This window comes from Arthrobacter sp. SD76 (assembly GCF_049726125.1).
In the GTDB taxonomy this organism is placed as follows: Bacteria; Actinomycetota; Actinomycetes; order Actinomycetales; family Micrococcaceae; genus Arthrobacter; species Arthrobacter nitrophenolicus.
Genome location: NZ_JBNBLR010000001.1, coordinates 115,344 through 173,014, shown reverse-complemented (window position 1 = coordinate 173,014; position 57,671 = coordinate 115,344). Strand labels below are relative to the sequence as shown.

Below are 57,671 nucleotides of genomic sequence, written 5' to 3'. Positions count from 1 at the left end.
TTGATCATGAAGGCCTCGTCATCCTCCTCGACCATCAGGAAGTCACCGTGGTCGGTGGAGAAGTGCCAGGCGAGGGTTCTTTCGCCGTCGTGCATGTAGTTGGGATCGCCCATGGTGATCCTGACGAGCTCGTAGCCCACGATGCTGCACAGCTCACGGATGATGAGTTCGAAGTCCGGTGCATCCTCGAGTGCCTCCGCTTCTGCCTTGGCCTGGCGCTCGGGCAGGTCCGGGATCTGGGCAACGAGCTGCTGGATGTACGCGCCCACCTCCTCGTCGTCGAGGACCAGCAGGTCGGCCTGCCCGCGCAGCCAGGCGGCGTTGAGCGCCGTGATGTTCTCGCGCTCAAGCAGTGCCTCGAACTCGCCGTCGAGCTCCTCCATCCGGAGGACCGCGTCGGGGGTCTCCTCGGTGTCGTCCAGCCCGCCGTCGAGGTAGAACTCCTCTTCCTCCTCGGAGAGGTGGTCGTACGCTTCGACGGCGCGGTTGAAGAGCTCCAGGTGGGCGGCGGCGCCCATGCCGGCCATCCCCTCGCGGACGTAGGTGTCCGTTTCGGCCCGGTCGACGGCGACGAAGGCGTACTGCGCGAAGCCGCCTTCCAGCGCCTGGGTGAGGTAGAAGTCCACGTAGTAGCTGCGGACGGCCACCGGCGACATCTCGTCCGTGTGCAGGAGCGCGGTGTGCATGGCGTCCACCACGCTCACGTTCGCATCCACCACCTCCTCATCGCGTGCTTCGATGCTGCTGCTGGTCAGGATGACGGGCTGCTGGCTGGTGATCATGGAAATCCTCACTGCTGATGGCGGTGCTGCTTGGGACGCTTTTCACGCTACGTGCGCCGGGGTACCGCGCCGTTGAGGAAGAAATGAACGTCAAGCGAAGTTTCGGTAGGGAGCCGTAGTTGCCGCCGAACTCACCGCGGGGCCCGGCGAACTAAGATGGATCAGATAGCCAACCACCGGACGCGGCTCCGCCGTGTCCTGCCGAAAGTAGCGCACGCCATTCCATCCCAACCGGACGCGAGTACGGATCTGGCAATACAGACCCCCGCCATCAACGACCGCTCCCTGGCGGCCGGGCTTGCCTATGCCATGGGCAGCCGCGTCTCCGGGATCTCGTTCGACGCCGGGACCGGGCTCATGCTGGGCAAGGTCCGGGGCGGCGCCGACGTGCCCTACTCCACCACCGCCAAGCTGGTCCGCAGGGGCGGCGGCTGGAGCTGCACGGTTGGTGTCTGCAGCTGCCCGGTGCGCAAGGACTGCAAGCACGTGGCTGCCCTGCTCTTTGCCGCGGAGGACAATCCGGCCATCCGCGTGCAGCTGCTGTCCCCGGGGGTTGCCACCCAGGTGTCCCGGGAGCCCGCCGGCGCTGTCCTGTCCGACTGGGAGCAGGCGCTCAGCCCGCTCATCTCGCAGGCCGGAAACGCCCCCGCAGCCAACGGCGTCCCGCTGGCGCTCCAGTTTGAAATCGAGGAGCCGGCACCGCACTTTTCCTACACCGGCCGCCGGGATCCGGTGCGCAGCGTCCGCCAGCTCAAGGCCCGCCCGGTAATCATGGGCGCCAAGGGCAAGTGGATCCGCGGCGATGTCTCCTGGAACACCCTGAGCTACCTGAACTTCCGCCGGGAGTGCAACGAGGCGCATATCGAGTGGATGCAGGAATTCGCCGCTGCGCACTCCGCCTCCGCCAGCCGGATGCACAACTCGTCCGGGCTGTGGCTGGGCCTGAATTCCTACTCGGGCAAGAACCTGTGGAGCCTGCTGTCCGACGCCCGCAAGATCGGGCTCGCGCTGGTGCACTCGCGCGGCACCGAGCCGGTCCGGATCGCCGAGGCCCCTGCCGCCGTCGGACTCAACCTTGGACGGTACGGCACGGGACCGGACGGCGCGGGACCGGACGGCGCGGGACGGGACGGCGCACAGGCTGAGGGCGGCGGCGGACAGGACGCCGCGCCCGACGGCGGACTGGAACTAGCGCCCACCATCACCGTGGACGGAAGCCCGGTTGATCCGGCGGCGGTGGGCACGATAGGACGGCCGGCGCACGGGCTGTTCTTCACCACGGGCGAGGCCGCGCTGCCGGGGGTCCCCGATCCCGACGGTGTCATCACCCTGGCACCGCTGGAGACCGGCCTGAGCGAGGAACTGCTGGCCTTCGTCACGGCCGGCAGCACGCTCCATATTCCTGCCAAGGACGAATCACGCTTCCTCACCGGCTTTTATCCGAAGCTCAAGCAGAAGGCGCGGGTCACCGCCCGCGATGAATCGGTGGAGCTGCCGGCCCTTGCTGTTCCCACGCTCTCGCTGCTGGCAAACTACGGGGCCGACCACCGAGTGCGCCTGCACTGGGAGTGGCACTACAAGAGCGGCAACCTGGTCACGGCCCAGCCGCTGTGGCGCCATCCCGGCGACCATGGCTACCGCGACGACACTGCAGAAGCGCGCATCCTGGAAGGCATCGGCCAGCCGTGGGACGTGGTTCCCGCCCTGGGCGAGTCCGCAACCGGCGGCTGGGGCACTCCCCGGCTGGCGGCGTCGGCCGAGCTGGCAGGCCTGGACACGCTGGCTTTCACCGAGGAGGTGCTGCCGCGGCTCCGCCAGGCGCCGGACGTTGAGGTGGAGACAGCGGGCGACATCGCCGACTACCGGGAGGCCGAGGAAGCACCGGTGGTCTCCATCTCCACCAAGGCCACCGAGCAGCGCGACTGGTTCGACCTGGGCATCCAGATTTCCCTCGAGGGGCAGCCGGTGTCCTTCGCTGCCGTGTTCTCCGCGCTGGCCGCGGGGCAGACCAAGATGCTGCTGCCCAGCGGCGCGTACTTCTCCCTGGACCTGCCGGAGCTGCACCAGCTGCGGGCGCTGATTGAAGAGGCACGATCGCTGCAGGACAACAAGGACGCGCCGCTGCAGATCAGCCGCTTCCAGGCCGGGTTGTGGGACGAGCTGGCGCAGCTGGGGATCGTGGACCAACAGGCTGCCGCCTGGCGTTCCGCCGTGGGCGGCCTCCTGGAGGGCGGCACGGACGGGCTTCCGCTGCCGGCGTCGCTGAACGCCGAGCTCCGCCCCTACCAGCTGGAGGGCTTCAACTGGCTCACCTTCCTGTACAAGCACAGCCTGGGAGGCGTGCTTGCCGACGACATGGGCCTTGGCAAGACCGTGCAGGCGCTGGCGCTGATGTGCGCGGCGAAGGAACTCTCGCTGGCGGCAGCCGGCGCTGATGCGGAGGCGCCCGACGGCGGTGCTGCCGCCGGCTCCGCAGCGGATGGCGTCACCCGGCCCGCCGCCGTCGCGCCCTTCCTGGTGGTGGCGCCCACCAGCGTGGTGGGCAACTGGGCGGCCGAAGCGGCCCGCTTCGCGCCGGGACTGAAGGTGCAGGCGGTGGGCGAGACGTTCGCCAAGAACGGACAGGATCCGGCGGCGGCACTCGCGGACGCGGACGTTGTCATCACGTCCTACGCGCTGTTCCGCATCGATTACGACTCCTATGCCGCCCGCTCCTGCGTCCGGCCTGGTGCTGGACGAGGCGCAGTTCGTGAAGAACCACCAGTCCAAGGCCTACCAGTGCGCCCGCAAGCTGCCGGCCGCCTTCAAGCTGGCCATCACCGGCACGCCGCTGGAGAACAACCTTATGGAGTTCTGGGCGCTGACCTCCATTGTGGCGCCAGGCTTGTTTTCCAGTCCCAAGCGGTTCGCGGAGTACTACCAGAAGCCTGTGGAGAAGAACGGGGACAAGGGGCAGCTGGACAAGCTCCGCCGCCGGGTCCGTCCGCTGATGATGCGCCGCACCAAGGACCAGGTGATCAAGGACCTGCCGCCCAAGCAGGAGCAGATCCTGGAGGTGGTGCTGAACCCGCGGCACCAGAAGGTCTACCAGACGCATCTGCAGCGCGAACGGCAGAAGATCCTGGGGCTGATCGAGGACGTGAATAAGAACCGGTTCACCATCTTCCAGTCACTGACGCTGCTCCGGCAGCTGAGCCTGGACGCGTCCCTTGTTGACCCGGGCCTGTCCGGGATCCGGTCCAGCAAGCTGGATGTCCTGTTCGAGCAGCTCGAGGACCTCGTGGCGGAGGGCCACCGGGCGCTGATCTTCAGCCAGTTCACCGGGTTCCTGGGGAAGGTGCGCGAGCGGCTTGACGAGGAGGGCATCGAGTACTGCTACCTCGACGGCGGCACCCGCAACCGTGCCGACGTGGTCAGCGAGTTCAAGAACGGCAGCGCGCCGGTGTTCCTGATATCGCTGAAGGCCGGCGGCTTCGGGCTGAACCTCACGGAGGCCGACTACGTCTTCCTCCTGGACCCCTGGTGGAACCCGGCATCGGAGGCGCAGGCCGTGGACCGGACGCACCGGATCGGGCAGGCCCGGAACGTCATGGTGTACCGGCTGGTTGCCAAGGACACCATCGAGGAAAAGGTCATGGCGCTCAAGGCCCGGAAGTCGCAGCTGTTCGCCGACGTCATGGAGGGCGACGCCCTGGCCGGCGGTGCCATCACGGCCGAGGACCTTGCGGGGCTGTTCAAGGAGTAAGGGGCTGTTCGCTGCCCTGCGGAACCAAGGCTGCCCGGCGTTTATCTAGGAAAGCCCTGGGCTACTTACGAAAGCCCCTGCGGCGGCAGGGTCAGGAGCTCGGCGCCGCTTTCGGTGATCGCGATCGTGTGCTCACTGTGCGCGGTCCGGCAGCCCGTGGCGCTCCGGAGCGTCCATCTGTCGGCGTCGGTGACCAGTTCTGCGGTGTCCGCCATGACCCACGGCTCCAGCGCGAGCAGCAGCCCGGGCCGGAGCTTGAAGCCGCGGCCGGGACGTCCGGCGTTCGGAACGTGCGGGTCCTGGTGCATGGTGGATCCGATGCCGTGGCCACCGAACTGGGTGTTGATGGGGTATCCCGCGTCGCTGAGGACCGAGCCGATGGCGTGCGAGATGTCGCCGATGCGCGCCCCCGGCCCGGCAGCGGCGATTCCCGCGCGCAGTGCCCGCTCTGTTGCCTCGATCAGGGCCACGCTCTCCGGGTGCCTGGTTTCGCCCACGATGAAGCTGATGGCAGAGTCCGCCGCCACGCCACCCTTCAGGACGGCGAGGTCAAGCGTCAGCAGGTCACCGTCGGCCAGGGCATAGTCGTGCGGCAGCCCGTGGAGCACGGCATCGTTGACGCCCGTGCAGATGTAGTGGCCGAACGGTCCGCGCCCGAAGGACGGCGCGTAATCGACATAGCAGGATTCGGCACCGGCTTCGAGGATCATGTCCCTGGCCCAGGCGTCGATCTCCAGGAGGTTGGTGCCCACCGTTGTGCGGCCCTTCAGCATATGTAGGATGTTGGCCACCAGGGCGCCGGTTTCCTTCGCCCTGGCCACCTCGGCGGAATTCAGGATCTCAATCATGGGGCAGCCTCCTCGAACCAACTACAGTACGGGCCCCATCCTGCGGCGGAGACAGCATGATGCGCAAGCCGCTACACGGGCGCCTGCTCCCGGTCCTCGAACGGGTCCTTTGGCAGGACAAACGGCAGGGCGTAGAACTCCTCCCAGAGGTCATCATCAGCCGGAAGGTCGTCGGGGTCCTCAAGGTTCCTGCTCAGCGGCTCCTCGATGGGCGGTTCGGGGTACAGGCGGGCGAAGTCCGGCCAAGTGTCCGGGTGCGGCATGCCTGGCCAGCCTTGTCGCTCACCAGCCTCTGCCAGGATCCTCGAGCCATCTGCCTCCTGCAGGCCTTGCGCCTCGCCCAGCTGTGGCAGGTGGGGTGGTTCCCAGTCCTGGTGTTCGCTGGTGTAGCTTCGGCCGAAGGGTGAGACATAGCCGGGTGGGCGGTTCTTGGTGGCGGGGGTGGGTTCCCAGCCGGAGGTGTGTTTCATACGGTGATGTTTCGGGCAGAGCTGTCCCAGGTTGCTGATTCCGGTGGCCCCGCCATGGTGCCAGGCCAACAAGTGGTCGACTTCGTTATCGAGCGAGTTGTTGCTGCACCCGGGGAACGGGCATTTGCCGTCCCGCAACCTCAACCACCGGCGCATCGCCACAGGAATCCGGTAGCTGGTTCGGCCGATCTCCAGCGGAGCCCCGTCCCGCGGGTCCACCAGCACCCGGTAAAACGACGCCGCACCGTCGGCGACGAGTTGCCGGGCCATCGACGCCGGAACCGGGCCATGGCCATCCAGCACGGCAGGTTCATCCGTGAGGCCAAGCAGGGCGAACACCGGGACGGTGACCAGCACCTGCGCTCCCAGCGCAGGGACCTCCGCCAATTCACCGGCAACCTTGGCATCTGCTCCCGGACCGCAGCCAACCCCGGTACCGGCCGGCGCATCAGCTCCGGTGCTTAAAAGTGCGGCGGCTCCGATGTCCGCCATCAGTTGCGGCAAGGTGCGGGGCTCGTCCGGACCTTGGAGGCCGCGGGCCAGCGCGCGGGTCCGGTTCCACGCCGCGTTGGCCTGGTCCGCGGGCAGGCACAGCGAGACCCAGGCCATCCCGTCCCGGTCCGGCGAATACTCCATCCGCCGCTGGGCCACAGCCCTCGCGTGGCGTTTCTCGATCGACTCTGGTTGGTGGCGTTCCCGCCAGGACCGGACCCTCCGCCGCAACCTCGCCGGCGGCAACTCGCCCGCAATGCCACCAGGTACGGCAGCAGGAGCGTCAGGGTTGGTAGCCTCCAGTCCGAGGAAGCGCGCTTCCAGGGCCGCCGTGGCGTCCGCACCAAGGCCCGCGGTTTCATCGACGATGATCTGGGCGTTCTGCCACGGGACGGCACCGGCCTGCAGGGCGTCCAGCGCGGCCGGAAGGGAACTCGTCAAGGCGTGCGAGGCACCGATCAAGGAACCCGCGGCACGTTCGCCGATGGCCAGGACACAGGCTACCTCGGCCACCACGGCCGCCTCCTGCCCCTTGGCCCACCCCGGATCCGCAGCCGGATCCTCCAACGCGTGCACCGCGCCCACATGCCCGTCCACCAGGCGCACCTTCACCGCAGCCAAAGCAGCCTCAGCCCGGCGGACTATCGCCAACCCCTCCAGGCACCCATCAGCAAACGCCCGCAACGGATCCCCACCTCCGGCGGCAGCAACGTCATCAGCTTCGACAAACGCAGGCCCGTTCACAAGACCGTCAAGATCCTCAACAAAGCCGCCCACCGACGCCACGGCAGCCGCAATCCCGGCCCCGCCGCCTGCGCCATAAGTGGCTCCATGTCCCATATCCAAAGCATGGCACGACGGTCTGACAAAACAGCGGGGGCAGTTGGCTACGGGCTAATGTGCGGAATCACCTTCCCGCTGGGCGGTATCAGCATCCCGTTTCGTTGGCCGGTATCCGGCAAGCTCGGCGCGGATGTCGCCTTCCTCGTGCCCGCCCGTCTTCTTTCCGAAGGGCAGGGCTTTCAGCAGAGGGTGCACAACAGTCATGACCAGCAGGCCCCAAGCCAATCCGAGCACTGCCGAGCACAGGGTGTTCACGAGCCAGGCGAGGAAGCCGCCCACCACCGCGATGCCGACGAACGGCTTCTCCAGGACATGGACCAGGTCATACGGCGCGTGCCAGCCAAGGTCATAGGCTCCCTGCAGCATGATGTGCCCGCCAACCCACAGCATGGCGATGGTCCCGATGAAGGTGATCGCCGCCAGCACCGCGGGCATCCCCTTGACGAGCAGTTCGCCAAAGCGCTTGGAGCCGGCGGAGTCCTTGGTGGTCAGGTGGAGGCCGATGTCGTCCATCTTCACGATGAGGGCAACCGCACCGTAGACCAACACGGTGATGACGAGGGCCACCACTACCAGGATGAGCGCCCGGATCCACAGGGACTCAGCGGCCACCTCGTTCATCGAGATGACCATGATCTCGCAGGACAGGATGAAGTCGGTGGTGATGGCGCCCTTGACCACCTTGGCTTCGGCACCCGGTCCGCGGTCCACCGCCGGCGAGTCTTCTTCCGCTGTGTGGTGGCCGCGGATCTTGTGCCATACCTTCTCGGCGCCCTCGTAGCAGAGGTAGGTGCCGCCCAACATCAGGATGAACGGGATGGCCCACGGGGCGAAGCCGCTGATGAGCAGCAGGGCCGGCAGGATGATCAGGAGCTTGTTCCGGAGCGAGCCCCAGAAGATCTTCTTGATCATCGGCAGCTCGCGGGACGGGTCCCTGCCGGAGACGTACTGCGGCGTCACGGCGGCATCGTCAATGACGACGCCAGCGGCCTTGGCACCCGCCTTGGCTGCTCCGGCCGCAACGTCGTCCACCGAGGCGGCCGCTATCCGGGCCAGGGCTGCGACGTCATCCAGCAGGGCAACGAGACCGCCGCTCACAGTTCGCTCCCGCGCTTCCCGACGGCGGACTGCTGAGCGTGCTTGCTTCGGTTGAGGCTCGTGATTGGCATGTTCGGAGTATACGTCGCACGCATGACGGTGGAGGGATCCGAACGCGAACCAAGCAGCCGATGTTCACGCCGGACAATGCGGCCTATGCTGGATCCCAACCACAACTACAACGTTGGAGAAATTGTGCCGGCTACACCTGCCACGGAGAAGTCCGTCGCCACCCTGGCTCCCCTGCGCCCCGACGCCTTCAAGGTTCCCTACCGCGACCCGGTGTGGGACGGCCCCACGGATCCGGTCCTCGTGGCCGACCACCTCAAAGGCGAGTGGGTCCTGTTCTACACGCAGCGCCGCGCCACGAAGGAAGGCCTGACGGGGGTCGAATGGGTGCACGGCACGGGGATCGGCGTCGCCCGGTCCTCGGACGGCGGCGCTACCTGGAGCTACCAGGGCACAGTGGAGGGCCTCGTGCCGCCGGGAACTGGACAGCCGGCAACCCTGTGGGCGCCCGATGTCGTTCGCATTGGCGGCCAGTGGATCATGTACCTGACCGTGCTGCCTGGGGTGCGGACGGACTGGACCGGGCAGGCGGGCATTGTGCAGTTCGCCAGCAAGGACCTGGAGCACTGGGAATACCTGGGTGCCGTTGACCTGGACTCCCCGCGCGTCATCGATGCGGCCGTGGCACGTTGCGGGGACGGCCGCTACCGGCTCTGGTACAAGGACGAAAAGCGCGACTGCAACACTTTCAGCGCGGTCAGTGACACGCCGGAGGATCCTGCATCGTGGGTCCTGGAAGGAGTCGCGATTCCCGGGCGCGCCCACGAAGGACCCAAAGTGTTCCGGCTCGCCGGGACGTATTGGATGATCGTGGACGAATGGCGGGGCCAGGCCGTCTACCGCTCTGACGATGCCGCGGGCAACTGGACCCGGCAGGAGCACCTGGACGGCCTCATCCTCACCGCGCCCGAAATGACAGGCGGCAGGCCCGTCGTCGGACGCCACGCGGACGTGGTGCCGCTTCCCGCCGGCGAAGACGGTGCGGAGCGGGCCCTGCTGGTCTACTTCACGCACCCGTACTGGGGCGGGAGGACATCGGCACCATGGACGCGGACCCGCGCACGCGCCTGAGCCACGTCCGGGCCGCCGTCCTGGAAGTCCGCGATGGCGTCCTGGTGTGCACGGAGCACTGACGGCAGCGCGCACGACAAAGGGCCAAGCCCTGGAACTATAAGCCAGCTGCTGCTGGCACCGGTCCAGGGCCTGGCCCTCTGCCTGATTCGTGGGCGGGCCCAAGGCCCTGGTGCGGCTAGCCGCGCTGCGGTGAGCCGAGCTCCACCGGGTCCTCGTCCGTCAGGTACGCCAGTTCGGAGTGGGCGGCGAGGTCGATGCCGCGCATCTCGTCCTCCGGCTTGATGCGCAGGCCCACGGTCTTGTCCAGGATCTTTGCCAGGATCCAGGTGATGCCGAACGAGTAGGCCAGCACCGTGACCGTGGCAAGGGCCTGGGTGCCAAGCAGTTCCAGGCCGCCGCCGTAGAAGAGCCCGTTGACGGCGTTGGGGGCGGCGTCGGTGGCGAAGAGTCCGATCAGCAGGGTTCCGAGGATGCCGCCCACCAGGTGGACGCCGACGACGTCCAGCGAGTCGTCGAAGCCGAGCCGGAACTTCAGCTCGATGGCCAGCGAGCAGACAGCGCCGGCGATCAGGCCGATGGCAACAGCTCCCAGCGGGCTGACGGCGCCGCAGGCGGGGGTGATGGCGACGAGTGCCGAGATCAGGCCGGATGCCGCGCCCATGCTGGTGGCGGCGCCGTTGCGGAGCCGCTCAACGAGGGCCCAGGCGAGCAGGCCGGCGGACGCTGCCACGGCGGTGTTCAGGAAAACCACCGACGCCGACTGGCCGGCGGACAGTGCCGAGCCGGCGTTGAACCCGAACCAGCCCACCCACAGCAGGCCGGCTCCAACAGGACCAGCGGCCGGCTGTGCGGCTTGGTGTGTTCCATCTTGGGCCAGCCCGAGCTCTTGCCCAGGACCAGTGCCAGGGCGAGGGCGGCGGCGCCGGCGTTCATGTGCACGGCCGTGCCGCCGGCGAAGTCGATGGCCTTGATGCCGCTGGCAATCCAGCCGCCGGTCACGCTGCCGTCCGCCGAGGAGAAGGCGAAGACCCAGTGCGCAATGGGGAAGTAGACGATGGTGGCCCAGATACCGGCGAAGAGCATCCAGGCGCCGAACTTCATGCGTCCTGCCGCCGCACCGGCCACCAGGGCCGTGGTGACGCAGGCGAAGAAGAGCTGGAACGCGGCGAACAGGATGACCGGGATGGACGCCCCCTCGTCCTCGGCCAGCAGCTGTCCCATGCCCGGGAACTCGGTGACGTCACCGATCAGCCCCAGGCCGCCCACGGAGTTCCCGAAGGCCAGCGAGTACCCGAACAGCGCCCACAGGACGGCCACCAGGCTGGCGCCGCCGAAGCACATCATCATCATGTTGAGGATGCGGCGCGAACCCACCATGCCCCCGTAAAACAGGGCCAGGGCGGGGATCATCATGCAAACCAGCGCTGCGCTGGCCAGAATCCAAGCGACATTTCCCGAATCCATTGGGAAACCCCTTTCGTGATGCGAGGAGAGAACGGAAATCGCGCGTCAGAGCCACTCCGTCAGGAGGGACGCGGAGTCAGTACCGCGTTCAGCGGAGGGCGGCTATTGCCGTCTGGTTCCAACTGTATGGCGCGGGTTTTGAACTGGGTTTCGGGTGTGTTAAATGATGGTTTCAGTCATCCACACGCGAGTTTCAGGGGTATCGCAGTCCCCAGTGATTACCTGGCGGAGACAGCCAGGAACCGGATGGGCAGGTCCAGCAGTTCCAGCAGGCCGTGCGGGCCTTCGCCGTCGAGCAGCAGGGAATCGCCGGCCTCCATGGTGTATTCGTAGGCGCCGTGGCCGTACACCATCTTTCCGGTGAGCATGTAGATGAATTCGGTGCCGGGGTGCTGGAACAGCGGGAACACGTCCGAGGCGTCCGTCAGCGTGACCAGGGTGGGTTCCAGGGCGTCCGTCCTGCCCTTGAGCGTGCCCAGCACCCGGTACTCATGGCCGTGCTGGGTGCCGCTACGGACCGTCAGGCTGCCCTGGCCGGCCTTGGTGAAGGTGGCGTCCCGGTCCGTGTCCGCGCCGCGGAACAGCGCGGTAACCGGCACGTTCAGCCCGTCGGCCAGCCGCTGCAGGGTGGTCAGCGAACAGGACGTGGTGGCCGTTTCGACCCTTGAGATCATGGCCTTCGACAACCCGGTGCGCGCCGCCAGTTCCGCCGAGGACAGCCCGCCGGCTGTGCGGTAGTGGCGCACCTGCGCGGCGATGACCTGCTCCAGCTTCCCCGCGAGGGCGGCAGTGCCGCCGTCGGGGTCAATCGCGGCGTCGGCGTCGTCCCGGGCATGGTTGGTCATATCAGCCATCATAGGCAGGCCCTCCAGGGGGCGGGCGAGGGGCGCGGCGTGCGAGGGGCGCGGCGGGCGAGGATGCGGGCGCCGGCCGTGCCGGCGCCCGCGGAACGGACCCCTGTCAGGGCGCGCCGGGGATCCAGCTGGTCCCGGCCAGCGGAACGCGGGCCATGGCGGACGCCTCGATGGTGAGGGCCACCAGGTCCTCGGGCTCCAGGTTGTGCAGGTGCGACTTTCCGCAGGCCCGCGCAATTGTCTGGGCTTCCATGGTGAGGACCCGGAGGTAGTTGGCCAGCCGCCGTCCCGCGGCCACCGGGTCCAGCCGCGAAGCCAGTTCCGGGTCCTGGGTGGTGATGCCGGCAGGGTCCCGGCCGTCCTGGAAGTCGTCGTAGAAACCGGCAGCGGAGCCCAGGGCCGAGTACTCAGCAGCGTAGCGGGGATCGTTGTCGCCCAGCGCAATCAGGGCCGCGGTCCCGATCGCCACGGCGTCAGCCCCCAGCGCCATGGCCTTGGCCACGTCGGCGCCGGTGCGGATGCCGCCGGAGACAATGAGCTGCACCTTCCGGTGGACCCCGAGTTCCTGCAGGGCCTGGACGGCCTGCGGGATGGCGGCGAGCGTGGGGATGCCAACGTTCTCGATGAACACCTGCTGGGTGGCGGCGGTTCCGCCCTGCATGCCGTCCAGCACCACCACGTCGGCGCCGGACTTCACGGCGAGCGCGGTGTCGTAGTAGGGCCGGGAGGCGCCCACCTTGACGTAGATGGGGGTCTTCCAGTCCGTGATTTCCCGGAGTTCGCCGATCTTGATTTCCAGGTCGTCCGGGCCGGTCCAGTCCGGGTGGCGGCTGGCGGAGCGCTGGTCGATCCCGACCGGGAGGGTGCGCATCCCGGCGACGCGTTCGGTGATCTTCTGGCCCAGCAGCATCCCGCCACCGCCCGGCTTGGCACCCTGGCCGAGCACAATCTCGATGGCGTCGGCCTTGCGGAGGTCGTCCGGGTTCATTCCGTAGCGGGAGGGCAGGTACTGGTACACCAGGTGCCTGGACTGGCCGCGCTCCTCAGGCGTCATGCCGCCGTCGCCCGTGGTGGTGGAGGTGCCCACCTCGCTGGCGCCGCGGCCCAGCGCCTCCTTGGCGTTGGCGGACAGGGCGCCGAAGCTCATCCCGGCGATGGTCACCGGGGTCTGCAGGTGCAGCGGCCGGCTGGCGTGCCGGTCACCGAGGACGACGTCGGTATCGCACTTTTCGCGGTAGCCCTCCAGCGGGTAGCGGGACATGGAGGCGCCGAGGAACAGCAGGTCGTCGAAGTGCGGGACCCTGCGCTTGGCTCCCCAGCCGCGGATGTCGTAGACGCCGGTGGCGGCGGCGCGCTGGATGTCGGCGATGGTGGCGCGGTCGAACGTGGCGGATTCGCGGAGACCCAGCGCAGCGGAATCAGACGCAGTGATGTCGGCGGGTGCCGGTGCCGGGGCGGGAACGGAGGTGATGGTCATGGGGGCCTCCTAGTAGGCGGTCGAGTTGTCGACGTGGAAGTGGTAGAGGTTGCGGGCTGAACCGTAGCGCTTGAAGTCGGCCGGGTTGTCGGTGCGGCCGGCGGCGGCCAGGAGCTCCGCGAGTTCGGCCAGGTGCTCCTCCCGCAGCGGCTTTTCGATGCAGTCCGCGCCGAGCGAGGCGACGGTTCCCTTGACGTAGATCCGGGCCTCGTAGATGGAGTCACCCAGCGCGTCCCCGGCGTCGCCGCAGACCACCAGCCGGCCGGCCTGGGCCATGAACGCTGACATGTGGCCGATGTTGCCGCCCACCACGATGTCCACGCCCTTCATGGAGATCCCGCACCGGGCACCGGCGTTGCCGTCGATGACCACCAGGCCGCCGTGGCCGGTGGCGGCTGCGGACTGGGAAGCATCGCCCGTCACGCGGACGCGGCCGGACATGATGTTCTCGGCCAGTCCGACGCCGGCGTTGCCGTTCACCGTCACGGTTCCCTTTTGGTGCATCCCGGCCGCGTAGTAGCCGGCATGGCCTTCGATGGTCACCGCAACGTCGGCGTTGATGCCGACGGCAAGGCTGTGCTTGCCACTCGGGTTGGTGACGGTCCAGGACTGGCCGTCAACGGCGTCGTGCAGTGCCTGGTTAAGGCCCCGGACCGGAGCGCCGGCGAGGTCCACCACGGCCGGCGCGTCCGTTAAAGGCTCGGGGGCGGTGGTTTCGGGGGCTGTCAGAGTGACCATGTGTAGACCTTTCCGGGTTCCGGTTCAAAGATGCGGGCGTTGTCGATGCCGGGCAGGGCTGCCAGGGCGCGGTATTCGGAGGCCATTGCCACGTAGTCGTCGGTTTCGGCGATGATGGCGGGCTTGCACGCGATGGGGTCCCGGACCACGGCCATGCTGTCCGCGGTGGTGACCACCAGGGTGTAGAAACCGTCCAGTACCTTGCCGAGGTTCACCAGCGCTTCCTCGAGGGTGTCACCCTGCTGCAGGCGGGAGGCCACGTAGCGGGCGCCCACCTCGGTGTCGTTTTCAGAGTCGAACACCACACCCTCACGTTTGAGGTCCCGCCGCACGGTGGCGTGGTTGGAGAAGGAGCCGTTGTGCACCAGGCACAGGTCGTCCGCCACGGAGAAGGGGTGCGAGCCGCCCGCGGTCACGGCAGATTCGGTGGCCATGCGGGTGTGGGACAGGCCTTGGCTGCCGGCCATGGCTTCCAGCCCATGTTCCGCGGCGATCTCCATGGGGTGGCCCACGCTCTTCATGACTGCCACGTGCTCCCCGCGGCCAATAACGGTGGCGGCGGGCAGGGTTTCGGTCACGGCCTTCACCAGGAGGTCGGTCCCGACGGCGGCACCCACCAGGGTGGTGTCACCCACCACCTGCACCGAGACGCCGGCGTCCGCCGGAAGCACGCCGGCGAGGAGCCCGGCGACGCCCTCGGTGATGGCCGGCGTCGGCATGCCCTGGTCCCTGCCCAGCAGGCTCAGCGTGGAGGTGCCCGGGGACACCAGGCCGGGGTGTTGTAGACGGCCAGGCCGGCGGAATCCGGTCCGCGGTCCACGATCTGGCACAGCATGGAGGACAGCAGGCTGCCCATCTTTGGATACAGCGAGGGGTTGCGCAGCTGCAGCGCGGCGATTCCGCACATAACGGTCCTTTGCTTGGTTGGGTCTGTTCGGGTCGGGTTGCTTAGATCGAGGTCAGGTAGGTGCGGATTTCCCAGTCGCTGACCTGGTTGTGCCAGCTGAGGAATTCCTCTTCCTTCGCCGTGGCGTAGTAGGCGCCGATCTCCGGATCGCCGCTGAGGCTGGCCAGGATCACCGGGTCCTTGCGGAGTGCCTCGACTGCGTGGAGCAGGGTGGCGGGCAGGAAGTGGGCGTCCGGCTTCGACTCCCCCGGCCCCGACGGCAGGCCGGGATCGATGGACTTCTCCACGCCGTCCAGCCCGGCGGCGATGGCCGTGGCGATAGCCAGGTACGGGTTGGCCGAACCGTCGCCTGAGCGCAGCTCGATCCGCTTGTTGTCCGGGACCCGGATCATGTGGGTGCGGTCGTTGCCGCCGAAGGACGCTTTCCGCGGAGACCAGGTGGCTCCGGAGGAACTGGTGGTGGCGCCGGTGCGCTTGTAGGAATTCACGGTGGGTGCCAGGAAGGCCTGCAGGGCCGGAGCGTGGTCCAGGATCCCGCCGATGAAGGAGTAGGCGAGGCGGGAGAGCCCAAGGCCGCGGCCGCCGTCGTCCACTTTCCCGTCGCCGGCCGGGAACAGCGCGTCCGCACCTGACCAGAGCGAGAGATGGAAGTGCAGGCCGGTGCCCGTGCGGTCCGTGAACGGCTTGGGCATGAAGGTGGCCGTCATGCCCCGCTGCTCCGCCAGGATGTTGAGGATGTAGCGCAGCGAGACAACACGGTCCGCCGTGGTGAGGGCGTCGGCGTAGTTGAAGTTCTGCTCGAACTGGCCGGCGGCGTCCTCGTGGTCGTTGGCGTAGTTGCCCAGCCCAGGCTGTTCATGGCGTCCGAGATCGAGGTGAGGTGCTCGTACATCCGCGTCACGCCGCGGGCGTCGTAGCAGGGGCGCGGCGAATCGTCCTTGTCGTCGGCGGTACTCAGCGTCCCGTCGTCGTTTTTCTTCACCAGGAAGTACTCCACTTCGGCGCCTACTTTTGCCTGCATGCCCTTCTGGTCAAGCCGGGCCAGCGCGTTCTTGAGGATGACGCGCGGCGCGTACGGCCACGGCTGCCCGTTGACGTGCGGATCGCAGTGGATGATCGCCAGCCCCTCCTTGATGAAGGGGACCGGGGTGAATGAGGAGAGGTCCGGCACGGCGATGAGGTCCGCGTCCTGCGGCTTTTGGCCGATCAGGCCCGCGGCGTAGCCGGCAAAGCCCATGGCGCCGGATTCCAGCTCGTCCGCCGCCTCCACCGGGACCAGCTTGGCGCAGGGCTTGCCGGTCATGTCCACGAACGTGGCCAGGAGGAAGCGGACGTCGTGGGCGCGGGCGATGTCCGCGAGGGAGATGGCGGGCTGGGAAAGGGCGTCGTTGGCCTGGCTGGCGAGCCCGGCCGAGGGGGTTACAGCAGGGGTTGCGACACTGGTCATCGAAACAATCCTGTCGGGTTGGTGTTAGCTACTAGTAAACCTTGTTGCACCAGAGTATCCAAGCCGACATTTCGCGCGTCCGTCGGGCATGTTAATTGGGTGTTGCCGGCGCCTGACCGGCAGGCCGGCGGGCCGCAAGCATGCGCCGGGCGATGCCGCCGCGCGTCCCCGGCTGTGCACGCCCGGCTAAGCTGGGGAAGATTTCCGGCAATCACCGCCGGCCGCGAAAGGATCAGGGGAATGGCGCGAGCGACAGTCCAGGACGTCGCCAGGACGGCCGGAGTATCCGTGGGCACGGTGTCGCGGGTCCTCAATGGAAGCCCTGCCGTGAGCGAGTCGAGCAAGGAAAAGGTCACCGCCGCCATCCACCAGCTCAACTACCGGCCGCTTGCCTCCGCCCGCGACCTGCGGCGGGACAGGACGATGCGCATCCTCGCGATTGCCAAGAACCTGAACTCGCCCGTGATCAGCGAGGCTTTCCGCGGAGTCAGCGACGCCGGGGCGCTGTCCGGGTATGTCAGCCTCATCGCGCCGACCGCAGGCGATCCGGAGCGTGAACAGCAACTGGTGGACATGCTGCGCAACGGCTCGGTTGACGGCCTGGTGATGTTCTCCCCCACCATGCCCGACGAGGACATCGGACAGATGGCCGAGCAGCAATGCGTCGTCCAGGTCTGCGAAATCGCCGACGCCGACGCAGCCTTCGGCGTTGCCATCGACGACCGGCAGGCGGCCGTGGACATCACCCGGCACCTGATCGCCACCGGCGCCCGGCGGCTGGCGATGATCGGCAACAGGGCGGCCCGCTCCGGCCGCCTGCGCGAGGAGGGCTTCCGGCTCGCCGCCGCAGAGGCAGGTATGCCCGCCGACCAGATACTGTTCGTGGACGGTGACTTCGATTTCCACACTGGCCGCCGCCACGCCGAAGAACTCCTTGACGCAACCCCGCGCCCCGATGCCGTGTTCTGCGGGAACGACACAGTGGCAGCGGGGTGCGTCCGTGCGATCACCGACGCCGGGCTGAGGGTACCGGAGGACATCGCCGTGGCTGGCTTTGACGACTCCGTCCAGGCTGAGATGTGCGTCCCGGAACTGACCACCATCAGGCAGCCCGCGTACTCGATGGGCCGCCTGGCTTTCGAGGCGCTCCTTGAACGGATGACCACGGCGGGCCCGCACCGCAGGGGCCGGATGTACCTCCCCCACGAACTCGTCGTGCGGGACTCCACCAACAGCTGAGCCAGGGGTTGACAGGCTGACGTGACCCCTGACACACTGCTGTGGAATCGATTCCAAAGTTAGCCCGACTGGTTATTCGGCGGAATTTGGAATCGATTCCAAATAGGACTGACCAAAAGCCGGCCAGGCAACGAAGCCACGCTGAGGTATGCGGGCGACGTTGCACGCTGCCATTCCTCGAGCATCCCTCCCGACCCCAAAGGAGCCACTTGTGGACCTGATTCAAAACGCATCTCCGCGCCATGAGGACACTGCACCATCCATGCCCGCCCCCGCCCTGGCGCCCGCATCACGCCGGACCAGCGGGCGAACCCTGGCGGTGGCGGCAGCCATGGCCGCGGGCCTGCTGCTGAGCGGCTGTGGAGGTGGTGCGGCCGCTCCCGGCGCGGACCAGGCCCCTGCCGCCGATCCGGCCGCAGGAGCCGGCGCCAGCGGCAGCATCAACATCTGCGGCGGCAAGGACGCCTCCGGCATCTACAAAGGCACAGCAGAGGCCTTCACCAAGGCAAACGGCAAGGTCACGGCCAAATACACCGAAATCGGTGCCACCACTGACGAGATGCGGACCCAGGCAGTGCAGCGGCTCGAAGGCAAGTCAGCGGAATGCGACCTGTTCCTCACGGACGTCATCTGGACTTCCGAGTTCGCTTCCCAGGGCTGGATCCTTGACCAGACGGAACTGGTGGAAGCCAACAAGGACCGCCTCATTCCCTCCACCGTGGAAACCGCCAAGTACGAGGACAAGTACTGGGCGTCCCCGTTCTTCACCAACGCGGGACTCATCTACTACCAAAAGGACAAGGTGGCCAAGCCGGATACCTGGCAGCAGCTGTATGCGGAGGCAGCCGGCGCCCCGGGCAACAGCTTCGTCTACCAGGGCAAGCAGTACGAGGGCCTCACCGTGAACTTCCTCGAAATGCTCTACAGCGCGGGCGGCGAGGTGCTGGATGACCAGGGCGAAGTCAGCATCGATTCCCCGGAAACCCGGGAGGTACTCGACTTCATGGCGAAGGGCCTCAAGGACGGCTCGGCGGACCGCGCGGTGCTGACATACAACGAGGACGCCGGGCGCCTGGCCTACGAGTCGGGGAACTTCGGCTACCAGCGCAACTGGCCGCACGTCAACCGCCTGCTCAACGCCACCCCGCTGGCGGGCACGTTCGGCGTAGCCCCCCTTCCGGCATGGGAAGGCGCCAAGGCCTCCGGCGTCCTGGGCGGCTGGAACCTTGCCATCTCGGCCCATTCCACGAACCAGGCGGGCGCCGTTGCCTTCATCGACTTCGCCACCACCCCGGAGTGGCAGAAGCACGTGGCCATGGACTTCTCGCAGGCGCCGGTCAACGAGGCCGCCTACTCGGACCCGGACGTCCTGGCGAAGATGCCGTTCGCCACTGAACTGCTCGCCTCCGTCAAGAACGCCAAGCCGCGCCCCATTTCCCCGGTCTACCCCCAGATCTCCCAGGCGATCTACAAGAACGTCTACGCGGTCCTTTCCGGAACCGCCACCACCGAGGACGCCGTGAAGACCATGGCTGAAGAGATCACGGCCGCAAAGGCGAGCTTCTGATCATGGCCACCAAGTTCCTTGCTCCCGGCCGCGGCATCAACGGCCGCGACCGGGAGGAGAGGCGGCTCGCGTTCCGGATGACTGCCCCCTCCCTGGTCCTCATGGCCCTGGTGGCGGCGGTGCCCATCGGGTACGCGCTCTGGCTTTCCCTCAACCAGTACAGCGTCCGCACCGCCGGACTCTCGCGCTTCGTCGGACTTGAGAACTACATTTCGGCCCTCACCGGGCCGCACTGGTGGGCGGCGTTCGGCCAGACGTTCCTGTTCGCGGGGCTCTCGGTCTCGCTCGAGCTGGTGCTCGGGACGGGCATGGCACTGCTGCTTAACCTCGCCTTCAAGGGCCGGGCACTCCTGCGCACCGTGGTCCTGCTGCCGTACGCGGTGGTGACCGTGGTCAGTGCCATCACCTGGGAAACGATGTTCCAGCCCAACCTGGGCCTGGTCACCAATGTCCTGTCAACGCTGGGCCTGCCCGGCGGCGACGTTGTCTGGCTCGGCGAGCACGGCTACGCCATGGCAGTCATCGTCCTGGCCGACGTCTGGAAGACAACACCCTTCGCAGCCCTGATCATCCTGGCCGGCCTGCAGGTCATTTCCACCGAGACCTACGAGGCCGCGGAACTTGATGGCGCCAGCAAGTGGCAGTCCTTCATCCACGTCACCCTGCCCCTGCTCCGCCCGGCCATTGTGCTGGCCGCGATCTTCCGGACCATGGATGCCCTGCGCGTCTTCGACCTGCCGTTCGTGCTCACCCGCGGCGCCAACGGCACCGAGTCGATGTCCATGCTGGCCTACGCACAGCTGCGGGAAAACCGCCTTGTGGGCGAAGGGTCGGCGCTGTCCATCCTCACCTTCCTGACCGTCATGGCGGTCTCGGTGGTGTACATCCGCTTCGCCGGGGGCAACATCCGCGAAGTTGCCAAGGAGGAACAATGAGCACGCTGACTGCACAGCGGACGACGGCGGCACCCGCCGGCCGCGGCCGGCCATCCAGGGGCAGGGCGCCGCGGCGGAGGCCCCGCGGCCAGGCCCGGCTGCATCCCGTCGTGTGGGTATTCGTCATAGCCGTCATGGGCTTCTCGCTCATCCCGTTCTACTGGCTGGTCAACACGTCCCTCAAGAAGGGCGCCAGCCTCTACCAGGGTGAACTCTTCCCCAGCCAGCCGACCTTCGAGAACTACCAGGCCGTGTTCCAGAGCGCCGAGTTCCTGCTGGCCCTGCGCAACTCGGTGATTATCGCCGTCGTCACCACCACGGTGGCGCTGGTGTTCGCCTCCTTCGCGGCCTATGCCCTGGCCCGGCTCAAAATGCGCCGCAAAGCCTTGATCCTGACCCTCATCCTGTCGGTCACCACCTTTCCGGCCATTGCCATTGCTGCCCCGCTGTTCTCGATCTGGCGCGAGATCGGCCTGTACGACACACTCCTTGGCCTGATCATCCCGAAACTGACGTTCGCGTTGCCCCTGGCGATCTACACGCTGACCTCCTTCTTCAGGGAGATCCCGCGTGAGCTGGAGGAATCGGCCTACATGGACGGCGCGACGCCATTCACCGCCTTCCGCAAAGTCATCTTGCCCCTGGCGGTCCCGGGCCTTGCCACGACGGCGATCCTCGTGTTCATCTCGGTATGGAATGAATTCCTGCTTGCCGTCACCCTCACCACTTCCCCCGAGGCCCGTCCGGTCCCGGTGGCGATTGCGTTCTTCAGTGGGACCAGCGAGTTTGACCAGCCGCTCGGCACCATCAGCGCGGCCTCGGTGGTCATCACGGTTCCGCTCGTCATCCTGGTGCTCCTGTGCCAGAAACGCATCGTCTCCGGCATGACCGCCGGCGCCGTCAAGGGCTAGAAGCCCCCAAATCCACAACAACAAAAAAGAAGGAAACATCCGTGAGCAACGAGCAGTCCCCCGGCCAGCAGGCATCCGCCCTGCCGGAACCAGACACCAAGGAACTGAGGGTGGGCGTGGTCGGCATCGGCTGGGCCGGGCAGCAGCACCTGATGGCCTACAACGCCCTGGAAGGCGTCCGCATCGTGGCGCTGGCAGGAATGGAACAGGAGCTCCGCGACTCGCTGCAGGCTGAGTACTCCATTCCGAATGCCTTTGCAGACTGGAAGGAGATGCTGGAGCACGGCGGCCTGGATGCCATCAGCGTGGCAGTGCCCACCTTCCTGCACGCCCCCATCTCCATAGCCGCCCTGGAACGCGGGATCCATGTGCTGAGCGAAAAGCCCATCGCACGCAACGCCATCGAAGGCCAGGCCATGGTGGATGCCGCGCGCAAGGCGGGCCGCGTCCTGGATGTTGCCTTCAACCACCGCCGCCGCGGCGACATCGGCGCACTCAAGGAGGTCATTGACGACGGCGGCCTGGGCCGCCCCTACTACGCCAAGGCCTCGTGGCTGCGCCGTTCCGGCATCCCCACCCTGGGCAGCTGGTTCACCAACCCCGAACTCGCCGGCGGCGGGCCGCTGGCCGATATCGGCGTCCACGCCCTGGACTATGCCCTGCACCTGCTCGGCGAACCGAAGGTGCTGGCAGTGTCCGCCGCCACCCATTCGGAGCTGGGTCCCCAAGGGCGGGGCGGCGGCAGCAGGTACTCCGCCCAGGCCACCAGCCACGCGTTCGAGGTGGAAGACTTCGCGTCCGCGTTCCTCCGGCTTGAGGGCGGCGGAACGCTCCTCATCGAGGCCAGCTGGGCCACGTACCGGGAAACCGACGACCTGCTGGACTTCACCGTCTACGGAACCGACGGCGGTGCCGAGCTCAAGGTGCAGGGCGCGCCCTTCCCGCCTGTCGGCCAGCTCCGGGTGTTCACCGACAAGGACGGCGAATCCGCGGATTATGTCCCGCCCGTCCTTCCGGGCCGGGCGCACGATGCGGTGGTGGAGGATTTCGTGACAGCCGTCCGCGGCGGCCCCGAGGCCTGGCGCGGGCATGACGGTTCGCTGGCGCTCTACCGCGCACAGATCATCGACGCGTGCTACCAGTCCGCACGGGAGCAGAGGGAGGTTCGTCTCTAATGGGTGAAAAACTGAGGATCCTGGTCTGGAACGAAGGCGTCCACGAGGCCAACAACGAGCCGGCCCACATCGGGGAAATCTACCCGGACGGCATCCACGGCGCCATCGCAGCAGGGCTGCGCTCCTTCTACCCGGAGTCGGAGATTACGACGGCGGTCCTCGCCGACGACCAGCACGGGCTCAGCGAGGAGGTGCTCGCCGAGACGGACGTCCTCCTCTGGTGGGGCCACATCGCCCATGACCAGGTGGCCGACGCCGTCGTCGAACGTGTCCAGCGCCATGTACTGGGCGGGATGGGACTGATCGTGCTCCACTCGGGGCACTTCGCCAAGGTCTTCACCCGGCTGCTGGGCACCAGCTGCTCGCTGGCCTGGCGAAACGACGGCGAGCGCGAGCTGGTCTGGACCGTGAAACCGTCACACCCCATCGCCGAAGGAGTGGACAGCCCCATCGTCATCCCCGAGCAGGAGATGTACGGGGAACTGTTCGACATCCCGGACCCGGACGACCTGATCTTCATCAGCTCGTTCGCCGGCGGCGAGGTGTTCCGCTCCGGCGTCACGTTCACCCGCGGCAAGGGACGCATCTTCTACTTCAGCCCCGGCGACCAGGAATACCCGGTGTACCACCACCCGCAGATCCAGCGTGTCCTGGCGAACGGCGTCCGCTGGGCTGCCCAGCCCGGACTGGACCGTTCGGCGCCCGCCGTGACCAATCCCGCGCGGGACTGGTTCGTGGAGCGGTAGTTCGCGGAGCGGTGGGAAGACAAGTTGCGGGTTTCCCCATAGCCGCTCCGCGCCCCAGCGGGTACAACTGAGAGATGACTTCCTCAGCGCTGGTGCTAGGGCCCATGATGCGGTTCGTGGATGAGACGACGGCGAGCGTCTGGGTGGAAACCCGCAATTTTCCCAGGTGTCCGTGCACGCCGGCGGCAGGCAGTGGACTGCTTCAACGTTCGCCGTGCACGGGCACCATTACGCCCTGGTTGACCTGCATGGGCTTGAGCCCGGGACGGTGACTCCGTATTCCGTGGAAGTCGACGGCAGCAAGGTCTGGCCGGAACCGGAGCACGGGTTCCCGCCCCCGGTGGTCGCCACGCTCAAGCCCGGAAAACCGCTGCGGCTGGCCTACGGGTCCTGCCGGACCAGCGTCCCGCACGACTCCGCCGGCAACCGCACCCACGGCGTGGACGCGTTGCGCGCCTACGCGCTGAAGATGATCTCCGGAACGGATGAGCGGTGGCCGGACCTGGTGGTGTTCCTCGGCGACCAGGTGTATGCAGACCTCACCAGTGAGCAGATGCAGGAGTTCATCAAATCCCGCCGGGACATCAGCGAACCTCCCGGCGAGGAGCTCCAGGACTACGAGGAGTACGCCCACCTTTACTACCTGGCGTGGTCCGATCCTGCCAACCGGTGGCTGCTCTCCACGCTGCCGAGCGCCATGATCTTCGATGACCACGACATCCGGGACGACTGGAACGCCTCACGGACCTGGCGTGAGGAGATGCAGCAGAAGCCGTGGTGGCACCAGCGCATCGTTGCCGGACTGGCCTCCTACTGGGTGTACCAGCACCTGGGGAACCTCTCCCCGCAGGACCGTGCCGCCGACCCGGTCTGGCAGGTTATTGCCGGGCATCACGGGGACGGCGAGCCCGATGTGAGCCGGGAGCTGGACAGACTGGCCGAACGCGCGGACCGCGAGCCGGAATCCTACCGCTGGAGCTTCTGCCGCGATTTCGGCGACACCCGGCTGATCGTGGTGGACTCCCGTGCCGCACGCAACCTGGCGCCGGACCGCCGCGCCCTGCTGGACGACGTCGAAATGGCCTGGCTGGATGACCGGATGCAGGGCGGTTTCCGGCACCTGCTGGTGGGCACATCCCTGCCGTTCCTGCTCCCCATGGGCCTGCACCACCTCGAGTCCTGGGACGAGGCCATCTCCGAGGGCGCCTGGGCAGGCTCGCGGCCCGCACAGGGGAAAAGCTGCGGCAGACTTTCGACCTGGAGCACTGGGGTGCCTTCGAAAAGAGCTTCCGGCGGGTGGCGGCGATGGCCGGGGAGGTGGCGGACGGCCGGCGCGGCCCGGCACCGGAAACGGTGGCGTTCCTCTCCGGCGACGTCCACTTCTCCTACGTCTCCGAGGTGGAACGCAGCACCGGCAGCAGGATCATCCAGGCCGTCTGCTCCCCCATCCGCAACCCCCTGCCCCGGCTGCTGCGGTCCTTCGGCGCCCTCATGTCCTACGGCCTGGCCACGCCCCTTGGCGCGCTGGCCGCCCGCTCGGCCAAGGTTCCGGACCCGGGACTGCACTGGTCCACGGTCAAGGGTCCCTGGTTCGACAACAACCTGGCCTGCCTCGAAATTGCCCCCGAGGGGCTGAAGCTGTGGTGGCAGCGGGGCGTGGTCCGTGACGGCGACAACGCCCACCCGCAGCTGGAACGCGTCGCGGACGTCACCATTGCTCCGCGCAAGGCCGGCGAACCGGCCAGGGAGCCCGGCTAGCCCACATCCCATGCCTGCCGCCGCAGCCGCGCCACCAGCGTGGCGGCGAGCAACGCCGTCGCCAGCTCCAGCCCAATGACCAGCAGCAGCTGGCTGCTGCCCGTCACCTCCGCAGCGAACGACGGCGGCCCGCCGCCATGGGCGTGTCCCCCGCCGCCCGCGCCCAGCAGCAGGACCGCATGCAGGCCCGCCATCGCCACGGCGGCGGCGGCAACCCGGTGGAGTGCCCCCACTTTGCCGTGGCACCAGATGTGGACGGTGCAGGGGACGCAGACGGCGGCGAGCCCCACCATCAGGAGCCCGAGCCAGACGCCGTGCCCGCCGGAAGCCGCCACCCACACATGCACCAGGCAGGACGCCGCGGTGACCAGCGCGCAAAGCCGGGAATGAAACCCCGGGCTAGTGGCAGGAGCCAGCATTGCTGCCGTCACTGCTGCCTCCGCTGTGGCACGCCGATGCCGCGTTGACGTTGGCGGGCACGTCCAGGACCGGGCTGCGGTCGAAGAACCCTTCGGGGCGGAGCTTGAAGCCCACGGTGTCCACGGGCATGATGGGCCAGTCCTCCACCCGGGGGAAGTGCGTCAGGCCAAAGGTATGCCAGACCACGATGTCCTGGCCGTCGATGTCCCGGTCCTGGGCCACGTAGCCGGGCAGGCCGGCGCCGCCGGGGTGCTGGTTGACAAAGTCCCCCGTGGGGTACCGCTCCTCCTCGGCGTAGCGGGTGACCCAGAGGTCCTTGGTGGCGAACGCCGCGCGGCGGGCAATCGAGGACTCAGGGTCGGCAAGCAGGGTGGGCTGGTTGTGGGAGTGGAGCTTGTAGCCCACCGGCTCGCCCAGGCGGTTGCGGGACTCGGGATTGGAGATGATCCAGGTGCGGCCGGCGCGGGCGTCGGCCTCGCGGACGGCGTCGGATTCGCGGGCCAGGACGGTACGCCTGCGGGAGAAGGCGTTGCCGCGTTCGTTGCCCGGGCCCATTACCTGGCGGACCACGTCTTCTTCCTCCACTCGGTTGGTGAACCCGTCGATGGCCATGTCCAGCCGGGCACTGAAGAGGTGCTGGTGGAACGGGGCGCCCAGGCCGGGGGCGAGCTGGAGAGATTGTCCGAGCCGCCCTCCGGGAAGGCGGAGGTGAAGACGACGCCGGTGGCCTTGGCCTCGAACTCGATGGTGCCGTCCAGGTAGAGGTACCAGTAGAAGCCGTAGTCGTAGTTGCCGATGGTGGTGAAGAAGGAGATGACCAGGCGGCGGTTGCGGCGGGTGTAGTTGACACCGGCCCACAGGTCGGAGTGCTTGGACAGGATGCCCCAGTCCTCCTCGTGCATGCAGATCCCGTTGCGGATCTCGCGCGGGTTGCCGAAGGCGTCGCTGATGACCGGGCTGAGGTAGGTGATGTCGCCCAGGCAGTCGCAGCCCAGTTCCAGCGAGTTGGCGTACTGGCCCACCAGGTACTCGCCGGTGTCGAAGTAGTTCTGCCACGACCGGATGGGCGACGGGTCGCCGTACGGGACCACCATCTCGGCAATCGATGCCCGGTTGATGATGGGCCGCAGCCGGTCACCGTCCCGGAACGCCAGGTTGTGCAGGACCACGCCCTCCCGGACATCGAAACCCACATCCACGCTCCACTTTTCCCACTCCACGTGGTTGCCCCCGGTGACGGTGAAGCTGGGGCCTTCGGGCTGGGTGATGTTGATGGGCTTCTGGGTGGTGCGCAGCGGGCCGGTCAGTTCCGGATCGGTGTAGTTGCCGTGTTCGGCGGGTATGGGCATGGCGCCGAGGTCGATCACCTGCGTGACCTCCTTGTTCACCACGTCCACATAGGCCACCAGCCCGTCCACCGGGTGCGCCCACGCGCTGTCCTCCGGGAAGTCCTGGACAAACGCCAGGCCACGCAGGATCCGGCGGCCCTTCTCCTCGGCATATTCAAAGACGCCCGCCGAGAGCGGGGCCACCCGCACTTTGGTTACGTCCAGGCCCCGGTCCGCCAGCGCCTTCAGCCAGCGTGAATCGGTGGCAAGGAGGGACTCCACCAGTTCGAATTCCTCCTCGAGGACCGGCAGTTCGCCGGTCGCCGCGGTATCGAGTTCGACGGCGGACAGGACCTTCTGCTGCGTGACCGAGACGGTGACGTCGCGCGGCGCCGCGCCGGAGACGTCGTGGACAAAGACGCGGAAGCGACGGTCCGCGTCATCCGCGGCGGTTCCACGCGGGGGCTCCAGGAGGCCCAGGTAGGCGATCCGGTGCTGCGGTTCCAGCAGGCCCGCTGCCTGCAGGACGGAGCGTACTATGAGGATTTCCGGCGCCGTTGCCAGGCTGAAGGCGGATGCGGTGCGGGTTGGTGCAAGAGTCATGGTGAAACCTCTGTCCGGGCCGCTGCCGGCCACTGGTGGTTTATTTTCTATAGTTGTAGAGAATAAACGTCCGTAACATGGCTCACAAGAGTCTGAGCGAAATATTTCCCGGGAGTGCCAGCGGTGCCGAAGATAGTTGACCATGACGAGCGCCGTCTGGAGCTCGTGGACGCCACGTGGCGGATCATCGCGCGGCAGGGCCTCGAGGGGGCCACCATGCGGGAGATCGCCATGGAGGCCGGGTTCGCCAACGGCGCCCTGAAGCCCTACTTCCCTACCAAGGACACACTCCTGGAATTCGCCTTCGGCCACGTGTTCAACCGGACCAACCAGCGGATCGCCGAGGTCACCGGGGGCAAGAACGGGATGGAAGCCCTGCGGGCCTTCTGCCTGGAGGTCCTGCCCCTGGACGAGGAGCGCGTGAACGAAGCGCGGATCGTGATCCCCTTCTGGCAGAAGGCCGTCAATGACGCCCAGAAAGCGCAGATCCACCAGCAGTCCATGGCCGCATGGCTGGACACCATCCGGCAATTCCTGGCAGAGGCGCGCGAAGCCGGGGACGTCCGTGCCGCCGTCGACGATTCCATCCTGGCCGGCCAGCTCCTCAACATGCTGCTCGGCGCCCAGATCGAAGCGGCGCTATCCCCGGAAGGCGGGACCGACTTCGGCCACGCCGCCCAGCTTGACGGCTACCTCACCCTGCTCGCCGCATGACGGCGCAGATGATCCCCGCGGACGTGGAGACGCCGGACATCCTGGTCGACCTGGACGTGCTTGACCGGAACATCACGCGCATGGCGGACACCGTCCGGGCCAAGGGACTGGCCCTTCGGCCGCATGCCAAGACGCACAAGATCCCGGAGATTGCCGCCCGCCAGCTTGCCGCCGGTGCAACCGGACTGACCGTTGCCACCATCGGCGAGGCGGAGGTGTTCGCCGGCGCCGGATTGGACGACCTTTTCATCGCCTACCCCCTGTGGCTGTCGGACCGGAAGGCCGGCCGGCTTCGGGACCTCGCTCGAAAGGCAAAGCTCACCATCGGCGTGGATTCGGCTGAAGGCGCTGCCCGGCTTGGCCAGGGCCTGGGGCCGGCGGCGGGAAGCGTCAGGGTGCTGGTGGAGGTGGACAGCGGCCATCACCGCAGCGGCGTCCGCCCTCACTCCGCAGCCGACGTTGCGCGGGCAGCTTCCGACGCCGGCCTGGACGTTGCGGGCGTGTTCACCTTTCCAGGCCACAGCTACGCTCCGGGCATGCCGGCCGAGGCGGCCGCGCAGGAACAGGAGGCGCTGCGGCTCGCGGCGGAAGCCCTGGCGGCGGCCGGGTTCAAGGCAGGGGTGCGAAGCGGAGGATCGACGCCCACCGCACTGCTGACTGGAAATTCCGCCGCCACGGAGGTCCGTCCGGGGGTCTACGTATTCGGTGACGCCCAGCAGCTTGAGCTGGGCCGCTGCGCCCCTGAGGACATCGCGCTCACCGTGGCCGCCACCGTGGTGAGCCACCATGCAGTGGAACCCGGGACACCGCCACGCTTCATCATCGACGCCGGCAGCAAGATCCTCGGCAGCGACAAGCCCGCCTGGGCAACCGGCTACGGGCGGCTGCTTGACCACCCGGACGCAAGGATCACGGCACTCTCGGAACACCACGCCACCGTGGAGTGGCACAGCCCCGAAGGTCCGCCTGCGCTGGGCGAACGGCTGCGCGCCATCCCCAACCACGTCTGCCTGGCCATGAACCTGGTGGACGATGTCGCCGTCGTCAGTAACGGAAGCCTGGTGGAGCGCTGGCGCGTGGCCGCCCGCGGCAAGAACTCCTAATCCTTCGTCAGGAAGGGTCTTTTTTTCGCCAATCGTTGAAAAAAAGATTCGACAAGCCTTAACCTGAGTGGACTGTGTTCCATGACACAGTCCCGGGGAATGTCAGATGGCCGTCCGTCGTCGTCAGGATTATCCATGCCAGCACTCAGCCCGTCCCGGCCCGCCGGGCAGCAGCTTACGTCCCGCACCGCCGCATCCTTTGACCACTGGAAGCATCTGGTAGCCGAGTCCTTCGTGCCGCTGGCCGCCAGTACCGCGGACGTGGACCGCTTCCGCGGACAGCTGCGCTCCCGCGTGCTGGACCGCATGTCCATCGTGGAAGTCACCGCCACGTCGCACGAGGTGCACCGTACGCCGGCGCTGATCGCCCAGGCCGGCGAGCGCTACTTCAAGCTCAACCTCCAGTTGGAGGGCACCGGCCTGCTGATCCAGGACAACCGCGAGGCAGTCCTCCAGCCGGGCGACCTTGCCATCTACGACACCAACCGCCCCTACACACTCACGTTCGAACAGCAGGCGCGGATGATGGTGGTGATGTTCCCCTGCGACGCACTGTCCCTGCCCCCGGATTACGTGGGCAGCTCGCCGCCGTCCGCATGGACGCCACCGGCCTCAGCGGCATCGTGGGGCAGTTCATCCGCCAGCTCTCGGAGAACCTGGAGGTGCTGAACGGCCCCAGCGGCTCCCGCCTGGCAACCAACGCCCTGGACCTGGTCTCCACCATGCTGCACGCCGAGATGGACATAAGCCCGGAACGGATGAAACCGCAGGCACTGCTCGCGGTGTCCATCCGGGAGTACATCGACGCGAACCTGTCGGACCCGATGCTGTCACCGGCCAGCATCGCGGCGGCGCACTTCATCTCCACCCGGCACCTGCACAACGTCTTCCACGAATCCGGCACCACGGTGGCCAGCTGGATCCGGAGCCAGCGGCTGGACGGCGCACGCCGCGACCTGCGGGACCCCCTGCATGCGGGAAAGCCGGTGGGCGCCATCGCTGCCCGGTGGGGAATCCTGGATGCCGCGCACTTCAGCCGGACCTTCCGCGATGCCTTCGGCGTCTCCCCCAGCGACTGGCGGCGCGGCGGCTAGGGCTTACGGCATGTCCGCTAGATCAGGCCCTGCGCCAGCATGGCTTCTGCAACTTTGACGAACCCGCCAATGTTGGCGCCCAGGACGTAGTTGCCCGGCTCGCCGTATTCGTCGGCGGTGGCAGCGCACCGGTGGTGGATTCCCACCATGATGTCCGTCAGCCGCTCCTCCGTGTGTTCGAAGGACCACGAGTCACGGCTGGCGTTCTGCTGCATCTCCAGCGCCGAGGTCGCCACACCCCCGGCGTTGGCGGCCTTGCCGGGACCGAACAGCACCCCTGCCTCCTGGAAGACTGCCACGGCGTCCCGCGTGGACGGCATGTTGGCCCCTTCACCCACCGCGAGGAGGCCGCCCCGCACCAGCCTCGCGGCAGCGCCGCCGTCGAGCTCGTTTTGCGTGGCGCAGGGCAGCGCCACGGTGGCATCGACGTCCCACACTGAACCGCCGTCAACATAGGAGACGCCGGGACGGCGGACGGCGTAATCCTTGAGCCGGCCGCGCTCCACTTCCTTGACCTCGCGCAGGAGCCCGACGTCGATCCCCGCCTCGTCCACGATATAGCCGGAGGAGTCGGAGCAGGCCACCACGGTGGCGCCCAGGGACTGCGCCTTGGCGATGGCGTTGATGGCCACGTTGCCGGAGCCGGACACCACCACGCGCTGGCCGTCGAACGAGGTGCCGCGCGTCTTCAGCATTTCCTGGGTGAAGATCACGGTGCCGAAGCCGGTGGCCTCCGGGCGGACAAGCGAGCCGCCCAGGAGATCCCCTTGCCGGTCAGCACGCCGGATTCATACCGGTTGGTGATGCGTTTGTACTGGCCGAAAAGGTAGCCGATCTCGCGTCCGCCCACGCCGATGTCGCCTGCCGGCACGTCCGTGTACTCGCCGATGTGCCGGTACAGCTCGGTCATGAAGGACTGGCAGAACCGCATTACCTCGGCGTCGCTGCGGCCGCGGGGGTCGAAGTCGGAGCCGCCCTTGCCGCCGCCGATCGGCATCCCGGTGAGGGCGTTCTTGAAGATCTGCTCGAAGCCCAGGAACTTCACGATGCCCAGGTAGACGGACGGGTGGAACCGCAGCCCGCCCTTGTAGGGGCCCAGCGCGGAGTTGAACTCCACGCGGAAGCCCCGGTTGATCTGCACCCGCCCCGCGTCGTCGGTCCAGGGCACGCGGAAGATGATCTGGCGTTCGGGTTCGCAGAGGCGCTCCAGGATGGCGGCGTCGAGGAATTCCGGGTGCCGGTCATGGACCGGGCCGAGGCTTTCGAAGACCTCCACCACCGCTTGGTGGAACTCCGCCTCACCGGGGTTGCGCGCCAGGACGGTGTCCCGAATGGCCTCCAGCCGTGCGTCCATGAACTGCTTCCTTGCCTGTTCTCCGGCGCACCGGCGGGTACCGGCGCGAATAAAAGTTGATACTTCAACTTATACGATTATGACCGGCGGCCTGTAGCCGGCGATCCGGATTCCAGCCTAATATCCACAGTGTGACATTCCAATTCCGCTCTATGAAAATTTCTTGCGCCGATGCCCGGATGGCCAACTGATGGCCCATATCTGCCTGCTGCTCTCCGGCGCGGCGCTCCTGATCAACGGCCTGGGAACACTGGGGTTCCTGCCACGCCGCGATGCCGCGGTCTTCAGCCTCCTGGTGGGCAGCACCCAACTGGCGCTCGGCATCGCCTGCCTGGCGGTGGGCGGCACTGCGCCGCTGACTGCCGCAGGGATGTTCCTGTTCGGCACCACCTACGCCTATGTGGGCCTGGATGTCCTGCTGGGTCTTGGATCGAAGGGCCTGGGCTGGTTCTGCGGGATGGTGGCCGCCGTCGGGCTGGTCCTCGCCGGAGCCTGGCTGGGCTCCGACCCGCTGCTGGCTGTCCTGTGGCTGTGCTGGTCCGCGCTCTGGGGCCTGCTTTTTGCCTCCGCGGCCCTGGGCGTTACGCGGCTGGATCCGCTGGCCGGCTGGAGCCTGGTGCTGTCCAGCCAGGTCACGGCAACGGTTCCGGCACTCCTGGGGCTGGCCGGGCTGTGGCCTTCCGGGGGCGGCGCGGCGGGGGTTGCGGCGGTGCTGCTCGCGGGGGTTTTTGTGCTGGCACAGAGACTGGCCCGCCGGGGAGCTGCTGCTCCCCCGCGGGCCAGTGAAAAGGTGGCTCCCGGTCCTGCCGGCAGGGCGTCCTAGGGCCGGCGTGTTCCCAGGTCCGCGGCTGCCTGCCGGCGCTGCACCTGTCCCTCCACCAGCACGCCGGCAACGTAGACGGCGGGGACAGCCGCCAGGAGGGCCACCGCCGTTTCGGTGCTGCCGCCGATCAGCGCGGTGAAGTTGCTGACCACCAGGAACAGGATCCATGCCAGCAGGACGGCGGCGAGCGCCGGAGCCGCCAGGGTCTGCCACGGCTGGCCGGTGATGCGCTCCCGGCGGAAGAACCCGACGACGGCCACCGAGCAGAGGATGTACAGCACCAGCAGTGCCGCCACGGCCAGCCCGCTGAACCAGGAGAAGAGGCTCAGCACGGGGTCGAGGCCCAGGAGCGCGAAGGGGGCGACGAGCACGACGGCGGCGCCGGTCTGGATCCAGGCGGCCACGGCCGGGGCGCGGTGCCGGTTGGTCCTGGCGACGGCTGCGGGCATGGAGCCGTTCAGGGCCAGGGAGTGCAGGTACCGGTTGATGCCGTTGTGGAAGGCGATGATGCCGGCCAGCAGCGAGGTGACCAGCAGGACCCCGGTCACCACCCCGGCCCACGGGCCGAAGAGTTCCACCATGGGCCCCAGGACGAAGACGGTGGCGTCCCCTGATTCGAGGGCCGCCCCGGCGGCATCCATGACCTGGGAGGGGCCGTAGTAGCTGACCAGCATCCACGAGATGAACGAGAAGAAGACCGCGATGACGCCGACGGAAAGGTAGGTGGCACGGGCTACGGTGCGGTGCGGGTCTTCGGCTTCGGCCGAATAGATGGCGGTTGATTCGAAACCGAACATGGATGCCACGGCAAACATGATGGCCACGCCGGGAGCTCCGGCGCCGATTGCCGCGGGCGAGAAGGACGCAGCAAGGTCCAGGCCCTCCGGTCCGCCGCCGCGGAACAGCACGGTGAAGCCGAACAGCAGCAGCACGGCAACCTCCAGGCCCACCAGCAGGGCAAGGACCCGGGCACCGAGCTCGATGTTCAGCGAGCCGAGGACCTGCACGCCCGCCATGGTGGCCAGGGCCAGCAGCCACCACGGAACCTCCAGCCCCATTGAGGCCAGCAGCCCGGAGAACACGGCCCCGTAGAGCCCGTACATCGCGGCCTGGACGGTGTTGTAGGCCAGCAGCGCCAGCCACGCGGCGCCGGCCCCAATCCGCCTGCCGAACGCCGCGGTGATGTAGGCGTAGAAGGCGCCGTTGGCCTGGATCCTGCGGCTCATGGCCACGAAGCCCACCGCGAAGACGACGATCACGATGCCCACGATCAGGTAGGCGCCCGGGGCGCCGGCACCGTTGCCGAGCGCTGCGGCGAGCGGCGAGGCGCCCACGATGCCGGTCAGGGGCGCCTGCGCCGAAAGGACGAAGAAAAGGATGCCCAGCACGCCGATGCTGCCGGCGCGGAGGGCAGTGGAATGCTCCTTGGCCGGAGCGTCAGTGGTCCGGGACTCGTAATTGGAAATACTCATTGGATCCCTCTTAGCGGTCATGAGTTGGGGGGAAATGGCTATGGAATTCAGCTTGTCAAAGGACGTCCGCGGCGCTTTGTCCTGCAGCGATCAGTTGTTGTCGGTCAGCGCAGCGCCGGGCGGAGCGGCCAGCAGGGAAGCAGCCTGGAGTGCGGCCTCCATGCCGCTTTCGATGGCGCCGTCAATGAAGCCGCCCCACCCGTTGGCGATGTCCGAGCCGGCGAAGAGCACATTGCCGTGCGGTGCCTGCAGCGCAGCCAGGGATGTGGCGAGGAAGCCGGTGCGGTGCATGGGCCACGTTTCACCCGCGAGCGGGTCAGCCACCCAGTCGTGCGTCGCGACGTCGACGACCTCAAGTCCGGGGACCAGGCGTTCCAGCTGCGCCTGGACGGACGCCGGGTCACCGGCGTCGATCCTGGCGGCGTCGGGACCGAAGCCGACGGCGATCGTGTCGCCGTCGAGCGCGTACTCGACCTGGAAGAAATTCAGCGGCCAGTCGGCATTTCCCAGTGCCACAAACGGCGTGTGTTCACCGCGCAGCCGGATCCAGACCTTGACGCCCTTCGAGACCTGGCCGCGTGCGGCGCCGTCCGCCTTGCCGGACGGCAGTGGCGGCTCAAATGCCACCGCTGGCATGGCAGGAAGGGGAATGGTGACGACGGCGGCTTTGGCACCGATGGTGCGGCCGTCGGCACTGCGGACGGTGACGGATCCGCCGCCGTCCGTGATGCCCGCCACCTGAAAGCCGTAGTGGATGGGCGCGCCGGAGTCCCGCAGGATCGCTTCGGCGAGGGCAGCCGTGCCGCCGTCGATCTTGTACGTGGCACAGGCCTCGAAGTTGACGGCCCAGTCGCCGTTGGTGAGTGCCACCCAGCGCAGGGCCTGGGTGAGTGCCGCGTCGTCCAGCGGACCGTTGAAGTTCAGGGTCCAGAAGGATTCCAGGATGTCCCGGGCGGACCCGGGCGTGAACTGCTCCCGGATGCGGTCCCGGACGGAGACGTCGTCGATTTCCTTGAACGTGTCCTGCGCCAGGGGCTGGAACGGCTGCGGGAAGTAGGTCCGGGCCTCCTTGACGAAGTGGCTGTTGTGGCGGCCAATCAACTCCAGCAAGGTAGCGGGTGAGCCTTCGTGGCGGCCGCCGTCGGCCCACCAGTAGGCGCGCTGGGGCTCGGGACTGGGCACCGTGCCGATCCCGTAGCGCTTCAGTTCGGCCCAGACGTACGGCTGCGTCCAGTGCACCCAGGTGCCGCCGATCTCCAGGTCGCGGCCAAGGCGGCTGTCCAGCCAGGTCCTGCCGCCGATCCGGTCCCGGGCTTCCACGATCTGGACGGCGAAGCCCTGCCGGGTGAGTTCCCGCGCCGCTGTGAGTCCTGCGAAGCCGGCGCCCACCACTATGACGTCCACGTTTGCGTGCTCCATGGCTGTTCCTACGAGTAGACGAAGAACTCGACGGTGGGCGCCAGCACTGACCAGCGGGTCCTGGCGCCCTTGTTGAAGGAGGCCGAGCTGCCGGCAGTGAGGTCATAGGCCTCACCGCCCTCCACCTCGATCCGCAGGTGCCCCTCGATGATGTGGATGGTTTCGTCGGCCTCCATCAGGAGGTCGAAGGGTTCCGGCGCTTCGGCCGGGGTGACGTGCCAGTAGCCGCAGGCCAGGGCGGGGCGGTCCCCCTCGCCGAAACGGCGCACCCACTGGACTTGGCCGAGTTCGAAGGGCTCGTTCTTGGCGGGATCCAGGGTGGATGAGGTGGTGAAGGCAGGTGACAGTGACATGGATGCTCCGGAAATGATGGGGGCGGGCTCGCCGCCGGAAGAGTGGAAAGGGCGGTGCGCTTGTGACCGGCATCACCGCTGGAGCAATCTAAGCAATTGCTTAGTTTTAAGTCAAGAGCCCCGCGTGCCTGCGGAAGGGCTCGCTAGAATCGACGGCATGGCCTCTTCACCCTCCCGCGCTGCCGCTTCCTCCAGATACGGCACCGGACGCGAGGCCCTGCTCCGCGCCGCGGTGCACGTGGTGGCGCACAAGGGCCTCCGGGGCATGACCTACCGGGCGGTGGCGGAGGAGGCAGGGGTCAACAACAGCCTGGTGGCCCACCACTTCGGATCACGGGACGCGCTGATCGCGGCGGCCCTGGGCTGGGCTTCGGAGCAGTCCATCGCCGCCTCCCGTCTGCAGGAGGCCGCGCAGCAGGAGGACACCCTCACGGAGGCCCTGATGGCGCTGCTGCTCGCGGAGCCCGAACTGCAGGTCTTCCAGTACGAGATGATCCTGGAGGCGCGGCGGCGCCCTGAGCTGGCCGGGCCGGTATCCAAGCTCTATGAGAGCTACGTCAGCGCCCTGGCGGAGGGGCTGGAAGCGTTCGGGGTGGGTGGATCGGTGCGGGTGGTGGCCAGGGCGCTGTTCGCGGCCCTGGATGGCCTGGTCCTCCAGTTCCTGGCCGGCGTGGACCGGGAAGAGATCGCAGCCGCCCTGGAGGAAGTGCACCAGGTGATCATCCTGCGCCGGGACGGGCCGGCCGGGAGCGCCGGACTTTAACGCACAATGCCCCTGCCGGGCGCCAGTTGGCGCCCGACAGGGGCATGAACACTTTTTCTGGACGGCAGGTCCGGCTAGCGGAGCACCACGGTCCTGTTCCCTGCAGGATGACCCGTCCCTCGCAGTGCCAGCGGACGGCGTTGGACAGGGCCTTGCATTCGGTGTCGCGCCCGGCGGCCACCAGGTCCTCGGGGCCGTAGGTGTGGTCCACGTCCACCACCTGCTGGGAGATGATGGGTCCCTCGTCCAGCTCGGCGTTGACGTAGTGTGCGGTGGCGCCCACGGTCTTGACCCCGCGCGCGTAGGCCTGGTGGTACGGCTTGGCACCCTTGAAGCTGGGCAGGAACGAGTGGTGGATGTTGATGGCCCTGCCGTCCAGCTTGCGGGTCAGGTCGTCGCTGAGGACCTGCATGTAGCGGGCCAGCACCACCAGCTCCACGTCCAGCCCGTTCACCAGCTCCATCAGCCGGGCTTCGGCGTCAGGCTTGGTGTCGGCCGTAACGGGGATGTGGTGGAACGGGATGCCGTGCCACTCCACCAGGTCCTGGTGGTCCCGGTGGTTGGACACCACGGCCACCACGTCCACCGGCAGCTCGCCGATCCGCGCCCGGAACAGCAGGTCGTTCAGGCAGTGCCCGAACTTGGACACCATGATCAGCACCCTGCGCTTGGAGCCGTGGCGCTCCAGCTGCCACCGCATGCCGAACTTTTCGGCCACGGGGGCAAACGAGTCCCGCAGGGCCTGCAGCGTGGAGTCGTCCCCCTCGGAGGCGAAATGCACGCGCATGAAGAAGTGGCCTTCCGACCGCTCCCCGAACTGGTTGTTGTCGATGATGTCGCAGCCGTGTTCGAGCAGGAAACCGGAGACGGCGTGGACGATGCCCGGGCCTTCGGGGCAGTCCAGGGTGAGGACGTGCTCCACGGTGGTGGGTGCCTTCGGGGCGGGCAGGTGGGTTTCAGTGGCAGTCATGGCTCAGCACTCGATCACATTCACGGCAAGGCCTCCGCGGGAGGTTTCCTTGTACTTGGTTTTCATGTCAGCTCCTGTGTCACGCATTGTCTTGATGGCCTTGTCCAGGGAGACCTTGTGGCTGCCGTCCCCGTGCAGGGCCAGCCGGGCCGCGTTGATGGCCTTGACGCTGGCGATGGCGTTCCGCTCGATGCACGGGATCTGCACCAGGCCGCCCACGGGATCGCAGGTCAGGCCCAGGTTGTGCTCGATCCCCACCTCGGCGGCGTTTTCCACCTGGGCGGGCGTTCCGCCCAGCACCTCGCAGAGGCCGGCGGCGGCCATGGAGCAGGCCGAGCCCACCTCGCCCTGGCAGCCGACCTCGGCGCCGGAGATGGAGGCGTTCGTCTTGAAGAGGATGCCGACGGCGGCCGCCGCCAGCAGGAAGCGGACCACGCCGTCGTCGTCGGCGCCCGGAACAAACTTCACGTAGTAGTGCAGCACTGCGGGCACGATGCCGGCCGCACCGTTGGTGGGGGCGGTGACGATCCGCCCGCCCGCGGCGTTCTCCTCATTCACGGCGAGGGCGAACAGGTTCACCCACTCCATGGCCAGCAGCGGGTCGGCCGGCGCCTGGACGGGCGACGGCGTTGCTGCCGCCGCTTCCGCGCTGGCCGCGGATGCCGTCAGGGTGCGGAACAGCGCGGGCGCGCGGCGGGGCACTTTCAGCCCGCCGGGCAGGATGCCCTCGGCGTTGCAGCCGTTCTCCACGCATTCGCGCATGACGGCCCACAGCCCCAGCAGCTTTTCCCGGAGCTCGGCCTCGGTGTGCCAGGTCAGCTCGTTGGCGAGCATAACGTCGGAGATGGACATGTTTTCGCGGCTGCAGATCTCCAGCAGTTCGTCAGCGGTGCTGAACTGGTAGGGCAGGACCGTGTCATCCGCCACCACCTTGTCCGCCCCGGCGGCGTCGCCGTCGACGACGAAGCCGCCCCCAATTGAATAGAAGCTCCGCTCGCTGAGCACCGACCCGGTGTGGTCAAGGGCCCGGAACGTCATGCCGTTGGGGTGCGCGGGAAGGGACTTGCGCCGGTGCAGCACCACGTCCTCGTCCCAGTTGAAGTCCACCCGGTGGGTGCCGGCAACGTGGAGCTCAGCGTCCAGGGCGGCCGCGGCCACCTGGTCGTCCGCCGTGAAGGTGTTCACGGTTTCCGGTTCCAGGCCCTGCAGCCCCAGGACAACGGCTTTATCGGAGCCGTGCCCGCGCCCGGTGGCGCCGAGCGAGCCGAACAGTTCCGACTGGACCCGGACGGTGGAGCTGAGCTGCCCGTCAGCCTTCAGGCCGTCGGCGAACTGCTTGGCCGCCCGCATCGGGCCCACCGTGTGTGACGACGAGGGCCCGATGCCAACGGAAAACAGGTCCAGGACGCTGAGCGCCATCAGGGAACCTCAGGTGAGGCGTACTCCCGCATGCCGTCCAGGAGCCAGCGGCCCAGGAATCGGCGAAGGACGCCCGGGGAAGATCCGGAAGGACTCCTCACCCGTCTTCCACAGGATGGTGGGGATGTTCCCGATCTCGGTGGAGTAGGCGGTCCCGGCCTTGAACTCCCGGGGGTGCAGGTCCAGCGAGCAGCCCTTCTCGAGGACGGCCCGCGCCCGGGGGCCGCTCAGCTCGAAGGTGGTCCGGTTGGCGGAGAGGTCCACCACCTGGCCCTGGCCGTCGGCCAGGGCATCCTGCAGGGCCTGGATCAGGTCGCCGCCCAGGGACTCGTGCGCCTCGGTGGGGGCAACCACCAGGAACTCGGCGGGTCCCAGCCAGAGGACCGAGACATCGCCCTTTTTCACGACCTCGCCGCACTTAGCGGGCAGGCCGCCTGTGACGGCGGCGAGCCGCTGGCCCGCTTCGGAGCCGGCGTCAGCCCGCAGGCCCACCAGGGTGAGGAAGGGCAGCTCGCCCAGTTCCACCGTGCCTGCCAGCGAGCCGGCCGTGAAGGCCTCCCGCAGCTGTGCTGCCGGGCTGATGCGGACGGAGAGGTTCTTTTCCGCGGAGCTCTGGGCGGGGGATGCTGCTGTTTCAGCCATCTTTACGGGTCCCTTCGGTGTCAAAAAGCACTGTTTCTGCAACAACCACGTCCACCAGCTGGTCGCCGGCGGCGGCCACCAGGGTTTCGCCGATGCGGTTGCGGCCGTTCTTGATCAGGGCCAGGCCGAACGACCGGCCCAGTGCTGCGCTGTGGTAGCTGGAGGTGACGAAGCCCTCCATGGGCACGGGCCCGTAGGCCGGGTTGGTGGAGCGGCCCTTTTCCACCAGCTGGGTGCCTTCGGGCAGCCGCAGCGTGCCGTCCACCGGCAGGACGCTGACCAGGTGCTTGCGGTCTTCGCGCTGCTGGTCCACCCGGGAGTAGGAGCGCTTGCCGATGAAGTCCTTGGCCTTGGAGACGATCCATTCCATGCCCGCGTCCTGCGGGGTGACGGTTCCGTCGGTGTCCTGCCCCACGATGGGGTAGCCCTTTTCGGCACGCAGCACGTGCATGGTCTCGGTGCCGTACGGGGTGATGTTGAACTCGGCACCCGCGGCGGCCACCGCTTCCCAGGTGTTGAGCCCGTACCAGGTGGGAACGTTGATTTCGTAGGCCAGTTCACCGGAGAAGGAGATCCGGCAGATCCGGGCACGGACGCCGGAAGCGAGGGTGGTTTCCCGGAAGGTCATGAACGGGAAGGCCTCGGTCTCCAGGCCGCCGTCGGCAGCGAGTTCCGGTGCCAGCTTCGCGATCACGGCGCGGGACTTGGGCCCGACGACGGCGATGGTGCTCCACTGTTCGGTCACCGAGGTGCAGTGCACGTCCAGTTCCGGCCATTCGGTCTGCAGCCATTCCTCCAGCCAGTCCAGCACCTTGGCGGCACCGCCGGTGGTGGTGGTCATGAAGTAGCGGTCCTCGTCGAGGCGGAGCGTGACGCCGTCGTCGAAGATCATGCCGTCCGGCGTGCACATGACGCCGTACCGTGCCGAACCCGGGGCCAGCTTCTTGAACGCGTTGGTGTAGACGCGGTTCAGGAACTCGCCCGCGTCCTTGCCGCGGATCTCGATCTTGCCCAGGGTGGTGGCATCCATGAAGCCCACGGACTCGCGGACGGCGGCGCACTCGCGCAGCACGGCGGCGTCCATGTCCTCACCGGCCTGCGGGTAGTACCAGGGCCGCTTCCACTGTCCCACGTCCTCGAAGAGGGCGCCCTTGGCCACGTGCCACGGGTGGATGGACGTGATGCGGGCGGGGTCGAAAAGTTCGCCGCGCTGGCGTCCGGCCAGTGCCGCGAAGGCCACCGGGGTGAACGGTGCGCGGTACGTGGTGGTTCCGATGTCGCCGATGCCGCGGGATGCTTCGCCGGCCGTGCGCAGTGCCGCGGCGATGACGCCGATGGCATTGACGCCGGAGGTCTTGCCCTGGTCGTTGGCGGTGCTGATGGAGGTGTAGCGCTTCACGTGCTCAACTGAGCGCATGCCGGCTCCGGTGGAGCGCAGGACGTCGGCCACGGACTGGTCGCGCTGGAAGTCCACGAAGTGGTGGTGCCAGTCGTCCGGGGTGCCGTTCTCGCCCGGGACCAGCCACAGCTGGCGGGTGGGTGCGGCGGCCTTCGGCTCGTCCAGCGGGGACGGCTCGACGGCGGAGCTGAAGCCGGCGGCGATGGCTGCGGACGCGCCCGCGGAAATGCCTTCGGTGAAGCAATCCTGGGTGGCGAAGGAGCCGCGGCCGGAGCCGATGGTCTGCTGGTTGGGGACCACGGTGCTCGGCACGAACGCGGCGAGATCCTCGTCCCAGCGCAGCTTGCCCTGGCGCTGGGAGTGCAGGTGCACCAGCGGGCTCCAGCCGCCGGACACGGCCAGCAGGTCGCAGGCCATCTGCTCGACGCCCGAGGTGAGCTCGCCGTCGTCGTTGATGCTGCGGATGGTGACGCCGTTGAGGCGGCCGTCCGCATCTGCGGAGGTGTTGGCAACGGCGCTGCCGATCAGCACCCGGGTGCCTGCCTCGACGGCGGCGGCTGCCACCGGGGAGATCTGCGGCCGGGCGTCCACGACGGCGCCGACCTTGACGCCGGCAGCCTGGAGGTCGGCGGCCAGGGCGTAGGCGCTGTCATTGGTGGTGCTGATGACCACGCGCTGGCCGGCGGCCACTGCGTAGCGGTTCAGGTAGCTGCGGACTGCCGAGGCGAGCATGATGCCCGGGCGGTCGTTGTTCTCGAACACCAGCGGACGCTCGTGGGCACCGGGGGCCAGCACAACCTGCTTGGCACGGATGTGCCAAATCCGCTGTCGGGACACTCCGGGAGCGGCGGGGCTGGAGAGGTGGTCGGTGCGGTTCTGCACGGCAATGACGTAGTTGGCGTCGTACGCGCCGAACGCCGTGGTGCGGTTCAGGACGGTGGATTCCGCGCCGGACACCAGCTCGGCTTCAACGTCGGCAACCCATTCGAGTGCGGGCTTGCCCTCGATGGTCTCGGCAAGCTCCGGCGACGTGGAGCCGGAGAGCAGGGAGCCGCCCAGTTCGGGCTGGTCGTCCAGCAGCATGACGCGGGCGCCGGTGCGGACGGCTTCGCGGGCAGCGGCCAGGCCGGCGGGGCCGCCACCGACCACCAGGACGTCGGTGTGGACGTACTTCTTGTCGTACTCGGCGCGGTCCTCGTCGGGATCCAGCCGGCCCAGTCCGTTCAGCAGTTCTGCCTTCAGGCCGTCCACCAGGGACACGGTGGTGGCGGGAGCATGGACTCTGCCACGTGGCCCGGGAAGCGGGGAGCGATCTTGACCAGGGCGTTGGGTTCCTCCACGCCGGCGGCCAGGATGCCGCGGGGGCGGTCCTCATAGAGGGAGCTGCCGACGGCGACGCGGCCGTTGGCGAGCAGCGCCGAGGCGAGCGTGTCCCCGGGGTGGCCGGTGTATTCCTCACCGTCGACGGTGAAACGCCAGGAGATGGTGCGGTCGATGCGGCCGCCGGATGCGAGGCGGGCGTTCTGGGAAGTCACTGGGCTGCTCCTTCCGGGGCTGCGGGGGTGGCGGGGGAAATGCTTGTGCATGAGATGTCGGGCGCGGCGGTCCCGGTGGTGGTGCTGTCCGCGGCGGTGCTGGCGGTGCCGAATTCCGCGGTCTGCCGTCCGGCCAGGTCCGGCCGGGGCGTGCCCATCGGGTAGACGGCCTTGATGTCGTAGCTCACGGTGTCCCGGAGCATGTTGAACCACTGGCGGCAGCCGGTGCTGTGGACCCACCGCTCGGCGAAGGTGCCCTTGGGGTTCTCGCGGTAGAAGAGGTACCGGGACCACTCCACGTCGTTCAGTTCGTTCGGGTTTTCGGGGTATGCCACGTGGGCCTGGCCGCCGTAGTGGAATTCGGTTTCATCCCGGGGGCCGCAGTTGGGGCATGAGATCAGCAGCATGTGCGTTGTCTTTCTGTGGTGGCGGCGGCTAGCTGGGCCACGGCGGCGGCGCCGTGTTCGTCGATGAGGGCGCCGGTTTCGAAGCGCTCCAGGGAGAACGGCTGGTTCAGCTTGTGCGGGGCGCCCGTGGCGATGGTGTGGGCGAAGGTCATTCCGGCGGCCGGAGTTCCCTTGAACCCGCCGGTGCCCCAGCCGCAGTTCACGAACATGTTGTCCACCGGCGTGGTGCCCACGATCGGGGAGGCGTCCAGCGTGGTGTCCACGATTCCGCCCCAGGTCCGGAGCACGTGGGCCCGGGCAAAGATGGGGAAGAGTTCGACGGCGGCGGCCATCTGCTGCTCGATCACGTGGAAGGAGCCGCGCTGGCCGTAGCCGTTGTAGGAGTCAATGCCGGCGCCCATGACCAGTTCGCCCTTGTGCGCCTGGGAGACGTAGACGTGGACGTGGTTGGACATGACCACGGTGGGGTGGACCGGCTCGTGGAGTTCGGACACCAGGGCCTGCAGCGGGTGGGACTGGATGGGCAGCTGGAAGCCGGCCATTTCGGCCAGGACCGAGCTGTGCCCGGCGGCGCAGAGGCCCACCTTTTCGGTGTTGATGGTGCCGCGGGTGGTCTTGACGCCCACCACCTTGTTGCCGTCCTTCAGGAAGCCGGTGACTTCGCAGTTCTGGATGATGTCGACGCCCATTTCGTCGCACTTGCGGGCGAAGGCCCAGGCCACGTGGTCGTGCTTGGCGATGCCTGCTCGCGGCTGGTAGGTGGCGCCCATGACGGGGTAGCGGATGTCGTCGTTGATGTTCAGGATGGGGCAGAGTTCCTTGACCTGCTTCGGGTCCAGCCACTCCGCGTCCACGCCGTTGAGCTTGTTGGCGCCCACGCGGCGCATGCTTTCGCGCACGTCGCCGAGGGTGTGGGCCAGGTTCATCACGCCGCGCTGGCTGAAGAGGAAGTCGTACTCCAGCTCCTCCGGCAGGATTTCCCACAGCTTGAGGGCGTGCTCGTAGATGGCTGCGCTCTCGTCCCAGAGGTAGTTGGACCGGATGATGGTGGTGTTCCGGGCCATGTTGCCGCCGGCCAGCCAGCCCTTTTCGAGGACGGCAATGTTGGTCATGCCGTGGTTCTTCGCCAGGAAGTATGCGGTGGCCAGGCCGTGCCCGCCGCCGCCCACTACCACTGCGTCATAGGAGGACTTGGGCTCCGGGTTCCGCCAGAGGAAATCCGGGTGCTCCGGAAGCTGGTGCGTGCTCACTGGGCGGCTCCAATCAGGTCTGCCTCGGCGGCGGCCAGGGCGGCGTCGTCGTTGAGGTGCGGGTAGAGGGGGAACTTGTCGGCAAGGGCGGTGACGCGGCTGCGGAGTTCGCTGGCGGTGTCGTCGGCCAGGGTGCCGGTGCCGGCGGCGGCGATGAGCGCGGTGGCGATGATGTCAGCGACTTCGGCGAACTCGGCGGCACCGAAGCCGCGGGCGGCCAGGGCCGGCGTGCCGATGCGCAGGCCGGAGGAAACCATCGGCGGGCGGGGGTCGAACGGGACGGCGTTGCGGTTGACCGTGATGCCGATCCGGTGCAGCGCGTCCTCGCCCTGCTGGCCGTCGAGTTCGGAGTTGCGCAGGTCCACGAGGACCAGGTGGACATCCGTACCGCCGTTGACCACGGAGATGCCGGCGGCCCCGACGTCGGACTGCAGCAGGCGCTCGGCGATCAGCTTGGCGCCGTGCAGGACGCGCTCCTGGCGTTCCTTGAATTCAGGGGCGGCAGCCAGCTTGAAGGCCACGGCCTTTGCGGCGATGACGTGCTCCAGGGGTCCGCCCTGCTGGCCGGGGAACACGGCGCTGTTGATCTTCTTGGCGTACTCCTCCTTGGCCATGATGACGCCGCCGCGGGGTCCGCCCAGGGTCTTGTGGGTGGTGGTGGTGACGACGTCCGCAAAGGGGACGGGGTTGGGGTGCAGTCCTGCAGCCACCAGCCCGGCGAAGTGGGCCATGTCCACCATCAGGTAGGCACCCACGAGGTCGGCGATGCGGCGGAACTCGGCGAAGTCCAGCTGGCGGGAGTAGGCGGACCAGCCGGCCACGATCAGCTTGGGCTTGTGTTCCAGGGCCAGGCGCTCCACTTCGGCCATGTCCACGCGGAGGTCGGATTCGCGGACGTGGTACGGGACCACGTTGTAGAGCTTGCCGGAGAAGTTGATCTTCATGCCGTGGGTCAGGTGTCCGCCGTGGGCCAGGGAGAGCCCCAGGATGGTGTCGCCCGGGTTCAGCAGGGCGAACATGGCGGCAGCGTTGGCCTGTGCGCCGGAGTGCGGCTGCACGTTGGCGAATTCGGCACCGAACAGGGCCTTGACGCGGTCGATGGCGAGCTGCTCGATGACGTCCACGTGCTCGCAGCCGCCGTAGTAGCGCTTTCCGGGGTAGCCCTCGGCGTACTTGTTGGTCAGGACCGAGCCCTGGGCTTCCATCACGGCGGACGGAGCGAAGTTCTCCGAGGCGATCATCTCGAGCGTGGACTGCTGCCGCTCCAGCTCCTTTGCTACGGCGGCAGCAACATCGGCGTCGACCTGGGCCAGTGAGGCGTTCAGTACGTTCTGCATGTTTCTCCTTGAAAAAGCCCTTGGGTTACTGATCCACAACTGATCTGTAACTGATATATTAGAACTAACGCAATAGTATGTTGCAGGTCACGAAGCAGTCAACAGCAACTTTTTGGAGAGTCCCTGATGAGCCTGATGCTGGAGAACCACCTGGAGATCGAAGGCGATCTCTCGTTGGCCGAGCGTGCCTACCGGCATCTCCGGGACCGGCTGATCATGCTGGACATCCGGCCCGGTGACGCCATCAACGACGGCAAGCTGGCCGCGGAGATGGGCATCGGACGCACTCCCGTCCGGGAAGCGCTGAAGCGGCTTGAAAGCGACCACCTGGTGATCTCCTACCCGCGGCGCGGCACCTTCGCCACCATCGTGGATATCACCGAGCTGGCCGACGTCTCGGAACTGCGGGAGTCACTGGAGCCGCTGGCCGCACGGCGCGCCGCCAAGCTGGCCACGCCGGCGATTCGCGCGGAACTGCGCAATACTGCGGCCTCGATTGCGAAAATGGCCACCGCGGAGGATCCCTACGACCTCATGCGGTATGACATCACGGTGCACCGCCTCATCTACCGCGCGGCTGGAAACGCCCATCTTGAAGATGTCCTGATCCGCTACGACAACCTCGCCACCCGGATCTGGTGCATGGTTCTGGACAAAGTGCCGTCCGTGGCCGGTCACGTTTCCGAGCACGTGGAGCTGCTGGAGGCCATTGCCGACGGCGATGCGGAGCGGGCGGGCAAGCTCGCCTTGGAGCACGTGACCAGCTTCGAGCAGGCCATCCGCAGCGTGCTCTAGGCTGGCAGGCTTAGGAATCCAGGGGGTCGAGCCGCTTCCGCAGGAGGCAGAACTCGTTGCCCTCCGGGTCCTGCAGGACGTGCCACGGCTCGTCGCCGGCCTGCCCCACGTCGGCCGGCCGGGCGCCGAGGGCGAGCAGCCGCTCCAGCTCGGCGGCCTGGTCCCGGTCCACCGGGTTGACGTCGATGTGCAGCGGCAGCCTTCCGGTCCGCGGATTGCTGCTGGGGCTCAGGATGATGGTGGGCTGCAGGCCCCCGAACCCGGCGGCGGGACCGATTTCGATCGCCCCGTCCTCACGGTCGAGCTCCACGTAGCCCAGGACGTCGCACCAGAAGCGGGCGAGCACTTCGGGGTCGGCGCAGTTGAGGACCAGTTCGCTGATGCGGCATGACATGGTGTCCAGTGTATTGGGTGTGACGTGGAATACTTCCGTAGAGGCAAGCCGGAACCGCCGGCGGACGCAGGAAGGGCCACACGAATGCAGGAAACCGCCAGGGTGGACGGAACGCCGCTGGAGCACGTGCTGGCAGCACTGTCCCGTGAACGGGGCAAGGGGCTGCTGCCGGACCCGGCCTTCGACCGCCGCCTGGAGCGGACCCTGCCCCTGCTGGCGGATCTCTTCGGCTCCCTGTACAGCTCGCGGCCGGACTGGCAGGACCAGCTGGCAGCCCTCATTGTGCAGGCAGCCCGGTCCTGGCAGGAGCGGCCTGCCGGGCTGAAGGACCTGGACGCAGAGTGCGAAGGCGACAGCGGCTGGTTCCAGTCCAACACCATGCTGGGCGGCGTCTGCTACGTGGACCGCTATGCGGAAAGCCTGGAGGGCGTCCGCGCCCGGATCCCGTACTTCAAGGAGCTGGGCCTGACCTACCTGCACCTCATGCCGCTGTTCCTGGCCCCCGAGCCGCACTCCGACGGCGGCTACGCGGTGTCCAGCTACCGGGAGGTCAACCCGAAGCTGGGAACCATGGAGCAGCTGCGGTCCCTGGCGGCAGACCTGCGGAGCAACGGGATCAGCCTGGTGGTGGACTTCATCTTCAACCACACCTCGGACGAGCACGAGTGGGCCCGCAAGGCGGCTGCCGGCGATCCCGAATACAGCGACTACTACTGGATTTTCCCGGACCGGACCATGCCGGACGCCTTCGAGCAGAACGTGCGTGAGATCTTCCCGGAAAACCACCCCGGATCCTTCATCCAGATGGCGGACGGCCGGTGGGTCTGGGCCACCTTCCACACCTACCAGTGGGACCTGAACTACTCCAACCCGGACGTCTTCCGCGCCATGGCCGGGGAAATGCTGTTCCTGGCGAACCAGGGCGTGGACATCCTCCGCATGGATGCCGTGGCCTTCATTTGGAAGGAGCTGGGCACCTCCTGCGAGAGCCGGCCCGAGGCGCACACCCTGCTCCGCGCCTTCAACGCGGTGTGCCGGCTGGCGGCGCCGTCGCTGCTGTTCAAGTCCGAGGCCATCGTGCATCCGGACGAGGTGGCGCTCTACATCGACCCCGCCGAATGCCAGATTTCCTACAACCCGCTGCAGATGGCGCTGATCTGGGAGTCCCTGGCCACGCGGGACGCCTCGCTGCTGGCCCAGGCCCTGGAGCGGCGGCACAACATCCCGGCCGGCACGTCCTGGGTCAACTACGTCCGCAGCCACGACGACATCGGCTGGACCTTCGCGGACGAGGATGCCGCGGAACTGGGCATCAACGGCTTCGACCACCGCCGCTTCCTGAATTCCTTCTACGTCAACCGGTTCCCCGGCAGCTTCGCCCGCGGCGTCCCCTTCCAGGACAACCCGCGCACCGGCGACTGCCGCATTTCAGGCACGACGGCGTCTCTGTGCGGTATGGAGGTCAACCCCGCCGAGGCGGTGGAACGGATCCTCCTGGCCCACTCGGTTGCCTTCAGCACCGGCGGCATCCCGCTGCTGTACCTGGGCGACGAGGTGGCCCAGCTCAACGACTACGACTATGCCCGGGAGCCGGGCCACGGGGAGGACAGCCGCTGGGTGCACCGGCCGCACTACCCGGCCGCGCAGTATGCCCGCCGCAACGACCCCGCCACACCGGAAGGCGCCGTGTACGCGGGGCTGAAGCGGATGATCGAAGTCCGCGGCGCCGCCCCTGAACTGGCCGGAACCACGCTGCTCGATTTCGATACCCACAACCGCAGCGTCCTGGCGTACCAGCGGCCGGCAAGCGCGGCCGACGGCGGCCAGACGCGGGTCCTTGCCCTCGCCAACTTCGGCGACTCCACCCAGCAGCTCCCAGCGGAAACCTTCGGCGGATACCTGCCTGCCGCCGTCGACCTTCTCTCGGAAGCCACGCTGGACCTGGGCGAAGGCGTCACGCTGCTCCCCCGCCAGTATCTCTGGCTGCGCGTCATGCCCGGCTAGCACCGGCGCCCGTTTTCCCAACCGGCCCCGGGCCGTGAAACCATACGGATCATGCCCCAGAAGATTGCGTACCAGGGTGAGCCCGGCGCCAACTCCAATATTGCCTGCCAGCAGATGTTCCCGGACATGGAAAGCGTGCCGTGCGCGAGCTTTGAGGACGCCTTCGAGCTGGTGGCCAGCGGCGAGGCCGATTTGGCCATGATCCCCATCGAGAACTCCATTGCCGGCCGGGTGGCGGACATCCACATCCTGCTGCCGCAGTCCAACCTGCAGATCGTGGGCGAATACTTCCTGCCCATCCACTTCGACCTGCTGGGCATTCCGGGCAGCACCATCGAGGGGGCCACCGAGGTGCACAGCCACATCCACGCCCTGGGCCAGTGCCGGCGCCTGATCCGCGAGGCCAGCCTGCGCCCGGTCATCGCCGGCGACACAGCAGGATCCGCCCGTGAAGTGGCCGAATGGAACGATCCCCGCAAGCTGTCCCTGGCTCCCCCGCTGGCCGCACAGATCTATGGCCTCGAGGTGCTGGCGTCCCGGGTGGAGGACGATCCCTCCAACACCACCCGGTTCGTGGTCCTGGCACGTGAAAAGGAACTGCCGGCCCGGGACGAGCTGCCCGGGCCGGCAGTCACCAGCTTTGTGTTCCGCGTGCGCAACGTCCCGTCCGCGCTGTACAAGGCGCTGGGCGGTTTCGCCACCAACGGCGTGAACATGACCCGGCTTGAGAGCTACATGGTGGGCAACGAGTTCGCCGCCACCATGTTCATGGCCGACGTCGAAGGCCACCCCGAGGACCTGCCGCTGAAGCTGGCCCTCGAGGAACTGGACTTCTTCACCACCGAGGTGCGGATCCTGGGCGTCTACGCCGCGGCCGACTACCGCGCGGCGGCCGCCACGGCCTGACGCGGCTGCTGCCCGGGCTTCAGGAACCGGGCGAAGAACGCACCCAGTTCCGCGGTGGCGGTCAGCGGCAGGACGTTGGCCACATACTGGTCCGGGCGGACCACCACCACGGCACCGTTGCGGTCCAGGCCGCGGAGGTCGAAGATGTCCGCGTTCGGGTCCGTGCCGTAGACCTTCTCGTAGTCGGTCAGCTTGAACGGGCCCACCTGCGGCTTGAACACCGCGGGAACCTTGTTGATGTCGACGGCGGTGTGCCCCTGCTGGTAGATGACCTTCAGGTCGAACCAGGCATCCGGGTCGCCGCCCTCCGGGGTGGCAGCCAAGGGTGATTCCGGCGAGCTGGCGAACCATTCGGCCAGCAGGTCGGTGGCCGAACCGGTCCCCGGCTGTGCCGCGTCCGCAAACACGTAGATCCGCCAGCGGCCGTCCGCGGTGGCGTGGTGGCCCAGGTGGATCGGGTTGGTGTCCGCCACCCGGACCACGGGGGCGGACTTGAAGCGTTTGCCCACGGGGAAACCGGTGGCCAGGTCCTGGTGGTCGTCGGTCCCGACAATCAGGGACGGGGCGTACTGGGTCATGAACCCGGCAGGGAATTCGGCGGTACGGACGTAGAAGTCTTCCAGGTCCGAGGGGTGTTCGAAGTCCTCGGGCTTTTTTGGCCATCATGGATGACCATTCCTTGTCGAAGTCGATGAGGTTCTTCGCCACCACCTGGCGCTCTTCGGAGTAGGTAGAGAGCAGGCTCTCCGGGCTGCGGCCCTCCAGGACATGGCCCAGCTTCCACGCGATGTTGAAGCCGTCCTGCATGGACACGTTCATCCCCTGGCCCGCCTTGGCGCTGTGGGTGTGGCAGGCGTCGCCGGTTATGAAGACGCGCGGGGTGCGGGTGCCGCGGTCCTCCGGCAGGACGTCGTCGAACCGGTCGGTGAGGCGGTGGCCCACCTCGTAGACGCTGTGCCAGGCGACGTTGCGGACGTCCAGGGTGTAGGGGTGGAGAATCTCGTTCGCCTTGTGGATGATTTCGTCGATGCTGGTGTTCCGCACCGCATGGTGGGTGGCGGGGTCCACCTCCCCCAAATCCACGTACATGCGGAACAGGTGTCCGCCTTCGCGCGGGATCAGCAGGATGCTGCCCTTTTCGCCCTGGATGGCGCACTTGGTGCGGATATCCGGAAAATCGGTCACCGCGAGCGTGTCCATGACACCCCAGGCATGGTTGGCCTGGTCGCCGGCGAGGGTGCAGCCGATGGCCTGGCGCACCTTGCTGCGTGCGCCGTCGGCACCCACCACGTACTTGGCGCGGACAACGCGCTCCTGCCCCTCGTTGGGCCCGGACGTGTGGAGCAAGGTCACCGTGACCGGGTACTCGCCGCTGTCCGCGACCTCCAGGCCCTGGAACTCGTAGCCGAAGTCCGGCTTCAGGCGTGACGGCGAGTTGGCGGCAAATTCCGCGAAGTAGTCCAGGACGCGGGCCTGGTTGACGATGAGGTGCGGGAATTCGCTGATGCCCGTCTCGTCGTCGACGGCGCGGGCGGAGCGGACGATGTTCGCACGGTTGGCCGGGTCCGGCTTCCAGAAGGCCATCTCGGTAATCCGGTAGGCCTCGGCGGTGATCCGCTCGGCAAAACCGAAGGCCTGGAAAGTCTCCACGCTGCGGGCCTGGATGCCGTCGGCCTGGCCGATGGCCAGCCGTCCGGGGCGGCGCTCGATGATGCGCGTGGTGACGCCCGGGAACATCGAGAGCTGCGCGGCGGCAAGCATGCCGGCAGGGCCCGTGCCAACGATCAGCACATCCACTTCGTCCGGAAGTTCTTCGGGGCGGTTGATGCCGACGCCGGCGGCCGGCTGGACCCGCGGGTCACCGGATACGTAGCCGTGGTGGTGAAACTGCACGGTATTCCTCACTTCTTTGTGGTGGCTGTTGTGTTCTATATCGGAACAAGTGATTCGATAATGGAAACGATGGAACTTGGCATCCACTGTACGCCCGATGTGACGCGGGCGACAAGTGCCCCTCAATCACCGCGGAACCCCGCGGAAAAAGGGGGTTGACGAACGCCGGCTCAAGGTGAATAGTGATCGTATACGATTTCGTACCTGATGAGGAGAAGCTTTGGAGCAGGTCAACGAAGACACGCTGGTATCAGCCCGCAAGGTCATCGCGGTGCACATCAACTACCCCAGCCGGGCGGCCCAGCGCGGCCGCACCCCCGCCCAGCCCTCCTACTTCCTCAAGCCCTCCAGCTCCCTGGCACTGACCGGCAGCACCGTGGAGCGGCCGGCGGGCTGTGAACTGCTTGGCTACGAGGGCGAGATCGCCCTGGTGATCGGCAAGGCGGCCCGCCGCGTCAGCATCGAGGACGCGTGGAGCCACGTTGCCGGCGTCACCGCCAGCAACGACCTGGGGGTGTACGACCTGCGCTGGGCGGACAAGGGATCCAACCTCCGGTCCAAGGGCGGGGACGGCTTCACCCCCGTGGGCCCGGCACGGATCCCGGCAGACGCCGTCGACCCCGCGCAGCTGCGGATCCGCACCTGGCACAACGGCCACCTGGTCCAGGACGACACCACGGAAGACCTCCTCTTCCCGTTCGCCCGGCTGGTAGCGGACCTGTCCCAGCTGCTCACCCTGGAGGAGGGGGACATCATCCTGACCGGCACCCCGGCCGGTGCTTCGGTGGCCAAGCCCGGCGATGTGCTCGAGGTGGAGGTTTCCGCCGGCAACCTCACCACGGGACGGCTGGCCACCACCGTTGTGGAAGGCACGACGCCGTTCGCGGACTTTGGTGCCGGGCCCAAGGTCGATGACCTGCAGCGGGAGGAAGCGTACGGCTCGCGCGAAGCGGCCGGACTTCCCGCCGCTGACAGCGTGTTGACGCCGGAGCTGAAGGCCAAGCTGGAATCCGTGGCCACCGCCACCCTGTCCTCGCAGATGCGCAAGCGCGGCCTGAACAATGTCAGCATCGACGGCCTGCAGGGCACCCGCCCGGACCGCCGCGTGGTGGGACTGGCCCGGACCCTGCGCTACGTGCCCAACCGCGAGGACCTCTTCAAGACCCACGGCGGTGGCTTCAATGCGCAGAAGAAGGCCATCGACTCGGTCAACGAGGGCGAAATCCTGGTGATGGAGGCCCGCGGCGAGAAGGGCACGGGCACTGTTGGTGACATCCTGGCCCTCCGCGCCCAGGTCCGCGGCGCCGCAGCCATCATCACCGACGGCGGCGTCCGCGACTTCACCGCCGTGGCGGGCCTGGACATGCCCACATGGTTCGCCAACCCGCACCCCGCGGTCCTCGGCCGCCGCCACATCCCCTGGGACACGGACATCACCATCGCCTGCGGCGGTGCCACGGTCCAGCCCGGCGACATCATCGTGGCCGACGCTGACGGCATCCTGGTCATCCCGCCGCCCATCGCCGAAGAACTGGTGGACGACTGCATCCAACAGGAGAAGGAAGAAGCCTTCATCTTCGAGATGGTCAAGGAGGGCAACAGCGTGGACGGCCTCTACCCGATGAACGCCGAATGGCAGAACAAGTACGCGGAGTGGGAACGAATGGGAAGCAGGAAAAGCTGATGACTGAAACGGCCGTCACCGACCTCCCCGCTGGCGCTCCCGGCAGCAAATCCGAACAGGCGTACCAGGCCGTTAAGGCGCGGATCGTCGAGGGCACCTACACCCCCGGGTACCGGCTGGTGCTGGGCACCATCGCCAAGGACCTCGGCTTCAGCGTGGTCCCGGTCCGCGAAGCCATCCGCCGGCTGGAGGCCGAAGGCCTGGTGAAGTTCGAACGCAACGTGGGCGCCACCGTAGCCGGCATCGACCCCACCGAATACCTGTACACCATGCAGACGCTCAGCATCGTGGAAGGTGCGGCCACCGCACTGTCCGCCCCGCTGATCGATGCGGTGGCCATCGCACGGGCCCGCGCCGTGAACGAGGAAATGCGCGAATGCCTTGAACACTTCAACCCCGTCCGGTTCACCCAACTGAACCAGGACTTCCACAGCGTCCTCTTCGAGCACTGCCCCAACCCGCACATCCTGGACCTGGTCCACCGCGGCTGGAACCGGCTGGCCGCCCTGCGGTCCTCCACGTTCCGCTTCGTCCCCGGCCGGGCCCGCGAATCGGTGGCGGAGCACGAAGGGCTGCTGCAGCTCATCGAATCCGGCGCCGACCCGGACACCATCGAAAAAGCCGCCCGCCAGCACCGGGCGGCCACCCTGGACGCATACCTCGCCCAAGCAAAGCACCAGTAAGGACATCAACGATGACGACCTCCGTAGAAACCAGCCAGCACTACGTCCCCAAGGACCTGCCCGCCCATATCCAGCACTACATCAACGGCGAGTTCGTTGACTCCGTGGGCGGGAAGACCTTCGACGTCCTGGATCCCGTTTCCAACCGCAACTACGCCACCGCCGCAGCCGGCCAGAAAGAGGACATCGACCTGGCCGTTGCCGCCGCCCGCGAAGCGTTCGTGAACGGCCCGTGGCCGAAGATGAAGCCCCGCGAACGCGCCCGCGTCCTGAACAAAATTGCCGACGCCGTCGAAGCCCAGGAAGCACGCCTGGCCGAGCTCGAAACCTTCGATACCGGCCTGCCGATCACCCAGGCCAAGGGCCAGGCCCTGCGCGCGGCCGAGAACTTCCGCTTCTTCGCGGACCTGATCGTGGCCCAGTTCGACGACGCCATGAAGGTCCCCGGCTCGCAGATCAACTACGTCAACCGCAAGCCGATCGGCGTCGCAGGCCTGATCACCCCGTGGAACACCCCGTTCATGCTGGAGTCCTGGAAGCTCGCCCCCGCGCTGGCCACCGGCAACACCGTGGTGCTGAAGCCGGCCGAGTTCACGCCGCTGTCCGCCTCGCTGTGGGCCACCATCTTCAAGGAAGCGGGCCTGCCCGACGGCGTCTTCAACCTGGTCAACGGCCTGGGCGAGGAAGCCGGTGACGCCTTGGTCAAGCACCCGGACGTTCCGCTGATCTCCTTCACCGGCGAGACCACCACCGGCCAGACGATTTTCCGGAACGCGGCCGCCAACCTCAAGGGCCTGTCCATGGAACTCGGCGGCAAGTCCCCGTGCGTCGTGTTCGCCGACGCCGACCTGGACGCCGCGATCGATTCCGCCCTGTTCGGGTCTTTTCCCTGAACGGCGAGCGCTGCACGGCCGGCTCCCGCATCCTGGTGGAGCGGGCCATCTATGACGAGTTCTGCGAGAAGTACGCCGCCCGGGCCAGGAACATCGTCGTCGGCGATCCCCACGATCCCAAGACCCAGGTGGGCGCCCTGGTCCACCCGGAGCACTACGAGAAGGTCGCATCCTACGTGGAGATCGGCAAGTCCGAGGGCCGGCTCCTCGCCGGCGGCGGCCGCCCCGGCCACCTGCCCGAAGGCAACTACATCGCACCCACCGTGTTCGCCGACGTCGCCCCCGACGCCCGGATCTTCCAGGAGGAAATCTTCGGACCCGTCGTGGCCATCACCCCGTTCGAGAACGACGATGAGGCCCTCGCCCTGGCCAACAACACCAAGTACGGCCTGGCCGCCTACATCTGGACCCAGAACCTCACCCGGGCCCACAACTTCTCGCAGAACGTCGAGGCCGGGATGGTGTGGCTGAACAGCCACAACGTCCGCGACCTGCGCACCCCGTTCGGCGGCGTCAAGGCCTCCGGCCTGGGCCACGAAGGCGGCTACCGCTCCATCGACTTCTACACCGACCAGCAGGCCGTGCACATCACCCTCGGCACCGTGCACACCCCCAAATTCGGCGCCTAACCAGCAAGCCCCTTTCAAAGAAGAGAGACCATCATGACCAACTTCGTTCCCACCCCCACCGTCCCGGCACCGGACATCGTCCGCTGCGCCTACATGGAGATCGTGGTCACCGACCTCGCCAGGTCCCGCGAGTTCTACGTGGACGTCCTGGGCCTGCACGTCACCGAGGAAGACGAGAACGCGATCTACCTGCGGTCCCTGGAGGAGTTCATCCACCACAACCTGGTCCTCCGCAAGGGGCCGGTGGCCGCCGTCGCCGCCTTCGCCTACCGGGTGAAGTCCCCCGCCGAGGTGGACGCCGCCGAGGCCTACTACAAGGAACTCGGCTGCCGGGTGGAGCGCCGCAAGGAAGGCTTCACCAAGGGCGTGGGCGACTCCGTCCGCGTGGAGGACCCGCTGGGCTTCCCCTACGAGTTCTTCTACGACGTGGAGCACGTGGAGCGCCTCACCCAGCGCTACGACCTGTACTCCGCCGGTGAGCTGGTCCGCCTGGACCACTTCAACCAGGTCACCCCGGACGTCCCCCGCGGCCGCAAGTACCTGGAGGACCTGGGCTTCCGCGTCTCCGAGGACATCAAGGATTCCGACGGCGTCACGTACGCCGCGTGGATGCACCGTAAGCAGACCGTCCACGACACCGCCCTCACCGGCGGCAACGGCCCCCGCATGCACCACGTCGCGTTCGCCACGCACGAGAAGCACAACATCATCCAGATCTGCGACAAGATGGGCGCCCTGCGCATCAGCGACCGGATCGAACGCGGCCCCGGCCGGCACGGCGTGTCCAACGCTTTCTACCTCTACATCCTGGACCCGGACGGCCACCGCATCGAGATCTACACCCAGGACTACTACACCGGCGATCCGGACAACCCCACCATCACCTGGGACGTCCACGACAACCAGCGCCGCGACTGGTGGGGCAACCCCGTGGTCCCGTCCTGGTACACCGAGGCCTCCCTGGTCCTGGACCTGGACGGCAACCCGCAGCCGGTCATCGAGCGCGAGGAAAAGTCCGAAATGGCAGTGACAGTGGGCGCCGACGGCTTCTCCTACACCCGCAAGGACGGCTCACCGGAAGGTGACCGGACCGGGTTCAAGCTGGGAGTGCAGGTCTGACCCATGCTGGAGCCGACGACGATTGAGGCCATCGCGGACGAGCTGGTGGAAGCCGGCCGGACCCGCACCCCTGCTCCCCTCCTGACGGCCCGGTACCCGGGCATGACCGTGGAGGATTCCTACGCCGTGCAGCAGTTGTGGCGGCGCCGCAACGAGGAAGCCGGCAGGACCCTGGTGGGGCGCAAGATCGGCCTCACGTCCAAGGCCATGCAGGCCGCCACGGGCATCACCGAACCGGACTACGGCGCCATCTTCGATGACATGGTCTTGGACACCGGCTGCTCGGTGGAATGGGACCGCTACACGCACCCGCGGGTGGAGGTGGAGCTGGCGTTCGTCCTCAAGGACGGGCTCAAGGGCCCCGGCGTCACCATCTTCGATGTCCTGAAAGCCACCGACTACGTGGTCCCGGCCCTCGAGATCCTGGACTCCAGGATCGAGATGGAGGGCCGGACCATCGTGGACACCATTTCGGACAACGCCGCGATGGGCGCCATGGTGATCGGCGGGAACCCCGTGAAACCGGACGCGGTGGACCTGCGCTGGGTCTCCGCGATCCTCTACAAAAACCAGACCGTGGAGGAAACCGGCGTGGCCGCGGGCGTCCTGGACCACCCGGCCAACGGCGTCCACTGGCTGGCCAACAAGATCGCAGCGCACGGCGACTCCTTGAAGGCCGGGGACATCATCCTGGCCGGGTCGTTCACCCGCCCCATGTGGGTTTACAAGGGCGACACCGTGCACGCCGACTACGGACCCCTGGGGAGTGTCACATGCCGCTTCGAATAGAGGACACGTTCCGGTCCGCTTTAGCCGCACAAAAAGTTAAAGCAGGCCGGCCGCTGGCCGGGATGTGGGTGTGTTCCGGCAGCCCGCTCATCGCGGAACTCTGCGCCGGGTCGGGCCTGGACTGGCTGCTGGTGGACGCCGAACACAGCCCCAACGGGCTGGAGTCCATCCTCGCCCAGCTCCAGGCGATCCACGGCCACCCGGTCCACACCATGGTCCGGCCGCCGGTGAACGACACCGTGGTGATCAAGCAGTACCTGGACCTGGGCGTGCAGAACCTGCTCATCCCCATGGTCAACTCCGTGGCTGAAGCCGAGGCCGCCGTGGCAGCCACCCGCTACCCGCCCCACGGCGTCCGCGGCGTGGGCTCGGCCCTGGCCCGGGCCGCCCGCTGGAACCGGGTGCCGGACTACCTGGCCCGGGCCAGCGAGACCATCAGCGTCACGGTCCAGATCGAATCCACCGCCGCCGTGGACGCGGTCGGGGACATCCTGAAAGTGGACGGCGTGGACGCCGTCTTCATCGGCCCGTCCGACCTCGCCGCCTCCATGGGCCTGCTGGGACAGCAGGAACACCCCGAGGTGCGCGCCGCCGTCGAACACTGCCTCGCAGCCGCGAAGACGGCCGGGAAGCCCGCCGGCGTGAACGCCTTCAACCCGGACACCGCCCGGCATTACCTGGACCACGGCGCGGATTTCATCCTGGTGGGCGCCGACGTCGCCCTCCTCGCGCGCGGCTCCGAGGCCCTCGCCGCGCAGTACATCCCGCAGCCGGTGGTTGAGCCCGTCGAAACCAAGCCCCGCGCCAGCTACTAGCCCGGTGGTTGAGCCTGTCTACT

The 57,671-nt window shown here is 67.6% G+C and carries 38 protein-coding genes and 12 pseudogenes (1 of these 50 only partly in view); 23 read left to right on the top strand and 27 right to left on the bottom strand.

What is annotated here, in order from left to right:
- A protein-coding gene (locus ACPEE0_RS00775) for a DMP19 family protein (protein ID WP_009359420.1) crosses the window boundary here: on the bottom strand, positions 1-782 show its 5' portion. The gene continues 70 nt to the left of window position 1, outside the view; 782 of the gene's 852 nt are visible here — the first part of the coding sequence; the start codon lies at positions 780-782; its stop codon lies beyond the left edge, outside the window.
- Between the two features lie 219 nt (positions 783-1,001).
- On the opposite strand from ACPEE0_RS00775, the pseudogene ACPEE0_RS00770 reads away from it, so the two are divergent.
- Positions 1,002-4,527: pseudogene (locus tag ACPEE0_RS00770) on the top strand (SNF2-related protein).
- A gap of 65 nt (positions 4,528-4,592) precedes the next feature.
- On the opposite strand, the gene map reads toward ACPEE0_RS00770, so the two are convergent.
- From map to ACPEE0_RS00755, 3 genes are all read right to left on the bottom strand, one after another.
- Positions 4,593-5,375: a type I methionyl aminopeptidase gene (gene map / locus ACPEE0_RS00765; protein ID WP_407710171.1), complete on the bottom strand. Its 783-nt coding sequence runs from the start codon at positions 5,373-5,375 to the stop codon at positions 4,593-4,595.
- A gap of 71 nt (positions 5,376-5,446) precedes the next feature.
- The gene (locus tag ACPEE0_RS00760; RefSeq protein WP_424573763.1) at positions 5,447-6,934 is read right to left on the bottom strand and encodes a DUF222 domain-containing protein; all 1,488 of its coding nucleotides are present in this window, start codon (positions 6,932-6,934) and stop codon (positions 5,447-5,449) included.
- A gap of 297 nt (positions 6,935-7,231) precedes the next feature.
- Positions 7,232-8,278, bottom strand: a complete 1,047-nt coding sequence (locus tag ACPEE0_RS00755) for a DUF808 domain-containing protein (RefSeq protein WP_424573762.1) — start codon at positions 8,276-8,278, stop codon at positions 7,232-7,234.
- A gap of 156 nt (positions 8,279-8,434) precedes the next feature.
- Between ACPEE0_RS00755 and ACPEE0_RS00750 the strand changes: the two genes are divergently transcribed.
- Positions 8,435-9,418: a family 43 glycosylhydrolase gene (locus ACPEE0_RS00750; RefSeq protein WP_424573761.1), complete on the top strand. Its 984-nt coding sequence runs from the start codon at positions 8,435-8,437 to the stop codon at positions 9,416-9,418.
- 178 nt (positions 9,419-9,596) lie between these two features.
- On the opposite strand, the pseudogene ACPEE0_RS00745 reads toward ACPEE0_RS00750, so the two are convergent.
- From ACPEE0_RS00745 to ACPEE0_RS00710, 8 genes and pseudogenes are all read right to left on the bottom strand, one after another.
- Positions 9,597-10,885: pseudogene (locus ACPEE0_RS00745) on the bottom strand (ammonium transporter).
- A 218-nt stretch (positions 10,886-11,103) separates the two neighbouring features.
- On the bottom strand, positions 11,104-11,730 hold the full coding sequence (locus ACPEE0_RS00740) for a helix-turn-helix domain-containing protein (protein ID WP_424573760.1): 627 nt from the start codon (positions 11,728-11,730) through the stop codon (positions 11,104-11,106).
- Between the two features lie 115 nt (positions 11,731-11,845).
- Positions 11,846-13,216: an FMN-binding glutamate synthase family protein gene (locus tag ACPEE0_RS00735; RefSeq protein WP_424573759.1), complete on the bottom strand. Its 1,371-nt coding sequence runs from the start codon at positions 13,214-13,216 to the stop codon at positions 11,846-11,848.
- 9 nt (positions 13,217-13,225) lie between these two features.
- The gene (locus ACPEE0_RS00730) at positions 13,226-13,954 is read right to left on the bottom strand and encodes a protein glxC (protein ID WP_424573758.1); all 729 of its coding nucleotides are present in this window, start codon (positions 13,952-13,954) and stop codon (positions 13,226-13,228) included.
- The gene (locus ACPEE0_RS00725; protein ID WP_424573757.1) at positions 13,942-14,721 is read right to left on the bottom strand and encodes a glutamine amidotransferase; all 780 of its coding nucleotides are present in this window, start codon (positions 14,719-14,721) and stop codon (positions 13,942-13,944) included. The genes ACPEE0_RS00730 and ACPEE0_RS00725 overlap by 13 nt, the downstream gene beginning before the upstream one ends.
- A complete protein-coding gene (locus tag ACPEE0_RS00720) occupies positions 14,697-14,861 on the bottom strand; it encodes a hypothetical protein (protein WP_424573756.1) in 165 nt (54 codons plus the stop codon). Before ACPEE0_RS00720 ends, ACPEE0_RS00725 begins: the two co-directional genes overlap by 25 nt.
- Positions 14,862-14,902: 41 nt before the next feature.
- On the bottom strand, positions 14,903-15,706 hold the full coding sequence (locus ACPEE0_RS00715; protein WP_424575214.1) for a hypothetical protein: 804 nt from the start codon (positions 15,704-15,706) through the stop codon (positions 14,903-14,905).
- A 56-nt stretch (positions 15,707-15,762) separates the two neighbouring features.
- A pseudogene (locus tag ACPEE0_RS00710) lies at positions 15,763-15,882 on the bottom strand (hypothetical protein); the annotation flags it as partial.
- A 666-nt stretch (positions 15,883-16,548) separates the two neighbouring features.
- Between ACPEE0_RS00710 and ACPEE0_RS00705 the strand changes: the two are divergent.
- The 7 genes from ACPEE0_RS00705 (at position 16,549) to ACPEE0_RS00675 (ending at position 24,517) form a co-directional block, all read left to right on the top strand.
- Positions 16,549-17,547 carry a LacI family DNA-binding transcriptional regulator gene (locus ACPEE0_RS00705; RefSeq protein WP_407710177.1) on the top strand — a complete coding sequence of 333 codons (999 nt, stop codon included), beginning with the start codon at positions 16,549-16,551 and terminating at the stop codon, positions 17,545-17,547.
- Between the two features lie 211 nt (positions 17,548-17,758).
- Complete coding sequence (locus tag ACPEE0_RS00700; RefSeq protein WP_424573755.1) at positions 17,759-19,114, top strand: ABC transporter substrate-binding protein; 1,356 nt, start codon at positions 17,759-17,761, stop codon at positions 19,112-19,114.
- A gap of 2 nt (positions 19,115-19,116) precedes the next feature.
- The gene (locus ACPEE0_RS00695) at positions 19,117-20,049 is read left to right on the top strand and encodes a carbohydrate ABC transporter permease (protein WP_009359614.1); all 933 of its coding nucleotides are present in this window, start codon (positions 19,117-19,119) and stop codon (positions 20,047-20,049) included.
- Positions 20,046-20,960 carry a carbohydrate ABC transporter permease gene (locus ACPEE0_RS00690; protein WP_424573754.1) on the top strand — a complete coding sequence of 305 codons (915 nt, stop codon included), beginning with the start codon at positions 20,046-20,048 and terminating at the stop codon, positions 20,958-20,960. The genes ACPEE0_RS00695 and ACPEE0_RS00690 overlap by 4 nt, the downstream gene beginning before the upstream one ends.
- Positions 20,961-21,040: 80 nt before the next feature.
- The gene (locus ACPEE0_RS00685; RefSeq protein WP_133348220.1) at positions 21,041-22,135 is read left to right on the top strand and encodes a Gfo/Idh/MocA family protein; all 1,095 of its coding nucleotides are present in this window, start codon (positions 21,041-21,043) and stop codon (positions 22,133-22,135) included.
- On the top strand, positions 22,135-22,881 hold the full coding sequence (locus tag ACPEE0_RS00680) for a ThuA domain-containing protein (protein ID WP_424573753.1): 747 nt from the start codon (positions 22,135-22,137) through the stop codon (positions 22,879-22,881). Before ACPEE0_RS00685 ends, ACPEE0_RS00680 begins: the two co-directional genes overlap by 1 nt.
- A 166-nt stretch (positions 22,882-23,047) precedes the next feature.
- The gene (locus ACPEE0_RS00675) at positions 23,048-24,517 is read left to right on the top strand and encodes an alkaline phosphatase D family protein (RefSeq protein WP_424573752.1); all 1,470 of its coding nucleotides are present in this window, start codon (positions 23,048-23,050) and stop codon (positions 24,515-24,517) included.
- Positions 24,518-24,635: 118 nt separating this feature from the next.
- Here ACPEE0_RS00675 and ACPEE0_RS00670 read toward each other — a convergent pair whose 3' ends face one another.
- Together ACPEE0_RS00670 and ACPEE0_RS00665 are read right to left on the bottom strand one after the other, a co-directional pair.
- A complete protein-coding gene (locus tag ACPEE0_RS00670) occupies positions 24,636-25,058 on the bottom strand; it encodes a hypothetical protein (RefSeq protein WP_424575213.1) in 423 nt (140 codons plus the stop codon).
- Positions 25,039-26,990, bottom strand: a pseudogene (locus ACPEE0_RS00665) (primary-amine oxidase). The gene ACPEE0_RS00670 and the pseudogene ACPEE0_RS00665 overlap by 20 nt, the downstream one beginning before the upstream one ends.
- A 123-nt stretch (positions 26,991-27,113) precedes the next feature.
- Here ACPEE0_RS00665 and ACPEE0_RS00660 point away from each other — a divergent pair.
- From ACPEE0_RS00660 to ACPEE0_RS00650, 3 genes and pseudogenes are all read left to right on the top strand, one after another.
- Positions 27,114-27,704: a TetR/AcrR family transcriptional regulator gene (locus ACPEE0_RS00660; RefSeq protein WP_424573751.1), complete on the top strand. Its 591-nt coding sequence runs from the start codon at positions 27,114-27,116 to the stop codon at positions 27,702-27,704.
- Positions 27,701-28,807 carry an alanine racemase gene (locus tag ACPEE0_RS00655; protein WP_424573750.1) on the top strand — a complete coding sequence of 369 codons (1,107 nt, stop codon included), beginning with the start codon at positions 27,701-27,703 and terminating at the stop codon, positions 28,805-28,807. The genes ACPEE0_RS00660 and ACPEE0_RS00655 overlap by 4 nt, the downstream gene beginning before the upstream one ends.
- A gap of 135 nt (positions 28,808-28,942) precedes the next feature.
- A pseudogene (locus tag ACPEE0_RS00650) lies at positions 28,943-29,901 on the top strand (helix-turn-helix domain-containing protein).
- Positions 29,902-29,918: 17 nt separating this feature from the next.
- Here ACPEE0_RS00650 and gdhA read toward each other — a convergent pair.
- Positions 29,919-31,255: pseudogene (gene gdhA / locus ACPEE0_RS00645) on the bottom strand (NADP-specific glutamate dehydrogenase).
- A 190-nt stretch (positions 31,256-31,445) separates the two neighbouring features.
- On the opposite strand from gdhA, the gene ACPEE0_RS00640 reads away from it, so the two are divergent.
- Positions 31,446-32,078: an AmiS/UreI family transporter gene (locus tag ACPEE0_RS00640; protein WP_424573749.1), complete on the top strand. Its 633-nt coding sequence runs from the start codon at positions 31,446-31,448 to the stop codon at positions 32,076-32,078.
- On the opposite strand, the gene ACPEE0_RS00635 is transcribed toward ACPEE0_RS00640, so the two are convergent.
- The 3 genes from ACPEE0_RS00635 to ACPEE0_RS00625 all read right to left on the bottom strand — a co-directional run bounded on the left by ACPEE0_RS00635 (position 32,075) and on the right by ACPEE0_RS00625 (position 35,322).
- Positions 32,075-33,550: an APC family permease gene (locus ACPEE0_RS00635; protein ID WP_424573748.1), complete on the bottom strand. Its 1,476-nt coding sequence runs from the start codon at positions 33,548-33,550 to the stop codon at positions 32,075-32,077. The two genes, ACPEE0_RS00640 and ACPEE0_RS00635, sit on opposite strands and share 4 nt — an antisense overlap.
- 90 nt (positions 33,551-33,640) lie before the next feature.
- On the bottom strand, positions 33,641-34,969 hold the full coding sequence (locus tag ACPEE0_RS00630; RefSeq protein WP_424573747.1) for a flavin monoamine oxidase family protein: 1,329 nt from the start codon (positions 34,967-34,969) through the stop codon (positions 33,641-33,643).
- An 8-nt stretch (positions 34,970-34,977) separates the two neighbouring features.
- The gene (locus tag ACPEE0_RS00625; RefSeq protein ID WP_009357351.1) at positions 34,978-35,322 is read right to left on the bottom strand and encodes a cupin domain-containing protein; all 345 of its coding nucleotides are present in this window, start codon (positions 35,320-35,322) and stop codon (positions 34,978-34,980) included.
- Positions 35,323-35,479: 157 nt separating this feature from the next.
- Between ACPEE0_RS00625 and ACPEE0_RS00620 the strand changes: the two genes are divergently transcribed.
- Complete coding sequence (locus ACPEE0_RS00620) at positions 35,480-36,085, top strand: TetR/AcrR family transcriptional regulator (RefSeq protein WP_407710190.1); 606 nt, start codon at positions 35,480-35,482, stop codon at positions 36,083-36,085.
- Between the two features lie 74 nt (positions 36,086-36,159).
- On the opposite strand, the pseudogene purU reads toward ACPEE0_RS00620, so the two are convergent.
- The 7 genes and pseudogenes from purU to glyA all read right to left on the bottom strand — a co-directional run bounded on the left by purU (position 36,160) and on the right by glyA (position 45,044).
- Positions 36,160-37,055 (bottom strand): annotated as a pseudogene (purU, locus tag ACPEE0_RS00615) (formyltetrahydrofolate deformylase).
- Positions 37,056-37,058: 3 nt separating this feature from the next.
- On the bottom strand, positions 37,059-38,474 hold the full coding sequence (locus ACPEE0_RS00610; protein ID WP_133347654.1) for an L-serine ammonia-lyase: 1,416 nt from the start codon (positions 38,472-38,474) through the stop codon (positions 37,059-37,061).
- A pseudogene (locus ACPEE0_RS00605) lies at positions 38,474-39,116 on the bottom strand (sarcosine oxidase subunit gamma). The gene ACPEE0_RS00610 and the pseudogene ACPEE0_RS00605 overlap by 1 nt, the downstream one beginning before the upstream one ends.
- Positions 39,109-42,050: pseudogene (locus tag ACPEE0_RS00600) on the bottom strand (sarcosine oxidase subunit alpha family protein). Before ACPEE0_RS00600 ends, ACPEE0_RS00605 begins: the two co-directional pseudogenes overlap by 8 nt.
- On the bottom strand, positions 42,047-42,457 hold the full coding sequence (locus ACPEE0_RS00595) for a sarcosine oxidase subunit delta (protein ID WP_424573746.1): 411 nt from the start codon (positions 42,455-42,457) through the stop codon (positions 42,047-42,049). Before ACPEE0_RS00595 ends, ACPEE0_RS00600 begins: the two are co-directional and overlap by 4 nt.
- Positions 42,448-43,707, bottom strand: a complete 1,260-nt coding sequence (locus ACPEE0_RS00590; RefSeq protein ID WP_424573745.1) for a sarcosine oxidase subunit beta family protein — start codon at positions 43,705-43,707, stop codon at positions 42,448-42,450. The genes ACPEE0_RS00595 and ACPEE0_RS00590 overlap by 10 nt, the downstream gene beginning before the upstream one ends.
- Positions 43,704-45,044: a serine hydroxymethyltransferase gene (glyA, locus tag ACPEE0_RS00585; RefSeq protein WP_407710194.1), complete on the bottom strand. Its 1,341-nt coding sequence runs from the start codon at positions 45,042-45,044 to the stop codon at positions 43,704-43,706. The genes ACPEE0_RS00590 and glyA overlap by 4 nt, the downstream gene beginning before the upstream one ends.
- Positions 45,045-45,170: 126 nt before the next feature.
- Between glyA and ACPEE0_RS00580 the strand changes: the two genes are divergently transcribed.
- Complete coding sequence (locus ACPEE0_RS00580; protein WP_407710195.1) at positions 45,171-45,839, top strand: GntR family transcriptional regulator; 669 nt, start codon at positions 45,171-45,173, stop codon at positions 45,837-45,839.
- Positions 45,840-45,849: 10 nt separating this feature from the next.
- On the opposite strand, the gene ACPEE0_RS00575 is transcribed toward ACPEE0_RS00580, so the two are convergent.
- A complete protein-coding gene (locus tag ACPEE0_RS00575) occupies positions 45,850-46,233 on the bottom strand; it encodes a VOC family protein (protein WP_009357360.1) in 384 nt (127 codons plus the stop codon).
- Positions 46,234-46,317: 84 nt separating this feature from the next.
- On the opposite strand from ACPEE0_RS00575, the pseudogene ACPEE0_RS00570 reads away from it, so the two are divergent.
- A pseudogene (locus ACPEE0_RS00570) lies at positions 46,318-47,196 on the top strand (alpha-amylase family glycosyl hydrolase); the annotation flags it as partial.
- Between the two features lie 1,092 nt (positions 47,197-48,288).
- On the top strand, positions 48,289-49,143 hold the full coding sequence (locus tag ACPEE0_RS00565; RefSeq protein ID WP_133347638.1) for a prephenate dehydratase: 855 nt from the start codon (positions 48,289-48,291) through the stop codon (positions 49,141-49,143).
- Here the strand turns inward: ACPEE0_RS00565 and ACPEE0_RS00560 are convergent.
- Positions 49,116-51,036 (bottom strand): annotated as a pseudogene (locus tag ACPEE0_RS00560) (FAD-binding monooxygenase). The gene ACPEE0_RS00565 and the pseudogene ACPEE0_RS00560 overlap by 28 nt on opposite strands.
- 220 nt (positions 51,037-51,256) lie before the next feature.
- Between ACPEE0_RS00560 and ACPEE0_RS00555 the strand changes: the two are divergent.
- The 6 genes and pseudogenes from ACPEE0_RS00555 to ACPEE0_RS00530 all read left to right on the top strand — a co-directional run bounded on the left by ACPEE0_RS00555 (position 51,257) and on the right by ACPEE0_RS00530 (position 57,648).
- A complete protein-coding gene (locus ACPEE0_RS00555; protein ID WP_407710197.1) occupies positions 51,257-52,720 on the top strand; it encodes a fumarylacetoacetate hydrolase family protein in 1,464 nt (487 codons plus the stop codon).
- Positions 52,720-53,403 carry a GntR family transcriptional regulator gene (locus tag ACPEE0_RS00550; RefSeq protein WP_407710198.1) on the top strand — a complete coding sequence of 228 codons (684 nt, stop codon included), beginning with the start codon at positions 52,720-52,722 and terminating at the stop codon, positions 53,401-53,403. The genes ACPEE0_RS00555 and ACPEE0_RS00550 overlap by 1 nt, the downstream gene beginning before the upstream one ends.
- Before the next feature lie 11 nt (positions 53,404-53,414).
- Positions 53,415-54,925: pseudogene (gene hpaE / locus ACPEE0_RS00545) on the top strand (5-carboxymethyl-2-hydroxymuconate semialdehyde dehydrogenase).
- 33 nt (positions 54,926-54,958) lie between these two features.
- Complete coding sequence (hpaD, locus tag ACPEE0_RS00540) at positions 54,959-56,044, top strand: 3,4-dihydroxyphenylacetate 2,3-dioxygenase (protein WP_407710200.1); 1,086 nt, start codon at positions 54,959-54,961, stop codon at positions 56,042-56,044.
- Between the two features lie 3 nt (positions 56,045-56,047).
- Entirely contained in the window at positions 56,048-56,833 is a 786-nt protein-coding gene (gene hpaH / locus ACPEE0_RS00535; RefSeq protein ID WP_424573744.1) for a 2-oxo-hept-4-ene-1,7-dioate hydratase, read from the top strand.
- Entirely contained in the window at positions 56,818-57,648 is an 831-nt protein-coding gene (locus ACPEE0_RS00530) for an HpcH/HpaI aldolase family protein (RefSeq protein ID WP_407710202.1), read from the top strand. The genes hpaH and ACPEE0_RS00530 overlap by 16 nt, the downstream gene beginning before the upstream one ends.
- The last annotated feature ends 23 nt before the right edge of the window (positions 57,649-57,671 follow it).

Bases quoted from the DNA above. Each gene is read 5' to 3' on its own strand.
- glyA (WP_407710194.1), bottom strand. From the start codon at position 45,044: ATGCAGAACGTACTGAACGCCTCACTGGCCCAGGTCGACGCCGATGTT.
- ACPEE0_RS00550 (WP_407710198.1), top strand. From the start codon at position 52,720: ATGACTGAAACGGCCGTCACCGACCTCCCCGCTGGCGCTCCCGGCAGC.
- ACPEE0_RS00595 (WP_424573746.1), bottom strand. From the start codon at position 42,457: ATGCTGCTGATCTCATGCCCCAACTGCGGCCCCCGGGATGAAACCGAA.
- ACPEE0_RS00610 (WP_133347654.1), bottom strand. From the start codon at position 38,474: ATGGCGCTCAGCGTCCTGGACCTGTTTTCCGTTGGCATCGGGCCCTCG.
- ACPEE0_RS00565 (WP_133347638.1), top strand. From the start codon at position 48,289: ATGCCCCAGAAGATTGCGTACCAGGGTGAGCCCGGCGCCAACTCCAAT.
- ACPEE0_RS00625 (WP_009357351.1), bottom strand. From the start codon at position 35,322: ATGTCACTGTCACCTGCCTTCACCACCTCATCCACCCTGGATCCCGCC.
- ACPEE0_RS00670 (WP_424575213.1), bottom strand. From the start codon at position 25,058: ATGCTGGCTCCTGCCACTAGCCCGGGGTTTCATTCCCGGCTTTGCGCG.
- ACPEE0_RS00680 (WP_424573753.1), top strand. From the start codon at position 22,135: ATGGGTGAAAAACTGAGGATCCTGGTCTGGAACGAAGGCGTCCACGAG.
- ACPEE0_RS00730 (WP_424573758.1), bottom strand. From the start codon at position 13,954: ATGGTCACTCTGACAGCCCCCGAAACCACCGCCCCCGAGCCTTTAACG.
- hpaD (WP_407710200.1), top strand. From the start codon at position 54,959: ATGACCAACTTCGTTCCCACCCCCACCGTCCCGGCACCGGACATCGTC.
- ACPEE0_RS00735 (WP_424573759.1), bottom strand. From the start codon at position 13,216: ATGACCATCACCTCCGTTCCCGCCCCGGCACCGGCACCCGCCGACATC.
- ACPEE0_RS00750 (WP_424573761.1), top strand. From the start codon at position 8,435: ATGCTGGATCCCAACCACAACTACAACGTTGGAGAAATTGTGCCGGCT.
- ACPEE0_RS00655 (WP_424573750.1), top strand. From the start codon at position 27,701: ATGACGGCGCAGATGATCCCCGCGGACGTGGAGACGCCGGACATCCTG.
- ACPEE0_RS00530 (WP_407710202.1), top strand. From the start codon at position 56,818: ATGCCGCTTCGAATAGAGGACACGTTCCGGTCCGCTTTAGCCGCACAA.
- ACPEE0_RS00635 (WP_424573748.1), bottom strand. From the start codon at position 33,550: ATGAGTATTTCCAATTACGAGTCCCGGACCACTGACGCTCCGGCCAAG.
- ACPEE0_RS00630 (WP_424573747.1), bottom strand. From the start codon at position 34,969: ATGGAGCACGCAAACGTGGACGTCATAGTGGTGGGCGCCGGCTTCGCA.
- ACPEE0_RS00720 (WP_424573756.1), bottom strand. From the start codon at position 14,861: ATGTGCGGAATCGCCGCGCTGCAGCTGCGCAACCCCTCGCTGTATCCA.
- ACPEE0_RS00580 (WP_407710195.1), top strand. From the start codon at position 45,171: ATGAGCCTGATGCTGGAGAACCACCTGGAGATCGAAGGCGATCTCTCG.
- hpaH (WP_424573744.1), top strand. From the start codon at position 56,048: ATGCTGGAGCCGACGACGATTGAGGCCATCGCGGACGAGCTGGTGGAA.
- ACPEE0_RS00620 (WP_407710190.1), top strand. From the start codon at position 35,480: ATGGCCTCTTCACCCTCCCGCGCTGCCGCTTCCTCCAGATACGGCACC.
- ACPEE0_RS00695 (WP_009359614.1), top strand. From the start codon at position 19,117: ATGGCCACCAAGTTCCTTGCTCCCGGCCGCGGCATCAACGGCCGCGAC.
- ACPEE0_RS00690 (WP_424573754.1), top strand. From the start codon at position 20,046: ATGAGCACGCTGACTGCACAGCGGACGACGGCGGCACCCGCCGGCCGC.
- map (WP_407710171.1), bottom strand. From the start codon at position 5,375: ATGATTGAGATCCTGAATTCCGCCGAGGTGGCCAGGGCGAAGGAAACC.
- ACPEE0_RS00640 (WP_424573749.1), top strand. From the start codon at position 31,446: ATGGCCCATATCTGCCTGCTGCTCTCCGGCGCGGCGCTCCTGATCAAC.
- ACPEE0_RS00705 (WP_407710177.1), top strand. From the start codon at position 16,549: ATGGCGCGAGCGACAGTCCAGGACGTCGCCAGGACGGCCGGAGTATCC.
- ACPEE0_RS00575 (WP_009357360.1), bottom strand. From the start codon at position 46,233: ATGTCATGCCGCATCAGCGAACTGGTCCTCAACTGCGCCGACCCCGAA.
- ACPEE0_RS00740 (WP_424573760.1), bottom strand. From the start codon at position 11,730: ATGACCAACCATGCCCGGGACGACGCCGACGCCGCGATTGACCCCGAC.